At 71.7% G+C, this 53,043-nt stretch carries 46 protein-coding genes; 17 read left to right on the top strand and 29 right to left on the bottom strand.

Translation table 11 applies throughout. From position 1 onward, the window contains the following. Positions 1–96: 96 nt before the first annotated feature. The 4 genes from ACFWV8_RS26530 to ACFWV8_RS26545 all read right to left on the bottom strand — a co-directional run bounded on the left by ACFWV8_RS26530 (position 97) and on the right by ACFWV8_RS26545 (position 4,743). Positions 97–1,212, bottom strand: a complete 1,116-nt coding sequence (locus tag ACFWV8_RS26530; protein WP_384208544.1) for a chemotaxis protein — start codon at positions 1,210–1,212, stop codon at positions 97–99. A 199-nt stretch (positions 1,213–1,411) separates the two neighbouring features. Beyond that, positions 1,412–3,742, bottom strand: a complete 2,331-nt coding sequence (locus ACFWV8_RS26535; RefSeq protein WP_384208686.1) for a glycoside hydrolase N-terminal domain-containing protein — start codon at positions 3,740–3,742, stop codon at positions 1,412–1,414. Positions 3,743–3,923: 181 nt separating this feature from the next. Then, positions 3,924–4,424, bottom strand: a complete 501-nt coding sequence (locus ACFWV8_RS26540; protein ID WP_329391634.1) for a hypothetical protein — start codon at positions 4,422–4,424, stop codon at positions 3,924–3,926. Positions 4,425–4,500: 76 nt separating this feature from the next. Further along, positions 4,501–4,743 (bottom strand): DUF397 domain-containing protein, encoded by a 243-nt coding sequence (locus tag ACFWV8_RS26545; protein WP_384208549.1) that lies wholly within the window; start codon positions 4,741–4,743, stop codon positions 4,501–4,503. Between the two features lie 271 nt (positions 4,744–5,014). Between ACFWV8_RS26545 and paaK the strand changes: the two genes are divergently transcribed. Beyond that, a complete protein-coding gene (gene paaK, locus ACFWV8_RS26550) occupies positions 5,015–6,301 on the top strand; it encodes a phenylacetate--CoA ligase PaaK (RefSeq protein WP_384208552.1) in 1,287 nt (428 codons plus the stop codon). 105 nt (positions 6,302–6,406) lie between these two features. On the opposite strand, the gene ACFWV8_RS26555 is transcribed toward paaK, so the two are convergent. Further along, positions 6,407–8,638, bottom strand: coding sequence for an MMPL family transporter (locus ACFWV8_RS26555; RefSeq protein ID WP_384208555.1), 2,232 nt, complete (start codon positions 8,636–8,638; stop codon positions 6,407–6,409). Between the two features lie 342 nt (positions 8,639–8,980). Then, positions 8,981–10,087 (bottom strand): calcium:proton antiporter, encoded by a 1,107-nt coding sequence (locus tag ACFWV8_RS26560; RefSeq protein ID WP_384208558.1) that lies wholly within the window; start codon positions 10,085–10,087, stop codon positions 8,981–8,983. Positions 10,088–10,212: 125 nt separating this feature from the next. On the opposite strand from ACFWV8_RS26560, the gene ACFWV8_RS26565 reads away from it, so the two are divergent. Together ACFWV8_RS26565 and ACFWV8_RS26570 are read left to right on the top strand one after the other, a co-directional pair. Further along, on the top strand, positions 10,213–12,045 hold the full coding sequence (locus ACFWV8_RS26565) for a serine hydrolase (protein ID WP_384208561.1): 1,833 nt from the start codon (positions 10,213–10,215) through the stop codon (positions 12,043–12,045). A 54-nt stretch (positions 12,046–12,099) separates the two neighbouring features. Further along, complete coding sequence (locus ACFWV8_RS26570) at positions 12,100–12,801, top strand: DUF6882 domain-containing protein (protein ID WP_384208564.1); 702 nt, start codon at positions 12,100–12,102, stop codon at positions 12,799–12,801. 32 nt (positions 12,802–12,833) lie between these two features. Here the strand turns inward: ACFWV8_RS26570 and ACFWV8_RS26575 are convergent, their stop codons facing one another. The 4 genes from ACFWV8_RS26575 to ACFWV8_RS26590 form a co-directional block, all read right to left on the bottom strand. Then, entirely contained in the window at positions 12,834–14,288 is a 1,455-nt protein-coding gene (locus tag ACFWV8_RS26575; protein ID WP_384208567.1) for an MFS transporter, read from the bottom strand. A gap of 95 nt (positions 14,289–14,383) precedes the next feature. Next, positions 14,384–15,979 (bottom strand): phytoene desaturase family protein, encoded by a 1,596-nt coding sequence (locus ACFWV8_RS26580; protein WP_384208570.1) that lies wholly within the window; start codon positions 15,977–15,979, stop codon positions 14,384–14,386. Between the two features lie 111 nt (positions 15,980–16,090). Then, positions 16,091–18,424, bottom strand: coding sequence for a tetratricopeptide repeat protein (locus tag ACFWV8_RS26585; RefSeq protein ID WP_384208573.1), 2,334 nt, complete (start codon positions 18,422–18,424; stop codon positions 16,091–16,093). After that, positions 18,406–19,386 carry an oxygenase MpaB family protein gene (locus ACFWV8_RS26590; RefSeq protein ID WP_384208576.1) on the bottom strand — a complete coding sequence of 327 codons (981 nt, stop codon included), beginning with the start codon at positions 19,384–19,386 and terminating at the stop codon, positions 18,406–18,408. The genes ACFWV8_RS26585 and ACFWV8_RS26590 overlap by 19 nt, the downstream gene beginning before the upstream one ends. 159 nt (positions 19,387–19,545) lie before the next feature. Between ACFWV8_RS26590 and ACFWV8_RS26595 the strand changes: the two genes are divergently transcribed. Continuing rightward, the gene (locus ACFWV8_RS26595; RefSeq protein ID WP_384208578.1) at positions 19,546–21,081 is read left to right on the top strand and encodes an ATP-dependent DNA ligase; all 1,536 of its coding nucleotides are present in this window, start codon (positions 19,546–19,548) and stop codon (positions 21,079–21,081) included. 73 nt (positions 21,082–21,154) lie between these two features. Here the strand turns inward: ACFWV8_RS26595 and ACFWV8_RS26600 are convergent, their stop codons facing one another. The 5 genes from ACFWV8_RS26600 to ACFWV8_RS26620 all read right to left on the bottom strand — a co-directional run bounded on the left by ACFWV8_RS26600 (position 21,155) and on the right by ACFWV8_RS26620 (position 26,693). Then, positions 21,155–22,207, bottom strand: coding sequence for a phosphatidylinositol-specific phospholipase C domain-containing protein (locus ACFWV8_RS26600; RefSeq protein ID WP_384208581.1), 1,053 nt, complete (start codon positions 22,205–22,207; stop codon positions 21,155–21,157). A gap of 157 nt (positions 22,208–22,364) precedes the next feature. Then, positions 22,365–24,296 (bottom strand): NAD-binding protein, encoded by a 1,932-nt coding sequence (locus ACFWV8_RS26605; protein WP_384208689.1) that lies wholly within the window; start codon positions 24,294–24,296, stop codon positions 22,365–22,367. A gap of 156 nt (positions 24,297–24,452) precedes the next feature. Continuing rightward, complete coding sequence (locus tag ACFWV8_RS26610; protein WP_384208584.1) at positions 24,453–25,637, bottom strand: methyltransferase; 1,185 nt, start codon at positions 25,635–25,637, stop codon at positions 24,453–24,455. A 65-nt stretch (positions 25,638–25,702) separates the two neighbouring features. Next, positions 25,703–25,972, bottom strand: coding sequence for a hypothetical protein (locus ACFWV8_RS26615; RefSeq protein WP_189105758.1), 270 nt, complete (start codon positions 25,970–25,972; stop codon positions 25,703–25,705). A gap of 4 nt (positions 25,973–25,976) precedes the next feature. Beyond that, entirely contained in the window at positions 25,977–26,693 is a 717-nt protein-coding gene (locus ACFWV8_RS26620) for a TetR/AcrR family transcriptional regulator (protein WP_384208589.1), read from the bottom strand. Positions 26,694–27,095: 402 nt separating this feature from the next. Between ACFWV8_RS26620 and ACFWV8_RS26625 the strand changes: the two genes are divergently transcribed. Genes ACFWV8_RS26625 through ACFWV8_RS26635 form a run of 3 tightly spaced genes read left to right on the top strand, consistent with a single transcriptional unit; the run spans position 27,096 to position 29,340 of the window. Next, the gene (locus ACFWV8_RS26625) at positions 27,096–27,782 is read left to right on the top strand and encodes a hypothetical protein (RefSeq protein WP_384208592.1); all 687 of its coding nucleotides are present in this window, start codon (positions 27,096–27,098) and stop codon (positions 27,780–27,782) included. After that, positions 27,782–28,471, top strand: a complete 690-nt coding sequence (locus tag ACFWV8_RS26630) for a class F sortase (protein ID WP_384208595.1) — start codon at positions 27,782–27,784, stop codon at positions 28,469–28,471. The genes ACFWV8_RS26625 and ACFWV8_RS26630 overlap by 1 nt, the downstream gene beginning before the upstream one ends. Before the next feature lie 59 nt (positions 28,472–28,530). Further along, positions 28,531–29,340 carry a GNAT family N-acetyltransferase gene (locus tag ACFWV8_RS26635; protein WP_384208599.1) on the top strand — a complete coding sequence of 270 codons (810 nt, stop codon included), beginning with the start codon at positions 28,531–28,533 and terminating at the stop codon, positions 29,338–29,340. 21 nt (positions 29,341–29,361) lie between these two features. On the opposite strand, the gene ACFWV8_RS26640 is transcribed toward ACFWV8_RS26635, so the two are convergent. The 4 genes from ACFWV8_RS26640 to ACFWV8_RS26655 form a co-directional block, all read right to left on the bottom strand. Further along, on the bottom strand, positions 29,362–30,129 hold the full coding sequence (locus ACFWV8_RS26640; protein WP_384208604.1) for an ABC transporter permease subunit: 768 nt from the start codon (positions 30,127–30,129) through the stop codon (positions 29,362–29,364). After that, positions 30,126–31,061 carry an ATP-binding cassette domain-containing protein gene (locus tag ACFWV8_RS26645; protein ID WP_384208608.1) on the bottom strand — a complete coding sequence of 312 codons (936 nt, stop codon included), beginning with the start codon at positions 31,059–31,061 and terminating at the stop codon, positions 30,126–30,128. The genes ACFWV8_RS26640 and ACFWV8_RS26645 overlap by 4 nt, the downstream gene beginning before the upstream one ends. A gap of 86 nt (positions 31,062–31,147) precedes the next feature. Continuing rightward, positions 31,148–31,816 carry a response regulator gene (locus tag ACFWV8_RS26650; RefSeq protein ID WP_384208613.1) on the bottom strand — a complete coding sequence of 223 codons (669 nt, stop codon included), beginning with the start codon at positions 31,814–31,816 and terminating at the stop codon, positions 31,148–31,150. After that, entirely contained in the window at positions 31,813–33,051 is a 1,239-nt protein-coding gene (locus ACFWV8_RS26655; RefSeq protein WP_384208616.1) for a sensor histidine kinase, read from the bottom strand. Before ACFWV8_RS26655 ends, ACFWV8_RS26650 begins: the two co-directional genes overlap by 4 nt. A 364-nt stretch (positions 33,052–33,415) precedes the next feature. Between ACFWV8_RS26655 and ACFWV8_RS26660 the strand changes: the two genes are divergently transcribed. Next, entirely contained in the window at positions 33,416–33,619 is a 204-nt protein-coding gene (locus ACFWV8_RS26660) for a cold-shock protein (RefSeq protein WP_222974187.1), read from the top strand. 381 nt (positions 33,620–34,000) lie between these two features. Next, positions 34,001–35,536 carry a DEAD/DEAH box helicase gene (locus tag ACFWV8_RS26665; protein WP_384208620.1) on the top strand — a complete coding sequence of 512 codons (1,536 nt, stop codon included), beginning with the start codon at positions 34,001–34,003 and terminating at the stop codon, positions 35,534–35,536. A 90-nt stretch (positions 35,537–35,626) separates the two neighbouring features. Here the strand turns inward: ACFWV8_RS26665 and ACFWV8_RS26670 are convergent, their stop codons facing one another. Continuing rightward, positions 35,627–35,938, bottom strand: coding sequence for an SCO5918 family protein (locus ACFWV8_RS26670; RefSeq protein WP_384208623.1), 312 nt, complete (start codon positions 35,936–35,938; stop codon positions 35,627–35,629). A 178-nt stretch (positions 35,939–36,116) separates the two neighbouring features. On the opposite strand from ACFWV8_RS26670, the gene ACFWV8_RS26675 reads away from it, so the two are divergent. Next, a complete protein-coding gene (locus ACFWV8_RS26675) occupies positions 36,117–36,434 on the top strand; it encodes a hypothetical protein (RefSeq protein ID WP_384208626.1) in 318 nt (105 codons plus the stop codon). 41 nt (positions 36,435–36,475) lie between these two features. On the opposite strand, the gene ACFWV8_RS26680 is transcribed toward ACFWV8_RS26675, so the two are convergent. The 3 genes from ACFWV8_RS26680 to ACFWV8_RS26690 all read right to left on the bottom strand — a co-directional run bounded on the left by ACFWV8_RS26680 (position 36,476) and on the right by ACFWV8_RS26690 (position 40,499). Next, positions 36,476–37,129, bottom strand: coding sequence for an endonuclease (locus tag ACFWV8_RS26680; RefSeq protein ID WP_384208629.1), 654 nt, complete (start codon positions 37,127–37,129; stop codon positions 36,476–36,478). After that, positions 37,126–37,548, bottom strand: a complete 423-nt coding sequence (locus ACFWV8_RS26685) for a hypothetical protein (RefSeq protein WP_384208632.1) — start codon at positions 37,546–37,548, stop codon at positions 37,126–37,128. Before ACFWV8_RS26685 ends, ACFWV8_RS26680 begins: the two co-directional genes overlap by 4 nt. Before the next feature lie 275 nt (positions 37,549–37,823). Next, positions 37,824–40,499: a SpoIIE family protein phosphatase gene (locus tag ACFWV8_RS26690; RefSeq protein WP_384208634.1), complete on the bottom strand. Its 2,676-nt coding sequence runs from the start codon at positions 40,497–40,499 to the stop codon at positions 37,824–37,826. Between the two features lie 167 nt (positions 40,500–40,666). Here ACFWV8_RS26690 and ACFWV8_RS26695 point away from each other — a divergent pair, with 167 nt between their 5' ends. From ACFWV8_RS26695 to ACFWV8_RS26715, 5 genes are all read left to right on the top strand, one after another. Then, positions 40,667–42,856 carry a DUF6351 family protein gene (locus ACFWV8_RS26695; protein WP_384208637.1) on the top strand — a complete coding sequence of 730 codons (2,190 nt, stop codon included), beginning with the start codon at positions 40,667–40,669 and terminating at the stop codon, positions 42,854–42,856. Then, entirely contained in the window at positions 42,853–43,761 is a 909-nt protein-coding gene (locus tag ACFWV8_RS26700) for an SMP-30/gluconolactonase/LRE family protein (protein WP_384208640.1), read from the top strand. The genes ACFWV8_RS26695 and ACFWV8_RS26700 overlap by 4 nt, the downstream gene beginning before the upstream one ends. A gap of 56 nt (positions 43,762–43,817) precedes the next feature. Beyond that, entirely contained in the window at positions 43,818–45,605 is a 1,788-nt protein-coding gene (locus ACFWV8_RS26705) for an ABC transporter ATP-binding protein (RefSeq protein WP_384208643.1), read from the top strand. A gap of 123 nt (positions 45,606–45,728) precedes the next feature. Continuing rightward, positions 45,729–46,736 (top strand): non-homologous end-joining DNA ligase, encoded by a 1,008-nt coding sequence (ligD, locus tag ACFWV8_RS26710; RefSeq protein ID WP_384208646.1) that lies wholly within the window; start codon positions 45,729–45,731, stop codon positions 46,734–46,736. Between the two features lie 95 nt (positions 46,737–46,831). Further along, positions 46,832–47,263 carry a VOC family protein gene (locus ACFWV8_RS26715; RefSeq protein ID WP_384208649.1) on the top strand — a complete coding sequence of 144 codons (432 nt, stop codon included), beginning with the start codon at positions 46,832–46,834 and terminating at the stop codon, positions 47,261–47,263. Positions 47,264–47,366: 103 nt separating this feature from the next. Here the strand turns inward: ACFWV8_RS26715 and msrA are convergent, their stop codons facing one another. Together msrA and ACFWV8_RS26725 are read right to left on the bottom strand one after the other, a co-directional pair. Beyond that, positions 47,367–47,885 (bottom strand): peptide-methionine (S)-S-oxide reductase MsrA, encoded by a 519-nt coding sequence (gene msrA / locus ACFWV8_RS26720; protein WP_384208652.1) that lies wholly within the window; start codon positions 47,883–47,885, stop codon positions 47,367–47,369. Between the two features lie 97 nt (positions 47,886–47,982). After that, positions 47,983–48,609 carry an NADPH-dependent F420 reductase gene (locus tag ACFWV8_RS26725; protein WP_384208654.1) on the bottom strand — a complete coding sequence of 209 codons (627 nt, stop codon included), beginning with the start codon at positions 48,607–48,609 and terminating at the stop codon, positions 47,983–47,985. A gap of 260 nt (positions 48,610–48,869) precedes the next feature. Between ACFWV8_RS26725 and ACFWV8_RS26730 the strand changes: the two genes are divergently transcribed. Together ACFWV8_RS26730 and ACFWV8_RS26735 are read left to right on the top strand one after the other, a co-directional pair. Then, entirely contained in the window at positions 48,870–49,298 is a 429-nt protein-coding gene (locus tag ACFWV8_RS26730; protein WP_384208657.1) for a DUF2267 domain-containing protein, read from the top strand. Positions 49,299–49,325: 27 nt separating this feature from the next. Beyond that, positions 49,326–50,450, top strand: a complete 1,125-nt coding sequence (locus tag ACFWV8_RS26735) for an acetate/propionate family kinase (protein ID WP_384208664.1) — start codon at positions 49,326–49,328, stop codon at positions 50,448–50,450. A gap of 24 nt (positions 50,451–50,474) precedes the next feature. Here the strand turns inward: ACFWV8_RS26735 and ACFWV8_RS26740 are convergent, their stop codons facing one another. The 4 genes from ACFWV8_RS26740 to ACFWV8_RS26755 all read right to left on the bottom strand — a co-directional run bounded on the left by ACFWV8_RS26740 (position 50,475) and on the right by ACFWV8_RS26755 (position 52,517). Then, positions 50,475–50,969: a hypothetical protein gene (locus ACFWV8_RS26740; RefSeq protein ID WP_384208670.1), complete on the bottom strand. Its 495-nt coding sequence runs from the start codon at positions 50,967–50,969 to the stop codon at positions 50,475–50,477. After that, positions 50,953–51,444, bottom strand: coding sequence for an RNA polymerase sigma factor (locus ACFWV8_RS26745; protein WP_329391550.1), 492 nt, complete (start codon positions 51,442–51,444; stop codon positions 50,953–50,955). The genes ACFWV8_RS26740 and ACFWV8_RS26745 overlap by 17 nt, the downstream gene beginning before the upstream one ends. Positions 51,445–51,561: 117 nt before the next feature. After that, a complete protein-coding gene (locus ACFWV8_RS26750; RefSeq protein ID WP_384208676.1) occupies positions 51,562–52,164 on the bottom strand; it encodes a class F sortase in 603 nt (200 codons plus the stop codon). Further along, the gene (locus ACFWV8_RS26755; RefSeq protein ID WP_384208681.1) at positions 52,161–52,517 is read right to left on the bottom strand and encodes a sortase-dependent protein; all 357 of its coding nucleotides are present in this window, start codon (positions 52,515–52,517) and stop codon (positions 52,161–52,163) included. The genes ACFWV8_RS26750 and ACFWV8_RS26755 overlap by 4 nt, the downstream gene beginning before the upstream one ends. Positions 52,518–53,043: the final 526 nt, after the last annotated feature.

Raw genomic sequence — 53,043 nt, forward strand, 5'->3', positions numbered from 1 at the left:
CCTGGCCCCCCGCCGGGCCCCTGGGCGGCCGCCGGCCCCCCCCGGCCGGGGGGGGGGCGGGCGCCCCCGGCTTGTTCTCGTACGGACGGCGCCCCGTCAGTAGCGCAGCATCGCCGCGATCCGGCCGTGCCCCGCGAGCACGTCGTCGTCGAGGAACACGACCTGCGCGCCGCCGTCCAGGGCCGACTCGACCAGCTCGTCCACGATGTCGTCCTGCACCTCACGGCCGAGGGCGGCCTCGTCCTCCCCGTCGACCGGGATCAGATGTCCGTCGCCGACCCTGGCTGAGCGCTGGAAGTGCTCCTCCACCGCCACCAGACCGGCCCGCCGCCCGCGTACCGCCTCCCACACCTCGTCAAGGCCCGCGGCGAAGGTGCGCCTGCCCCTGGCGTCGCCGAGCTTGGCCAGGACCTCGGTCTCCTCGCTGCGCGCGTACTGCCTGACGACGGGCTGGATCGCCTTCCACAGCACGGGGGCGGGGCCGTCGGTGAGGCCGCCCTTGGCCAGCCGGCCGGCCGCCGACCTGGCGGTGGAGCCCGCGTCCTCCAGCAGGGCGAGCGCGGGGGCGACACCGACCAGATGGAACGGGCCCGGTCGCGTGGCGAGCACGGCCGTGAGGGCGTCGTCGACGGACCGCAGGAACTTACGGGTCTCCTCGTCGGTGAAGGTGCTCGGCGTGTCGCCGATCCGTTCCTCGCGCTCGACGTCCCACGTCTCCTCGGGCGCGGTCATGGGGAAGCCGTCGGCACGGTGCTCGTGCAGGGACTCGCCGTCGCCGCTCCACAGGGTCGCGCGGTCCGCGGCCACGCTCAGCACCCAGTAGCGGTGCCTCTGGGCGGTGGCGGCGACCAGGTTCCGGGTGAGATAGGTGTCGCTGATGACGACCGACTCGGGCGTCTCGCGGGGCAGGTACCAGACTTGGTGTTCGTCGGCGTCGGCGAGGATCAGCAGTCCGTCGCGCTTGTGGCGCAGGTCGACCTCGGCCCCCGCCTGGTCGAGCTGAGACTTCACGGCGAGGCAGGCCGCCTTCGAGATGTCCGGGTCGGCCTCCATGCGGTGCACGGCGTCGGCGAGGACGTTGCGCAGCCGCACCGGGTCGCCGTCGTTCCGCGGATCGCGCCGATGGGTGGGGATCGTCAAGGACACCGCCGGGTAGGTCCGCGGCTTCCGCAGCCTGCGCAGGACCTCGGGCGTCAGATCGTTACTGTCCATGCTGCCCCTTCGCTCGGCGGAGGTCCGCACCGGCGAACGGCCGGTATGGAGTACCCCGGACCTGTTTCCATCTTGCGGGATCCGGGCGCCATCCGCAGGGGCGCGGAGCGCTCAATTCTCGGCGGGGCTCCGCCCGGCTGCCGCCGCTGCCGGACGAAGCCCCCAGGGGATGTCCTTCCTCCCCCTCGTGCCGCGCCCGTCAGTGCCGGCCGCGGCCCGCTGTGAATTCGTACACCTGTCCGGCGGTGGCGCGGAACGTCTTCTCGCCGCCGGGCAGCAGGGTGCTGCGCAGGGTCAGATTGCCGGTACGGCTCGCCGTCAGCACGATCCGGCTCGCCTTGCCCCCGGCCCACGTGATGTCCAGCGTGGCGCCGCCGCGTGCCCGCAGCCCGGTGACCGAGCCGTCGGGCCAGGACGCCGGCAGGGCCGGCAGGGCCTCGATCGGGCCGTGCTGGCTCTGGAGCAGCATCTCGGCGACACCGGAGGAGGCGCCGAAGTTGCCGTCGATCTGGAACGGCGGGTGGGTGTCCCAGAGGTTCGGCAGGGTCGAGCTCTTCAGCTGCTCGGTGAGCATCTTGTGCGCGTGGTCGCCGTCGCGCAGCCGCGCCCAGAAGTTGATCTTCCAGGCCTTGCTCCAGCCCGTGCCGCCGTCACCACGCGCGGTGAGCGAGACCTTGGCGGCGTCGGCCCACTCGGTGCCGACCTCGATCTGCCGGCCCGGGTGCAGGCCGAAGAGGTGCGAGACATGCCGGTGGTCGTTGTCCGGGTCGTCCAGGTCCTCCTTCCACTCCTGGAGCTGTCCCCAGGACCCGATGCGCAGCCCGGGGTCCAGGTCGCGCAGCGCCAGCCGGAGCCGTCGGCGGAAACGGGGGTCGTCGCCCAAGGTCTCCGACGCCTCCAGCGTGTTGGTGAGCAGGTCGTGCACGATCTGCTGGGACATCGCCGCACCGGCCGTGAAGTCACCGTTCTCGGGCGAGTAGCTGGGGTTGACGACGAGTTTGCCGTCGCGCGGGTCGGCCCGCAGGAAGCCGAGCCAGAACTCGGCGGTCTCCTTCATCACCGGGAAGGCGGTGGAGCGCAGATAGTCCGTCGACGCGTTGAACCGGTAGTGGTCGTACATCTGCTGGGTGAGCCAGGCGCCGGCCTCGGGGAACCAGAACGACTGCGGGTACTGGTGCAGGCCCGTGAAGCCGTACGGATTGGTCTCGTTGTTCACCACCCAGCCGGCCGTCTCGAAGATCTCCCGCGCGGTGGTGCGGCCCGGCTCGCGCATCGAGTCGACGTACTTGTCGTACGGCACGGTGGTCTCGGCGAGGTTGGTGACCTCGGCGAGCCAGTAGTTCATCTGGAGGTTGATGTTGACGTGATAGTCCGCGTCCCAGGGCGGGTTGGTGACGTTGTTCCACACGCCCTGGAGGTTCGCGGGCAGCGACCCGGCCCGTGACGAGGCGATGAGGAGATAGCGGCCGTACTGGAAGTACAGCGCTTCGAGCGCCTTGTCGGCGGTGCCGGTGCCACCGGTGTACTGGGCGAGCAGCTGGTCGGTCGGCAGGTCGGGCAGCTGCTGGCCGATGTCGAGCGACACCCGGTCGAACAGCCCCTGGTAGTCCTCGACATGCTCGGTGCGCAGGTCGTCGTAGGACCGGCCGGCCGCCCGGTCGACGGCGTCGGTGACCGCGCCGTGCGGGTCGTCGGTGCGGTAGTCGGGGTAGGTGTCGGCATAGTCGGTACCGGCCGCGAGGACGAACCACGCGCTGTCGGCGCCGCTGACGGTGAGGGTGCCGTTCCCGGCGGTGACGGTGCCTCCTTCCGTACGTACGCGGATCTGGCCCTCGAAGAGCAGCCCGTTGTTCTGGAGCTTGCCCCGGATCGTGAGGCGGTCGCCGCTCGCCGTGGCCGTGAAGTCCTTGCGGGGGGAGGTGTAGCGGAGGGTGAAGCCGATCATGCCCGGCTGGTCGGCGGCGAACCTGCCTGCGATGACCTTGCCGGGGTGGGAGGCGAAGAACTCCCGTGTGTACGTGGCGCCTTGGTGGGCGTACGAGACCGAGGCGAGGGCCGTGCCGATGTCCAGGGCACGCCGGTAGGAGGAGTCGGGGGCCCCGGGCGCTCCGGGGACGTCGATCAGCAGATCGCCGAAGACGTTGTAGGAGCCGAAGTTGTGCTTGGGCTGGCCCAGTTCGGCCGCGACGGCCTCCGGGGTCATGGACCCTTCGGCGTCGATCCGGTCCTGAACCGCGCGCAGCACACCGGGCCGCGGGCTGGTCCAGTTGCCGTGGTCGTAGTCCGGGGCGCCGGGGCCGCCGGTCCAGAGCGTCTTCTCGTTGAGGACAAGTCGCTCGGAGACGAGCGTTCCGTAGATGCCGGCGCCGAGTGCGCCGCTGCCGATGGGCAGGCTTTCGCGCTCCCAGTCGGCGGCGGGCTTCGCGTACCAGAGCGTCAATTCATCGGAGGGGTCGGCTGCTGCCGCTCTACCGGCCAGAGCAGGAACACCCAGCGCGAGAGCACTGGTTACGCCGAGTGCGGACTTCATCGTGGTTCTGCGGGTGATGCCCTGAGTCATGCGGCAGACGTTAAAAGTCCGATGACTGAATTGGCAAGGCACATGACAAAACCTCGCGGCAGGCATTTCTCCGGCCGCGAGGTGATGGGGTGAGGCGCGCCGAGAGAGCGCCGTGTGCGGGGTGTCGGGACGGCTGTCGGCCCCGCCCTGCTCAGCCCTGCTGGAAGAGCTCCGCCGGCAGCGGCTTCAGCAGCGCGTAGAGGTCATCGGTGATCGGCCGGTCCCAGCTCGCGATGGTGACGAGCACGTTGTCGCTGCGGTCGAACTGCACGCAGGCGATACGGCTTTCGGAGAGCTTGAGCCGGCGCACGATCAGCAGGTTGTCGCCCTGCATCACCGGCACGTCCTCCGTACTGACGACGTCGACGTGCTCCTCGTTCTCCAGGGCGATCAGCAGTTGCGCGACCTCGAAGGGGATCTGCCCGTCCTCCAGCTCACGGGCCGGCGAACCCTCGGGCAGATTGCCGATGATCATCGCCGGGCCGCGTCCGCCGAACAGGTCGTACCGCAGGAAGACCCCCTGACAGCTCCCGTCGGGGGCGGGCAGCAGACCGGCGCCCAGATTTCCGGGCCAGTCACCCGGGTCCATGGCCAGGACGTCGAAGTCCGGGCCCGCGGGTGTGGCGGAGCTGCGGCGGCGGAGGAAGGACATGCGGCAATGGTACGTCTCCGCGGGACCCCGGCGACGCGGGACCCTGGAGCTCGCCGGGACGGGAGGCGGGGCGCGGTCAGGTGAGGTCGAACTCCCCTTCGCGGGCGTTGATTACGAAGGCCCGCCACTCCGCGGGGCTAAAGATCAGTGAGGGATTCTCCGGTTTACCGCCGTTCCGCATGGCGATGAAGCCTTCCACGAAGGCGATCTGGACGTCTCCGGTGCCCTGGCTGCTCGAACGCCAGTCGGCGTTGCTCAGATCCAGCTCCGGCTTGTCCCAGCCCGCCAACGGCTGCTGGGTGGTGGTGCTCTCAGCCACGTCCCGCTCCTCCCGGTTCGTCGTCCGGGGCCAGCCTATCGATCGTTCCCGGTCCCGGACAGGCCATTGCACCGGCGGTCCCCAACCCCCTTGGAGAGGTGGTTGGTTGGTATGCGACCGGGCCGCCGGGCAGGTTTCGGGTCAGGGCGCGGGAGCCGCCCCGAGCCTTGACGGGGGTCGGGAGGGCTGGATTACTGGGCGGGAAGAAGATCAACCGAATGATCGGTCGAGCGGTCCATCTGTCGGTGGGGAAGAGTTCGGGGAGTCAGCCATGACGGTTCAGCTGGACGCCGGGGAGCGGCTCGGCCGGGACGAGCTCGAAGCGTTGCAGCTCACCCGGTTGCGGGCGACGCTGCGGCACGCCTACGAGAACGTGACCTTCTACCGCGATTCGTTCGACGCCGCCGGGCTGCGGCCGGACGACTGCCGCTCGCTCGCGGACCTCGCCCGCTTCCCCTTCACCGCCAAGTCGGATCTGCGGGACAACTATCCCTTCGGGATGTTCGCCGTCGACCAGGCGGACGTCCGGCGCGTTCACGCGTCCAGCGGCACCACCGGCCGCCCGACCGTCGTCGGCTACACACAGGGCGATCTGGACACCTGGGCGGACGTCGTGGCCCGCTCGATCCGGGCGGCCGGCGGCCGGCCCGGTCACAAGGTCCATGTGGCGTACGGATACGGCCTGTTCACCGGCGGTCTGGGCGCGCACTACGGCGCCGAGCGGCTCGGCTGCACCGTCATCCCCGCGTCCGGCGGTATGACCGCGCGGCAGGTCCAGCTGATCACCGACTTCCGGCCCGAGATCATCATGGTGACGCCCTCGTACATGCTCACGCTGCTGGACGAGTTCGAGCGCCAGGGTGTCGATCCCCGGGCGACCTCCCTGAAGGTCGGCATCTTCGGCGCCGAGCCGTGGACCGAGGCGATGCGGCGGGAGATCGAGGAGCGGTTCGCGATCGACGCGGTGGACATATACGGCCTCTCCGAGGTCATCGGCCCCGGCGTGGCGCAGGAGTGCGTCGAGACGAAGGACGGGCTGCACATCTGGGAGGACCACTTCTATCCGGAGGTCGTCGACCCGTTCACCGGTGAGGTGCTGCCCGACGGTGAGGAGGGCGAGCTGGTCTTCACCTCCCTCACCAAGGAGGCGATGCCGGTGATCCGCTACCGCACGCGCGATCTGACGCGGCTGCTGCCGGGCACGGCCCGGGTGTTCCGGCGGATGGAGAAGGTGACCGGGCGCACCGACGACATGGTGATCCTGCGCGGGGTGAATCTGTTCCCGACCCAGATCGAGGAGATCGTGCTGCGTACGGCGGGGGTCGCCCCGCACTTCCAGCTGCGGCTCACCCGCGAGGGCCGGCTGGACGCCATGACCGTGCGGGCCGAGGCGCGGACGGGGGCGACGCCTGAGCAGCGTACGGCCGCCGCGCGGGCGATCGAGACGGCGGTGAAGGACGGGATCGGGGTCTCGGTGGCGGTCGAGGTGGTGGATCCGGAGACGCTGGAGCGTTCGGTGGGCAAGATCCGGCGGATCGTGGACCTCAGGACGCCGTGAACGTGACCGGACGGGTGCGCGGCCCGGCGGCCGTACACCCGTCCTGAATCGCCCGATCGCCGGACGGACCCATCAGGCCCGTCCGGCGATCGAGGTCACCACACGTCAGACACGCGCCATCGGCTTGTTCCAGTCCGGGTCGGAGTCCGGACCCGTGCTCGCCCGCTGGTCGAGCGTCTTGCGGAGCTGGTCGCCCTCCACGTCGACGTTCGGCAGCAGCCGGTCGAGCCAGCGCGGCAGCCACCAGGCCTTGGTGCCGAGCAGCGCGAGCACCGCGGGCACGATGGCCATCCGGACCACGAAGGCGTCGAAGAAGACCGCGACGGCCAGCGAGAAGCCGATCAGCTTGATCATGGACTCGCCCGAGCCCGCGAAGCCCGCGAAGACCGCCATCATGATGATCGCGGCGGCGGTGACGACACGCGCCCCGTGCCGGAAGCCCGTCTCGACTGCCTCGCGCGGCTGCTCCCCGTGGACGTACGCCTCACGCATCCGCGTGACGAGGAAGACCTCGTAGTCCATCGCGAGACCGAAGACCGTACCCACCATGAAGATCGGCACCATCGACATGACCGGGCCGGTCTGCTCGATACCGAAGAAGTCCGAGAGCCAGCCCCACTGGAAGACCGCGACCACGGCGCCGAGCGCGGCGACGACCGACAGGAGGAAGCCGAGGGCGGCCTTGAGCGGTACGAGGATCGACCGGAAGATCAGCATCAGCAGGAGGAACGCCAGACCCACGACGACCGCCAGGTAGGGCAGCAGCGCGTCGTTCATCTTCTGCGAGAAGTCGGTGTTCAGCGCGGTGGCGCCGGTGACCAGGACCTTCACCCCGGTCTCGGAGGCGACCTCACCGCCCGCGTCGCGGACCGCGTGGACCAGGTTCTCGGTGTCCACGGACGAGGGACGGTCCTTCGGGACCGCGGTGATCATCGCCGTGTCGCCGGCCTCGTTGAAGGTGGCGGGGGTGACGGCGACGACGTCCTTGACGCCCTTCACCGCGTCGGAGACCTGGCCGACCGCCCGCTCGGCGTCGTCGTCGCCCTTGACGTCGACGACGACCACCAGCGGGCCGTTGAAGCCGGGCCCGAAGGAGTCGGAGAGGATGTCGTACGCCTTGCGCTGCGTGGTGCTGGTCGGCTGCGAGCCGTTGTCGGGCAGACCCATCTCCAGCTGGGCCGCAGGGACGGCGGCGACACCGAGGCCGACGACTCCCACGAGGACCACGACGGCGGGACGGCGCAGGACGAAACGGGCCCAGCGGGTGCCCATGTTGGGCTTGCCGGGGGTGGTCGCGGCCCGCTCGCGCTCCTGCTTCCTGCGCGCCTTCTTGCCCAGCACCCGCTTGCCCGCGAAGCCCAGCACGGCCGGGACGAGAGTGAGCGCGACGAGTACGGCGACGACGACCGTGCCGGCCGCCGCGAGGCCCATCTTGGTGAGCATCGGGATGTTGACGACGGCGAGCCCGACAAGAGCGATGACGACGGTGAGACCCGCGAAGAACACGGCGGATCCCGCCGTGCCGGCCGCCCGTCCGGCGGCTTCCTGGGGTTCGTGCCCGTCCGCCAGCTCCGACCGGTAGCGGGAGACGATGAACAGGGCGTAGTCGATGCCGACGGCCAGACCGATCATCATCGCGAGAACGCTGGTGGTGGAGTCGAAGTCCATCGCGCCCGCCAGCGAGGCGATGACGGAGACACTGATCCCGACGCCGATGAGCGCGGTGACCAGCGGCAGCCCCGCCGCGATGAGCGAACCGAAGGTGATGACGAGTACGACGGCTGCGATGGCGACACCGATGACCTCGGTGGCTCCGGCGGCCGGGATGGCCTGGAGCGCGTCACCGCCGATCTCGACCGTCAGTCCGCTCTTCCTCGCGTCGGCCCCGATGTCCTCCAGCGAGGTGCGGGTGTCGTCGGTCAGCTCCAGCGTGGTGACCTTGTACGAGACCGCGACATAGGCCGTCGAACCGTCCTGCGAGATGGCGTTGGCCTTGTACGGGTCGGTGACCGTCCCGACCTGGTCCGAACCGGCCGGCAGCGCCTTGACGACCTCCTCGACCGTGGCCTTGTTCTCGGGGGAGGCCATCGTCTGGCCGTCCGGCGCCTTGAAGACGACCCGGGCGACCGCTCCGTCGACGCTGCTGCCGGGGAAGCGCTCATCGATCAGGTCGAAGGCCTTCTGGGCCTCCGTCCCGGGAATGGAGAAGCTGGATCCCGCGGAGGCGGCGGACGCGGCGCCCACGCCGGAGAGGGCCAGCAGCGCCACCCATACGAGGGCGACGTAGATCCGGCGCCGGAACGCCAACCGTCCGAGTTTGTAGAGGAACGTGGCCACGAGACGTACTCCCGGTCTGGGGGGGGATCAGGACATGGGGAAAGGGCTCGGCGCGTGTCGGCGCCGTGCCGTGGAGTGAGATCGGCCGCGGGTCGGAGGGGCGGAGCACCAGCGCCGTGCCTCGCCCCTCCGGTCGGACACTCTCTGTGCCACGACATGAGAAGTTACGCAGAATCAGACGGCGGCACATTGGGCGTACGACCCAGATCCGGGGTGTTGCTGAGTACACCCCTACTGCCGCCCCGCATTAGGGGTGGTCAACCGGCGGCCCCGGCAACTGTCCGCGCGGGTACGAAAGTTGACCGGTGAGCGCGGGTCCGGGCCCGAGCCGGACGACAGGCCCTACGGGCTCACCGCGAGGAAGACGAACGCCGCGAACACCGCCATGTGGACACCGCCTTGAAGCAGCGTCGCCCGCCCCGGCACGACGGTGAGCGCGCCCACGACCACGGTGAGCGCGAGCAGCACCATATGGGTGGCGTTCAGGCCGAGGACCAGCGGTCCTTCCAGCCAGATGGTGGCGAGCGCGATGGCCGGGATCGTCAGGCCGATGCTGGCCATGGCCGAGCCGAGCGCCAGGTTGAAGCTGGTCTGCACCCGCTCGCGGCGCGCGGCCCGGACGGCGGCCAGGGTCTCGGGGGCCAGGACGAGCAGGGCGATGATCACACCCACCACGGCGTGCGGCATCCCGGCCGCCTCCACACCCGACTCGATGGTGGGCGACACCGCTTTCGCGTCGCCGACGACGGCGATCAGCGCCACGAGGAGAAGCACCAGGCTCAGTGTCGTCGCCCGCCGCGTCGGCACCGGCGCGTGATCATCCACCTCCTTGATCTCGCCCTCCTGGGTGACGGGCAGGAAGTAGTCGCGGTGACGGACCGTCTGCATGGCGACGAAGAGGAAGTAGAGCCCGAGGGAGGCGATGGCGGCGAACGTGAGCTGCGCCGTGGAGAACTCGGGCCCCGGTTTGCTCGTCGTGAAGGTCGGAAACACGAGGCTGAGTGTGGCGAGTGTGGCGACCATGGCCAGCGCGCCGCCCGAGCCCTCGGCGTTGAAGACGGCGACCCGGGTGCGGATGGCGGCGACGATGAGGGAGAGGCCCAGGATGCCGTTGCAGGTGATCATCACGGCGGCGAAGACGGTGTCCCTGGCGAGGGTCGCGCTCTTGGCGCCGCCGTCGACCATCAGGGTGACGATGAGCGCCACTTCGATGACGGTGACGGCGACGGCGAGCACGAGTGAGCCGAACGGCTCGCCGACCCGCGCCGCGACGACCTCGGCGTGGTGGACGGCGGCGAGTACGGCGCCCCCGAGGAGCAGGGCCACCAGGGCGACCGCGTAGCCGGGCAGATCGCGTCCCCAGCCGAGTACGAGCGCGACCAGGGCGAGCAGCGGTGCGACCACGGTCCAGCGGGACCACAGAGAACGGATCCCGTAGCGCGTCGTCATACGCCTCACGCTGCCAGAGGTCCCGGGCACCCGCGCGGTGAGCCGCACCGTCGTCGCCCGTACCGCACCAGGGCAGTAACCTCGGGCGGCGGACAGTTTCGGACGGAGCGTCAGAGGGGTGCCGGATGAGCGCGGACGCGGCGGCGGGTGACGGGATCAGCCGGCGGAGGCTCGGCGGGGGCATGCTGGCGCTCGGAGGCGCGCTGGCCCTGGCGCCGGTACCGTTCGCCGACGCGGCCACCGCCATAGGAGCGGGCGCGGGGGCGCCCGGCCCCGCGGGCTCGGGCTCCGGGCGGCCGTCCCCGACGCTGCGGCGGGGCTCCCCCGAGCGCGCCGGGCTGCTGCCGGGGCCGCTGGAGCGGCTGGTGGCCGATGCCGAGCGGTTCCTGGCGCCTTCGCCCGCGCACCCCTGGTACGCGGGCGCCGTCCTGCTCGCCGGGCGCGGCGGCACCGTCGCCCTGCACCGGCCCATCGGCAAGGCGGTGCGCTACTCGGCGTACGACGAGGCGACCGACACCGGCGTCGAGTTGCCGGCCGGCGAGCAGATCGCGATGGCCGATGACACCGTCTTCGACCTGGCGTCCGTCTCCAAGCTCTTCACCTCGATCCTCGCCGTGCAGCAGATCGAGCGCGGGACGCTGGCCCTGGAGGAGCGCGTCGCGTCGTACCTTCCCGACTTCGGCCGCGCGGGCAAAGAGGACATCACGGTCCGTCAACTGCTCACGCACACCTCGGGTTTCGTCTCCTGGCTGCCCCTCTACAAGGAGCCGACGCGCGAGGGAAAGCTCCAACTGCTGTGGGACGAGGCGCCCACGAGCCCGCCGGGCGGTGTCTACCGGTACTCGGACCTCAATCTGATCTCCCTTCAGCTCGTCCTGGAGAAGGTCACCGGCCGCGCGCTGGACGTCCTGCTGCGCGAGGAGATCACCGCGCCCCTGGGCCTGCACCGCACCCGCTTCAACCCTCCCGCGTCCTGGCGGCCGAAGATCGCGGCCACGGAGGACATGCGGCAGCCGTGGTCGGGGCTCGACCGCGGTCTCGTGTGGGGCGAGGTGCACGACGAGAACGCGTACGGATTCGGCGGGGTCGCCGGTCACGCCGGGGTCTTCTCGTGCGCTTGGGACCTGGCGGTCCTGGGCCGTACGCTCCTGAGCGGCGGCGCGTACGGCCGGGCGAGGATCCTGCGTCCGGCGTCGGTGGAGCTGATGTTCACCGACTTCAACACGGGCTTCCCCGGTGACGCGCACGGTCTGGGCTTCGAGCTCTACCAGCACTGGTACATGGGGGCCATGGCCACGCCGCGTACGGCGGGGCACACCGGCTTCACCGGGACCAGTCTCGTGCTCGATCCGACGACCGACTCCTTCCTTGTCGTGCTCGGCAACTCCGTGCATCCGGTGCGCAGTTGGCGGTCGGGAAGCGCGCCGAGGGTCGCCGCCGCCGATCATCTGGCGCGCGCAGTTCCCGTCGCCCCCGAAGAGGGCCGGACCGCGTGGTTCTCGGGCATGGCCGCAGGCGCCACCGCCACGCTCACTCTGCCCGCGATGCGCCTCGCCACCGGGCGGGGGCGGGTGCGCTGCTCGCTGTGGTGGGACACGGAGCCGGAGAGCGGCGTCCTGGTCCTGGAGGCGGCCGACGGCTCCGCGGGCGCGGAGTGGGTGCCCGTGCCGTTCACGACGACGCGGCCGGGTGCGGGGGCGGGCACCCCGCGTCCCACGGGCTCGGTCTCGGGCTGGTCGGGGCGCGTGTGGCACCGGCTCCACGCCGACCTCGCCGCCTGGCGGGGGCGCGACGTGCGGCTGCGCTGGCGGTACGCGACCGGCGGTGCGTACGTCGGCCGGGGGGCGTATGTGGACGGGCTCCGGGTCGAGGACGGCGGCCGAACGGTGTTCGACGGCTCGCGGCACGGGGACGCGGCGCGGGTCGAGTTGGCCGGCTGGAGCGTGTCCGCGGACTGAGGCGCGACGCGCCCCTCGTACGAGGGTCCAGGGGCCACGCACTAGGGTTTCCGGATGAACGCGACCACCAGCTTCAGCGACCCGTTCCTCCGGCTGACCGAGCGGCACGCCGCCTGGGGTGCCCAACAGCTCGAAGCCTTCACCGAGTTCATGCCGGCCGGCCCGTGGACCGCCGATCTCGACCAGCGTCTCTACCGCCAGGCGGGCCGCGATCTGCGTATCTCGGTGCTGGGCAGTTTCGACATTTCGGAGGAGTCCTGGCTGTGGGGTTGGGCGAACCCCGGCTTCGGTCAGTCGCCCGTCGTCGGCGCGGCGAACGAGATACGGCGGCTGGGTGAGGCCCACGGCATCCGCGAATTCACCACCGACCTGGTCGACCTGTCGGCGTTCGATGACCCCGGGTTCGCGGTGGAGACCCTCGCGTTCGGGGCGATGGGCGCGCTCGGCGCGGCCGGTTACCTGGGCGTCCAGGCCTCCCCCGAGGGCCGTCTGTACATGGTGCCCGACGACCCGCGGGTGCCGCGTGCCGTGCCCGACGGCATCACGCTGCCGCGGGTCCTGCTGACGGGCGCGAACCTGCTCGCGGGGAGTTCGGCCCGTACCGTGGTGAGCGGGTACTTCGGCCATCACGGGCTGACGCAGCGTCAGGAGGCGGACCGGGTGAGCGCCGATCTGCCCGGCGGTGCCACGGCCCATGTCCTGTTCGACAACGTCGGCCGCATCGCCTCGATCGAGATGAAGAACGTCTCCGGGTAGCCCCGGGTAGTACGTCGCGCCAGGTTGGCGGGTCACTCGCGCGCCGACAGCGGCCTGGCGACCTCCTCCAGCGATCTGCCCTCGGCGGCGACGGCGAAGAACACGGCGACCACACCGGCGGCGACCATCAGCGAGGCGCCGACGCAGAAGGCGATGACGGCGTCGCCGACGACCCCGCTTTCGGTGAGGCTCGCGAACAGCAGCGGCCCGGAGATTCCGCCCGCCGCCGTACCGATGGCGTAGAAGAACGCGATCGCCATGGCGCGTGTCTCCATGGGGAAGATCTCGCTGACGGTCAGATAGGCGGAGCTGGCCCCCGCGGACGCGAAGAAGAGCACCACGGCCCAACAGACCGTCATGGTGGCCGCGTTGAGCCAGCCCTCGTTGAAGAACCAGGCGGTGAGAAAGAGCAGCAGCCCCGAGACGATGTACGTCCCCGCGATCATCGGCCTGCGGCCCACCGTATCGAACAGCCGCCCGAGCAGCAGGGGTCCGAGGAAGTTGCCCAGTGCGATGGCGGCGAAGTAGTAACCGGTCGAGCCGCTGGACACACCGAAGAAGTTCACCAGGATGGTGCCGAAGCCGAAGGTGATGGCGTTGTAGAGGAACGCCTGGCCGACGAAGAGCGAGAAGCCGAGCGTCGCGCGCTTGGGGTAGACCCGGAAGAGCGTCTTCGCGATCTCGACGAAGCCGATGCTCCTGCGCTGTTCGACGGTGAGGGACCCGCGGGGCTCCGGCAGTTCCTTCCCGGTCTCCCGTTCGATCTCGCGCTCCGCGCCGGAGACGATCTCCTCGGCCCTCTCGTCGTGTCCATGGATGAACATCCACCGCGGGCTCTCCGGGACATGCCGGCGGACCAGCAGGATGACCAGCCCGAGGACGACTCCTAGCGCGAAGGTCAGCCGCCAGCCGACGTCCTTGGGGAAGACGCTCGTGTTCAGCGCGAGGACGGAGAGCAGGGCCCCGGCCATGGCACCGAGCCAGAAGCCGCCGTTGATGATGAGGTCGACGCGGCCCCGGTACTTGCTGGGGATGAGCTCGACGACGGCGGAGTTGATGGCCGCGTACTCGCCGCCGATGCCGAATCCGGTGAGGAAGCGGAAGGCGGCGAACCACCACACGTTGAAGGAGAGCGCGGTCAGCGCGGTCGCGATCAGATAGACCGAGAGCGTGACGATGAGGAGCTTCTTGCGGCCGAAGCGGTCGGTGAGCCAGCCGAAGAAGAGCGCCCCCGAGCAGGCACCGGCCACATAGAGGGCCGCGGCGAGACCGGTGACCTCCGCGTCGGTGACCGGCAGGCCGCTGCCGTCCTCGGAGAGACGGCTCGCGATGCTGCCGACGAGGGTGACTTCGAGCCCGTCCAGGATCCATACGGTGCCGAGGCCGATCACGATCATCCAGTGCCATCGCGACCAGGGCAGCCGGTCGAGTCGCGCCGGGACTTTCGTGGTGACCGTCCCGATGGCCGGGCCCCCGCTCTGGCTCATGCTCCGCCTCCTCGCTGGCGCCGCTGACGCGCCGACTCCGTGTACCCAGGGCCCAAAGGAGACAAACAGGACGTCAGCCGTACGGCCCAAGGGCCCTACGCACCGCCGGACGGGGCCCGGCCCGACTCCAGCACGGCCATGGCGGCGTTGTGTCCGGGCACGCCGCTGACACCGCCGCCCCGCACGGCGCCCGCCCCGCACAGCAGCACGTTCGCGTGTGCGGTCTCCACGCCCCACCGGCCCGTGTCGGCGGTGGCGTAGGGGAACGCGAGATCGCGGTGGAAGATGTGGCCGCCGGGCAGGCGCAGTTCACGTTCGAGGTCGACGGGTGTCTTCGCCTCGATACAGGGCCGCCCCTCCGCGTCCACGGCCAGGCAGTCGGCGATCGGCTCGGCCAGATGGGCGTCGAGCTGCTCCAGGGTCGCCTTGAGCAGGTCGTCGCGGACAGTGTCGTTGGCGTCGGCGAACAGCCGCGCGGGTGTGTGCAGTCCAAAGAGGGTGAGGGTCTGGTAGCCCTGCTCGGCCAGCTCGGGGGCCAGGATCGACGGGTCGGTGAGCGAGTGGCAGTAGATCTCGGAGGGCGGCGCCGACGGCAGCCGGCCGCCGGCCGCCTCCTCGTACGCCGTCGCCAACTGCCGGTAGCCCTCGGCGATATGGAACGTCCCGGCGAACGCCTCGCGCGGGTCGACGCTCCGGTCGCGCAGCCGCGGGAGCCGGCGCAGCAGCATGTTCACCTTCAGTTGGGCGCCTTCGGCGGGCCGGGCGGGCGGCGCGTCGCCGAGGAGGGTGGCGAGCGCCTGCGGGGACGCGTTCACCAGGACGTGGCGGGCCGCGACGCTTCCGGTGTCGCCCGCCTCCGTACGGAAGGCGACCTCGGCGTGGCTGCCGTCCGTCTCGACGCCGGTCGCCTCGTGGCCGGTGACGATCTCCGCGCCGGCCGCGCGTGCGGCGGCGGCGAGGGCGTCGGTGAGCGCGCCCATACCGCCGACCGGCACGTCCCAGTCACCGGTGCCGCCGCCGACGACGTGGTAGAGGAAGCAGCGGTTCTGCACGAGGGACGGGTCGTGGGCGTCGGCGAAGGTGCCGATCAGCGCGTCGGTGAGGACGACACCGCGTACGAGGTCGTCGGCGAACCGGTCCTCGATCGCGACACCGATCGGTTCCTCGAAGAGCATGCGCCAGGCGGCCTCGTCTCCGATCCGGGCACGCAACTCGGCGCGCGCGGGCAGCGGTTCGGTGAGGGTCGGGAAGACACGCCCGGCGACGCGGAGGGTCGAGGCGTAGAAGTCCTGCCAGGCCGCGTACTCGGCGTCGCCTCCGGTCAGCCCGGCGAACGACTCCCTCGTACGGCCGGTGCCGCCGCCCACGAGCAGTCCGGTCGGCCGCCCGCCGCGCTCGACGGGTGTGTACGAGGAGACGGTCCGCTTCCGTACGGCGAACCGCAGCCCGAGCTCGTCCACGATCTTCCGGGGCAGCAGCGACACGAGGTACGAGTAGCGGGAGAGACGTGCGTCGACCCCGGCGAAGGGCCGGGTGGAGACGGCGGCCCCGCCGGTGTGTCCAAGACGCTCCAGTACGAGAACGGAGCGCCCGGCCCCGGCGAGATAGGCGGCGGCGACGAGTCCGTTGTGACCGCCGCCGACGATCACGGCGTCGTAGGAGGCGCGGGCGGGAGAGGTGAGTGCGGGCATGGCTCTTGGTAACACGCCCCGGGCCCCGGCGGGACCCCGCCCCGTCCGACCGGCGGGTCACGGTCCGAGCCTCCGGAACACCGCTCCGGGGCCGGGTCCAGAAGGCGGACCCTAGTGCCGCCCCGCCTCGCGCTGTTGTCGTAGGGCCGCCACCCGCCGGTAGAGTTCCACCGCCTCGCCGCCCCTGCCCAGTTGTTCGAGGCAGTGCGCCTCGTCGTTGCGGCTGGCCAGGGCGTCAGGGTGGTCCGGGCCGAGCACCCGTTCGCGGGACTCCGCCACGCTGCGGTAGACCGCCAGGGCGTCGGACCAGCGGCTCAGCCAGCCCAGGCCGACGGCGACCTCGCGGCGGCTGACCAGGGTGTCCGGGTGGTCGGGGCCAAGTACCCGTTCGCGGATCGCGCACACGTCGCGGGACTCCGCGAGGGCTTCCTCCCAGCGGGCGAGCCTGCCGAGGTTCACCCCCAGGCCGTGGCGGGCGCGCAGCGTCTCGGGGTCGGTGGGGCCGTGTACCCGGGTGCGGTCATCCACGAGGCCCCGGTACAGCTCCAGGGCCTCGGCGCTGCGGCCGAGCCGGCCGAGGCTTATGCCGACCTCGTAGCGCGCCGCCAGGCTGTCGGGGTGGTCGCCGCCCAGCGCGTGGGTGCGGCCGGCCGCGACCTCGCGGTACGTCTGGAGCGCCTCCGTCCAGCGGCCGAGCATGCCGAGCGCGTACGCGACCTCGTACCGCGTCACCAGCGTGTCGGGGTGGTTGGCGCCCAGCACCCTGCCGCGTGCCTCCGCCACCTCCAGCGCCATCCGGAACGAGTCCTCGATCCGGCCGAGCCGGCTGAGGTTGAACGCGAGGTTGTGGCGGCAGCGCAGGGTGTCGGGATGGTCGGCCCCCATGGTGCGTTCACGGGAGGCGAGCACCGCCGCGTACACCTCGTGCGCCTCGAAGTGCCTGCCGAGCTGGCCCAGGACGTACGCCGTCTCCTGGCGCGCGGCCAGGGTCTCCGGGTGGTCGGGGCCGAGGGCCCGTTCGCGGCCCTCCGTGACCCGGACGAACTCCCGCAGCGCGTCCGACGTGCGGCCGGTCCGGCTGAGCGTGAAGCCGACCTCGTAGCGGCTGCCGAGGGTGTCGGGATGGTCGGGCCCGAGCATGTGCTCCCGCTCGGCCGCGACCGAGCGGTGCACCTCGCCCGCCTCGTCCCAGCGGCCGAGCCTGCCCAGGCTGAGGCCCGCGCTGTGCCGGCTGTTGAGCACGGCGATCTGCTCCGGCGACGGCGTGGGGCGCTCAGGCCGCGCGAAACCGCCCGCGGAGGTCCCCGCCGGTCCCGACGGCGTGGTCCACTCGCCGGTGAGTCCCGCCGTGTGGTCGGGCGGCGTGGTGCGCAGCGCGGAGGAGCCGGTCGCCTTGTGACCGACGGTCATGCCGTACGTCCAGGAGGGCAGCCGGGCGGCTCGCGGGTCCTGACCGCCCGCGGCGTGCCCGTGGGACGTGGAGCCGGCGGCCGACGGCGGGTGGGCGAGCATGGGCGACAGAGCCGACCGGTGGCCCTCCCGGCCCTCCCGCCCGTGACGGCCGTAGCGTCCCGGCGCTTCGGGGTGCTCGGAGATGGACCGGGCGGCGATGATCCGGTGCCGCAGCGCGGTCGCGTCCGACGGGCGCTCGTCGGGCGTCTTGGCCAGCAGGTCGAGGACGATCGTGTCGAGGAACTCCGGCAGTTCGGACCGGTGACTCCGCAAGGGCCGGGGCGCGGTGTCCCTGTGCCCGACCAGGACGGCCCACGCGTCGTCCAGGTCGAAGGGCGGGACACCGGTGGCGATCTCGTACAGCACACAGCCGAGCGAGTACAGATCGCTGCGATGGTCTATGTGCCCGCCGCCGATCTGCTCGGGCGACATGTAGTGCGGCGTGCCCATCGCGATGCCGGTGCCGGTGAGCTTGGACGTGAAGCCGATGTCGTGGCCGAGCCTGGCGATGCCGAAGTCGCAGATCTTCACCGCGCCGTCGGTCAGCCGCACGATGTTGGCGGGCTTCAAGTCCCGGTGCACGATGCCCTGTTCGTGCGTGTACGCGAGCGCGTCCGCGACCTGCTCCGCGATGTCGACGACGTCCGGCACCGCGAGCGGACCCTGTCTGTTGTCCTCCAGGAGCTGGCTGAGGTTACGCCCTTCGAGCAGCTCCATCACGAGATACAGCACACCGTCGTGCTCGCCGAAGTCGTGGACGACCGTGACGCCCCGGTGCTGGAGGGCCGCCGCGACGCGCGCCTCCCGGCGGAACCGTTCGCGCAGCACCCGGGTGAAGGACTGATCCTGCTGCGGGCCGAGCGGCTTGAGGCATTTGACGGCGACGTGCCGGCCCAGCGATTCGTCCTGGGCCCGCCACACCTCGCCCATGCCACCGCGCCCGATCAGATCGAGCAGCCGGTACCGGCCCTGGATCAGACTGGTTTCCGCCATCGCCTGCTGTCGCCCCCGTCACCTCGCTGCGCCCTCCCCGGCCCGTCCAGTATGGCCGCCTGTCTGCGGAGTTTGGCAGCCTGTCGCCCGAGTTCGCGTGGGCCGGGCCGGGTCTCGCGTCCCAGCCTGGCCATCGCGCCTCTGATGTGGCCCGGTGGGATGCGCCGGCGCAGCCACCCAGGGACGGCCCGCAGGACCGCCCCGGTGACGACCAGTCGGCGGGTGACCCGCAGTGGATCGGGGGCCGCTCTGCCGTACAACTCGTGGGCGTAGCCCGGCAGTGAGTCGTACGCGAGGGCCGACGCGTGGCGCCACAGGACCGCGCGGGCGGGGACGAGCAGCGGGTGGACGGGCGGACGGCGCAGGAAGTCGTCCACCTTGCGCGCCTCCGGACCGGCGGCCAGCTCCGGTCGTACCCGTTCGAAGTACGCGGCGAGTTCGGCCCTGTTGGCGGGCACGATCGCCGGGTCGAGGCCCACGAGGCGGGCGCCTTCGCGGTGTTCGCCGATGTAGAGGTCGGCCTGGGCGTCGGTGACCGGGAGGCCGGAGCGGCGCAGGAGGTGCAGGTAGGAGTCGACCTCGGCGCAGTGCACCCAGAGCAGCAGGTCCGGTTCGTCGACACCGTAACGCTCACCCGTCACGGGGTCGGTGACCTTGAGGCGGGTGTGGATGCGGCGGACGCGGGCACCGGCCTTCTCGGCGGCTTCGGTGGTGCCGTAGCTGATGGTGCCGACGAAGTTGGCCGTGCGCTTCAGCCGCCCCCAGGCGCCCTTTCTGAAGTCGCTGTTCTGTATGACGCCGCGTACGGCGCGCGGGTGCAGGGCCTGGAGGTAGAGCGCACGGACGCCGGCGATCCACATCATCGGGTCGCTGTGCAGCTGCCAGGTGACGGAGTCGGGGCCGAAGAGCCCGGGGTCGGCGCGTGCACGGTGGGCGCCGGCGTCGCTGTCCCCGTGGCTCACGCTCGCTCACCCCTCCGCCGTCTGTCGGCCGGACCGCCCAGGTTAGGGCCTCTGGTGACAGACCCTAGCTCTCCCGCGCCCCGCCGCCCGGCGCGGGGCCTCGCGGGGCCGGGCGGATTCGGAGGAGCGCGCGGGCACGAGGCGTTGCAGGATGGCCGCATGCTGCTGGCCACGCTCGCTCAGGTCTCACGGGAGGTCGCCGCCACGTCGGCGCGGTCCCGGAAGATCGCCCTGTTGGCCGATCTCTTCCGCGCGGCCGGGTCCGCCGACGTGCCTGTCGTCATCCCGTGGCTGGCGGGCCGGCTTCCCCAGGGTCGGATCGGTGTCGGCCGGCACGCGCTGAAGGACCCCGTACCTGCGGCGGACACGGCCACGCTGACCATCCATGAGGCGGACCGCGCGGTCACCGCGCTCGCCGCCGTCGCCGGTCCCGGCTCGCAGGCCGAGCGCAGACGGCTGGTCCAGGCCCTGCTGGGCGAGGCTACGGAGGAGGAACAGCGGTTCCTGATCGCGCTGCTCTTCGGTGAGGTGCGCCAGGGCGCGCTGGACGCCGTCGCCGGGGAGGCGCTCGCGCAGGCGACGGAGGCGCCGCCCGCCGCCGTCCGGCGGGCGGTGATGCTGGCCGGGTCGCTCCAGAGCGTCGCGGAGCGGCTGCTGGCGGACGGTCCAGGGGCGCTGGAGGAGTTCCGGCTGACCGTGGGCCGGCCGGTGCTGCCGATGCTCGCGCAGACGGCGGGGAGCGTGGCCGAGGCCGTGGAGCGGCTCGCGCCGTGCGCCGTGGAGGAGAAGCTGGACGGGATCCGCGTACAGGTCCACCGGGAGGGTGACGCGGTACGGGTCTACACCCGCACCCTCGACGACATCACCGACCGGCTGCCGGAGGTGACCGCCGCCGCGCTCGCTCTGGACGGTGACCGCTTCATCCTGGACGGGGAGGTCATCGCCCTGGACGCGGACGGCAGGCCCCGCGCGTTCCAGGAGGTCGCGGGGCGGGTCGGCTCGCGCACGGACGTACGGGCGGCGGCCGTCGCGCTGCCGCTGTCGCCGGTCTTCTTCGACGTGCTCGCCGCCGACGGTGACGAGCTGCTCGACCTGTCGTACGCCGAGCGCCGTACGACCCTGGACCGGCTGGTCCCGGCACCGATGCGGGTGCGGCGGCTCGTGGTGCCGGAACCGGACACCGCCGAGGCGGTGGAGTTCCTGCGCATCACGCTGGAACGGGGCCACGAGGGCGTCGTGGTCAAGGCGCTCGACACCCCGTACAGCGCGGGCCGGCGCGGGGCCGGATGGGTGAAGGTCAAACCGGTCCACACGCTGGATCTCGTGGTGCTGGCCGCCGAATGGGGGCATGGCAGGCGCACCGGCCGCCTGTCGAATCTGCATCTGGGCGCCCGGCGGCCGGACGGCTCGTTCGTGATGCTGGGCAAGACGTTCAAGGGCCTGACGGACGCGATGCTGGAGTGGCAGACGGCGCGTCTGCGGGAGTTGGCGGTGGACGACGACGGTTTCACCGTGCGGGTGCGTCCTGAGCTGGTGGTGGAGATCGCCTACGACGGGCTCCAGCGCTCGTCCCGCTACCCGGCGGGAGTGACGCTGCGGTTCGCGCGGGTGCTGCGCCACCGCGAGGACAAACCGGCGTCGGAGGCGGACACACTGGAGACGGTGCTGGGGGCGCACGGCCCGCCGGGCGCGTAGGTCCTGTCCGCCGGGTTGCGCGGCCGGCAGGGGCCGCGCAACCCGTACGCACCGCACCCCAACGCGGTGGCGGCTACTGGCCCGCGCCGCGCTCCACGACCGTGGCGAGAACGGACGGCAGCGGGTACCAGTCCGCCGACGCGATGCTCGCGTGCTTGCGCGCCAGCAGCGCGACGCGGTCGCGCGCCTGCGCCTCGGTCGGGTTCGTGCCGTCGATCGCGGGCGCCACCGCGTGGGCGTCCGTCATGACGACCAGATAGTGCCGCTGGTCGTACCAGTCGGTGTCGAAGCCCTCGGCGGCGTAGACGGACGCCGAGCCGTCGAAGACGACGAACCACGGCCGGAGCGAGGCGTCCGGGTACCGGGTGCGGGGGTCCCCGGCTGCGGCGCCGAGTACGGCGGGGAAGGCCGCCGCCTCGCCGAGCCGGCCTGCGGCGGCGAGGTCCCGCAGGTGGGTCGCGTACTCGCGGTCGGTCCACAGGGTGTCGAGGGGGTTCTGCTGCTCGACGGTGCCGGGGATCAGCTCGAATATGAACTTGCCCGCGAGCGCGGAGCGCGCCGGCCAGCCGCGTTCCTGGACGGCGGTGTCGAGGTTCGCGCTGCCGCCCACGAGGTCCGCGGGACGGAAGAGCGCGTCGCCGAGCGTGGAGCCGAGGAGCGCGTCGAGCGCGGCGGGGCCGCGTCCGGCCTGGCCCTGGAAGCCGTCCTTGAACTCGACCTTGACGAGGATCGGCCGGTGGCCGGGGTTGGCGTCGTGCCAGGCCTTCATGTCCTTGAGGCAGCCGGGCAGCCCCTGGTCGCGTGACTTGGTGCGCAGCTCACCGGCGTTGGCGGCGTTCACGCAATTGCTGTTGCTGCCGAGCGGGTTGCTGTGCGAGACCCGCCAGGAGGCGCCGAACACATTGGTCCACACGTCGAGTTCGAGCATCCCGGCACCGGAGTCCAGCGCGTCCGCGAAGTACGGGAAGGTCGTCTTCTCGTAGGCGTTGTGGACCCCGACCCCGGTGGAAGAGGAGTACGGCAGCTGGTCGTCGGCGGCCGCGGTGCCCGCCTGGCTCAGAGCACCCACCAGGGCCAGCGCCCCGGCCGCGCTCGCGGCAACTGTCGTACGCATGAGTCTTCCCATGTTCCCGGCCTTCCGGTCAGACGAGTGAAGTGACGGGAACAGTAGGGCAGTCGGGTGACGTACGGGGGGACGGTGGCTTACGTGAGGCGGCGCTGTTCGCAGTACGGCGGGAACAGACGCATCCGTGGCCGATATCCGCGCCGCCCGCCCCGGAGCCTCAGGGCACGGAGGGCCGGGGTGGGGTGGACTGACGGCCCATCAGTTCGGCCAGACCCCGCCGGGTGGCCGCCAGCACGACACGGTCCTGCGCGCGCAGCACGTACCCCGGGTGCAGGTCCCACACCAGCCCGGTGGTCCGGTCCTCGTCGTGGTCGCGCCGGGTGTCGGCGAGATCGGGCAGCCGGTCCCCCGGCGCCGCCGTGTCCAGCGCGATGATCCGCCAGGCGCCCGGCCTGAACACCTCGGCGACGGTGCGCCCTTCGAGCCTCGGGTGTCCCGCCACGTCGATGGCCGCGACGAGCAGCACCTTGCGCTCGACCGGGATCGCACCGAGGATCTGACGCCCCATCATGGCGATGGCGAAGGCCGGTGCGGCGAGCGTGGAGACGCTGCGGCTGCGGGTGAGGGCCCGGGGGTGGGCCGCGCGCAGCGTCCGGTAGACGGCGGTGGCGAACTCGTCGTCGTACAGCCGCAGGGCGACGCGCAGATCCGGCTTGACGGAGCGCGCGTACAGGGCCGCTTCGAGGTTGGTGACGTCGACGCTGGTGAGCGCGAGAAGGGCGTGCGCCCGGTGCACCTTGGCCGCCTCCAGGACCCCCTCCTGCGTCACGTCGCCGACCACCGTCGGCACCCGCAGGCTCCGTGCGAGCGCGATGCCCCGGGCCTCGGGGTCCTCCTCCACGCACACCACGGGTATGTCGAGTTCACGCAGCCGCACCAGCACCCTGCTGCCGATCTTGCCGAGGCCGAGGAGCACGATATGGCCGGAGAGCCCGCGAGGCGGCCTGCGCAGGGCGGAGGCGTTGCGGAATGTACCCAGCGCTTCGAGTACGGCGGCGAGCAGCACCGGCAGCAGCAGCAACCCGGCCACTCCGGACAGGAGTTGGATCACCTGACGGTCCAGGTCTTCCCCGGTGGCGGCCTCTCCGATGCCGAACAGGTCGAGCAGGACGATGTACGTCGCGTGCAGCGGATCGTCGTCCATGGTGATCGAGGAGGCGACGGCCAGGGCCAGTACGGCGGCGGCGATGCCCGCGAACGACCAGCGCAGCCGGGGCGAGAAGAGCGAGCCCAGCGGGGCTCCGCGCCCCATGGTCCGCCGCCGGGACAGGGTCTCGCCCTCGTGGGAGACGGCCTCCAGGACCACGGTCCCCCGGCCGGTGGCCGCCGCGGTGCTGGCGTCGTCGGGCAGCAGGCGGGGCCCGTCATGGCCGCTGCTGTCCGAACCCTCAGCGCCCGCAGGGTCGTTGGTCGTGGACGACAGCAGGGCGAGGGTGCACAGACCGGGATCGGCGACCTCGCCGGAGCCCGGCGGATTGCGCTCCACGGCCCGCAGCATCAGCCCGTCGGCACGAACGATCTTGCTCGTGCCTGCGACGGCGGTGGCCGCCAGCGCGGGGGCGGCGGTGTCGGCGTCCGAGAGCACGGTGGTGGACGCGTCGAGCGCGGCGATGTCGAGACCGGGGACGGCGACGGCCGCCGCCTGGTCGAGCAGGTCTTCGAGATGCTGCCCGAGCTTGCGGTTGTAGAGCCGGATGACCAGGCGCAGTTGGGGGTTGAGACGCCGTGCGGCGAGGGCGGTCCTGATGTTGACCTCGTCGTCGTCGTGGACGAGCGCGAGCGCCGCCGCCTCCGCCACTCCCGCCTCGACGAGGACCTCGGTGTCGAGTTCGGGGGCCTCCATGAGCCGCGGGAGCACGGGATCGCCCGTCCTGCCGTCGGGGGCGCCGGTCGTGGGGCCGTACGTGCGGGCCATGACCGCCGACACCCGGCCGATGAGGGCGGACGCCCTGCCACGGCCGGTGAGCGGCGCGGGGTCCCGGCGTTCCGCGCGTACCGGCGGGACGACGAGGGTCACCTGTTCTCCGTAGACCTCACGCAGTTCACCGGCCAGCCGGTGGCCGAGCGCGTCGTCGCCACACACGATCATGTGGCCGGTCTGCGAGCCGTGTTGGCCCTGGGGCGGAACTTGCGGCAGTGACGTCACAGGCACAGTGTGCCCAACGGAACGTCGGGGAAGGCAAGTTCGGGCCGGTCAGCGCGTCGGGGACCGCATACGCGACCCGCGAAGCACGGCCCGCGGCGATCAGCGCCGGACGGCCCGCAGGACCACGAACTTCGGATCGCTCGCCATCACGTCGCAGTTGCCGAACAGCCGCCGCAGCTTCGCGTGGTAGCCGAGATGCCTGTTGCCGACCACCCAGAGCTCGCCGCCGGGGCGCAGCGCCTCCCGGGACCCGGTGAACATCCGCCAGGCGGTCGCATCTGTGGTCGCCTGATGGCTGTGGAACGGCGGGTTGCTGAGTACGAGATCGGCCGACCCGGCCGCCACGGTGGCCAGGGCGTCACCGACGACGAACTCCACCGGATTGTCGGTGTCGACGTTCTTGCGGAAGGTCGCCTCGGCGGACGCCACGGCCGAGAAGGACTCGTCGATGAACGTCAGCCGGGCCTCCGGATTGGCCACGGCGACGGCCGTGCCGACCACGCCGTTCCCGCAGCCGAGGTCGACGACATGCTCCCGGCCGCGCCGCTCGGGCAGATTGCGCAGGAAGAACCTCGTACCGATGTCGAGGCGTTCGGCGCAGAAGATCCCGGCGTGGTTGGTGACGCTCAGCCCCGAGGCGGCGCCGGCGCCCTCGGGCACGGTGTACGAGATCGGCCAGGGGCTCGCCGCCGCGCGGCCCGCGGACCGGTCGCGGTCCCGGACACGGTCGGCGGCAGGCGCGCAGAAGATCAGTCGCGCCTTCTTCACGGCGAGCGAGGTCCGGGTGGGACCGAGGATCTGCTCGAAGAGTCTCAGCGTGGAGGTGTGGATCTCGGTGACCTTGCCGGCGCCGACGACAACGGTCTCCGGAGTCAGGGCGGGCGCCAGCCGGTGCAGCTGGTCCTCCAGGAGCGAGAGGCTCTTGGGCACCCGGATCAGCAGGACGTCGATCCGCTCGGGCGGTGTGTCCCGTGCCGACAGGAGCCGTACGGCGCCGGTGTCGATGCCGTTGCGCAGCAGGTTGGCACCGGTCGCCCGCTGGGTGAGGTACGAGTCGGTGATCTGTACGGGGCGGTGCGGGGCGAGCGCGGTGGCGAGCGCGCCCCACCGGTCGCCGACGACGGCCACGGTGCCGGACAGATCAAGGCCGGCCTCCGCCTCGGCCCCGGCCAGATGCCGCAGCAGATACTCGTCGGCCGCGTCCCAGGCCCGGAGCGTGTCGCGGGGCCGCTCGGGAAAGCGGTCAAGGTCGAGATCGCCCCAGGGCGTCGTCAAACGGTTCATCGTCCGCTCAGGCTAACCGAGCGGACGGACCGCTCCCGCGTCGGCGTAACCCGCTGAACTGCCGTTCAGCCGTTCCCGTCCGTACGCTCCCGGTCCTGCGCCGCCTGTTCCCTGGCCATCTCACGGGCCCGCTGGAGCGCCGCCCTGGCCTGCCGCACGGTCAGTACGGCGGCGAACTCGGACCGCGCGATGTCCAGGACGACGTCCGCGTCGGCGGGCGGTTCCGGATGGTTGCGCAGCGCGATGTCGGCGGCGGCCAGCGCGAGGATGTCGTCGTCCGGCGACGCGTCCGGCTGGGACATGCTCCGCATGACCTGGTGCCAGAGTCCGCTCATGGCCTCACGCTCCCTCGTCCGCCCGTACGGGGCCGTCTCCCGGCCCGGTGGGACGACCCCCGGCGGGATGACCGATCGTGGCGAGCACGTGGTGGATCATCTCGTCCGCCACGACCTCACGCGGCACCGTTCCACCGCTGCGGGCCCAGTGCGCCATCAGTTCGTTGATGGCGCCGATCAGGGCGACCATCGCCAGGGTGTAGTCGCGCGGCACCGCCTCGCCGCGCCCGACGGCGCGGTCCGCCTCGCCGGTCAGGAAGTCCGTCCACAGACTGCGCCAGACCACCCGGTGGTCCTCCACCGCGCGGTTCACCCCGATCACCTCGACGAAGGCGACCTTGGCGGAGGCCGGATCGGCGGTCACGGCGCCGACGTACGCGCGCCCCAGCGCGGTCACCCTCGTCCGGGTGTCGGCCGTGTCCATCCCGGGATCACCGAGGGCGGCGAGAGTCGCCTCCATACCGGCCCGCGCGACCTCGTTGTGCAGCGCGATCAGCAGCGCCTCGCGCCCTTCGAACTCCTCGTAGAACGCGCGGATCGACACATGCGCCGTGGCGCAGATCCGTTCGATCGAGGTGCCCACATAGCCGCGGGTCGTGAAGAGGTCGGTCGCCGTCGTCAGCAGCCGCTCACGGCGCAGCGCTTTGCGCGTGTGTCCGGCGCCGGTCTCCGCCTCGTGTGAACCGTCCGTGCCGTGCGCGGCGTCATCAGTCGATTCCATCCGCTCTCCCCGTATCAAGCCATGCCCGAATCACGCCATGCGTCTGTGGCGGAGTCACCGGTAAGAGTGCTTATCGAGCATGGCACGCACGGTGTGTCCGCCGTTCGGGTTCCGCGAAATCCCGGGCCGGATCCGGCGGTTCACTCCCGCCCGTTTCGCCACAACCGCCACGGCCGTCTCAGCCGCCTCACCGGCACCGCTGCCTCGTCGGCACAGCAGCCTCACCGCACCGGCGCCGTAACCCGAGTGCCCGCCCGGCAACCCGACTGGCGGGCACGAGCGCGCCCCCGGAGTGCGCTGACAATTCCTCACTTCTAGCGTCGGGATCGCTGTGTGGCGCGTTTCGGTGTTTCCCGCCGTGGCACGCCTCCGACGTCCGGGACCCTCATGAGCGGAGATCCGATGCGCACGACAGCCAGGGCCTGTCCGACGGGCCCGACGGCCGCGGTCGCGGTCGCGGGCGCCGCCGTCCTCGTTCTCGGGGCGGGACCGGCCGCGTTCGCCGGTGACAAGGCGGAGTTCGACTTCAGCGTGGCCCCCGAGGCGGTCGCACCCGGTGGCGAGGTGACGATCCGGAGCAGCGGGTGCGAAGCGTCCACCCTGACCGTGTCGTCGGGAGTGTTCGAGACCGTCACCCTGACCGAGGGCGAGGAGAAGTCGGCCACGGTCTTCGACGACGTGAAGCCCGAGGCCGAGTACGAGATCACCTTCGACTGCGGCGGTGTGATCCGCTCGGTGCCGTTGATGATCAAGTCCGGCACGACCGGCACGACCGGCACGACCGGCATCGCGAGCAAGCCCGGAAAGCCGAACGAGCCGCACAGGCCGGGGAAGCCCGGCAAGCCGCCGCACCCGACGGCGCCGCTCGACCCGCTCGATCCCCTGGAGCCGCTGCGGCCGGAGCACCCAAAACCCCCGGAGCCCCGGCCTCACGAGACCCATACGGACGGTGCGCACAAAGGCGTGAAGGCCGGCATTGGCGGCAGCACCGACGGCGGTCCGAATACGGCGGGTCTCGCGGTCGGCGGCGCGGTCATCGCGCTCGCGGTCGGCGGCGCCGTCCGTCTCGTCCGCAGCCGGCCGGCGTGATGACGGAAACGGAAAGGCTCCGGGCCTCCCGGTGGTCGACGGTCGTGCTGCTTCTGCTCGTCGGCATCTTCGTGGTGCGGCTCAGCAGCGAGAGCCGGCTCGTACTCCCGCCGCAGCCCACCGGCGCGGGACCCGCCGTGTCCGACGCCGGCCAGGACCCGCGCGCGGACGCCGTCCCGGTGCCGCGTCCGGCCGGAACGGCCGCGAGGGCCGCGCCTCCCCTGCCGGGCTCCACGGCGACCCGGATCCGTATCCCCTCGGTACGCGTCGACGCGCCCCTGACACACGTGTCGCTGGACGCCGAGGGCTGGATCGAGGCGCCGCCGCCCGCCAGACCTGAGCTGGCGGGCCACTTCCGGGGGTCGGTGACACCCGGCGAGCAGGGCACATCGGTGATCGTGGGTCATGTCGACACCGCCGAGGGCCCTGCCGTCTTCTACGACTTGGGCCGAATCACCAGGGACAGCCGCGTCGAGGTGACACGCGCGGACGGCACCACGGCCGTGTTCACCGTGTACGGCGTGAAGGGCTTCGGCAAGCGGGACTTCCCGGCGAAGAGCGTCTACCGCCCGACCGGGACGCCGGAACTGCGCCTGATCACCTGCGGCGGCGCGTTCACCGAGAAGACCGGGTATCAGGGCAACGTCGTCGCCTTCGCCCGGCTCACCGAGACCCGCAAGGCGGCCTGACCGGCGGCGCCGCGGAAAACCCGGTTGCGGCGCCGGTGGCGCTCCGCTGAGGTGGGCCGATGGACACCGAAGCGGTACGCGCGCTGTTCGACCGCCAGATGCGCAGAGAGGCCCCGGCCGACAGTCTCGGGGCCGTGGTCGAACGGGTCGGCGCCGTGGTCCGCCAGACGGCGGCCCCCGCAGGAGGAGCCGGACCAGCAGCGGAGTCGGACGGCGGCTGGAACGGGGTCCTGTGGTCGGATCTGGACGAGGGCTCGGCGGATGCCGCGATCACCGAGCAGATACGTCATTTCACCTCCCTCGGCCTGGAGTTCGAGTGGAAGCTCTACTCCCACGACGCGCCCCACGACCTCGCGGGCCGGCTGGCCGCCGCCGGGTTCACGCCCGAGCCGCCGGAGACGCTGATGATCGCCGAGGCGGCGGGCCTGCCGACCGATGTCGCGGTGCCCGAAGGGGTGCGGCTGGTCCCGGTGACCGACGCGGCGGGCGTGGAGCTGATGGCCGAGGTCCACGAGCGGGCTTTCGGTACGGACCGTACCCACATCCGCGAGCGGCTGCTGGCCCAGCTCGCCGCCGCGCCGGGGAGCGTCGCCGCCGCCATCGCCATGGCCGGTGACGTGCCGGTGAGCGCCGCGCGGATGGAGCTGCCGGCCGGCACGGAGTTCGCGGGACTCTGGGGCGGCGGCACCGTCCCCGGCTGGCGCGGCCGGGGTCTCTACCGCGCTCTGGTCGCCTTCCGTACGCGCCTGGCGGCCGAGCGCGGCTACCACTACCTCCAGGTCGACGCGTCGAGCCAGAGCCGCCCCATCCTGCGGCGGCTCGGTTTCGAGGAGCTGAGCACGACCACGCCGTACGTCCACACGCCCTGACCCCACCGCGCCGGGCCGCCGTCAGACGTCGCGGCGGCGCAGCGCCCCGACGGCGGCCAGGAGCAGCGCCGCCGTACAGCCGGCCACCAGCCACAGCGACGGCCAGGGTCCCAGGCTGCCGACGGTTTCGGCCGTCGCGTCCGAGGTCTGCGTCAGCTTCTCCAGCGCGGCGGTCGGGGACAGACCGGCGATCCAGCGCCGCGCGTCCCCGAAGAGCGGACCGAAGAGGGACGGCAGCAGGAGCAGGCCGATGACGGTGGTGACGGCGCCCGCCGAGTGCCGTACGAGCGTGCCGACGGCCAGGCCCAGCAGACCTGCCACGGCGAAGGAGCCCGCGATGCCGAAGAGGGCCGGCAGCGGCTCCCCGGTGGCGTACCGGGCGGGCAGGAGCGCGTCACCGGTCAGGACGGCGAGCGAGCAGGAGACCAGGGCGATCGCGTACATCAGAGCGGCGACGAGTGCCGCCTTGGCGGCGACGACCGTGCCCCGGCCCGGGTTGGCCGCGAGGGTCGTACGGATGGTGCCACTGCCGTACTCGCCGGTGATGGTCATCGCGCCGACGACGGCGGCGAGCATCTGCGCGACGACGGCCAGGGTGAGGCTGCCGCCGATGACCGTGTCGTCGTCCTGGAGGCTCCCGGTCGCGGCGACGAACACCGCCCCGGCGACGGGGACCACGGCGGTGGCGACCGTCGTCCAGACCGTGGAGCGCACACTGCGGAATTTGATCCACTCGGCGGCGAGTGCCTGCCGGAATCCGGTCCGCGCGGCGATGATGTCGTTCGTCATCGGACCGCCTCCGCCCCGGTCGTGGCCTCGCCCGCGCGGTATTCGGCCGAGTCGCCCGCCAGCGCCGTGTAGACCTCCTCCAACGTGGAGCGGGCCGGGGTGAGTTCATGGACGGCGAGACCGTGGTCGCGCGCCAGGTCGCCGATGGCGGTGGCATCGGTGCCGTCGACCCGCCAGCCGCCGCCGGGGTCCAGCCGTACGCCCCAGCCCCTGGCCTCCAGCAGCGCCCGCAGCCTCTCGGGCTCCGGGGAGCGGACGAGCGTGTGGGAGCGGGAGTTGGCGGTGATGAAGTCGCGCATCGTGGTGTCGGCGATGAGCCTGCCGCGGCCGATCACGATGAGATGGTCGGCGGTCAGTTCCATCTCGCTCATCAGATGGCTGGAGAGGAAGACCGTACGGCCTTGCGCGGCAAGGGACTTCATCAGTCCGCGGATCCAGCGGATGCCCTCGGTGTCGAGGCCGTTGACCGGTTCGTCCAGGATGAGCACCTCGGGGTCACCGATCAGCGCGGCGGCGATCCCGAGCCGCTGGCCCATGCCCAGCGAGAAGCCCTTGGTCCGGGTGCGAGCGGTGTCGGCGGGCAGGCCGACGAGGTCGAGGACGTCGTCGACGCGGCGTCCCGGGATGCCGTTGCTCGCCGCGAGGGCGGCGAGGTGCTGGTGCGCCGAACGGCCGCCGTGCACGCCCTTCGCGTCCAGAAGTGAACCGACGGTACGCAGGGGCGCGGCGAGGTCCGCGTAGCGCCTGCCCGCGACGGTGACGCGGCCGGCGGTCGGGGTGTCGAGCCCGAGGATCAGCCGCATGGTGGTCGACTTGCCCGCCCCGTTCGGGCCGAGAAAGCCGGTCACCCTGCCGGGCCGCACGGTGAACGACAGCTTGTCGACGGCGTTCCTGCCGCCGTATCGCTTGGTGAGTTCCGTTGCTTCGATCATGATTCCGACGCTACGGAGAGGGGCGCCGGCCGACATCCGTCACCCGGAGTCGGTGGGTACTCCGGCGGGAGTACCCGGCAGCGGTGTCAGCGCTCCCCCGCCCGCACCAGACCCGTCTCGTACGCGAGGACCACGAGCTGCGCCCTGTCCCGTACGCCGAGTTTGGTCATGGCCCGGCTGACATGGGTCTTGGCCGTCAGCGGGCTCATGATCAGGGCCGTGCCGATCTCGGCGTTGGAGAGGCCCCCCGCGACCAGCGCCACCACCTCGCGCTCCCGGTCGGTGAGCGGGGCCAGTCGCTCGGCGCCGAGCGCCTCGGGCGCCTTGAGCCGGGCGAACTCCTCGACGACGGAGCGGGTGACCGCCGCCGCCAGCAAGCTCTGTCCGGCGGCGACGGTGCGGATCGCGTCCCGCAGTTCGCCGGGTTCGATGTCCTTGAGCAGAAAGCCGGCCGCGCCGTGCCGCAGCGCCTCGAAGACGTAGGAGTCGACCTGGTACGTGGTGAGCATGACGACCCGGATCGCGTCGAGGGTGCGGTCCGCTGCGATACGGCGGGTGGCCTCGATGCCGTCGATGCCGGGCATCCGGATGTCCATGAGGACGACGTCCGGCCGGGTGGCCCGGACCGCCTCCACCGCCCTGATGCCGTCGGCCGCCTCGGCGACCACCACGAGGTCGTCGGTCAGATCGAGCAGCGCGCGGAACCCCGCGCGTACGACGGTCTGGTCGTCCGCCAGCACCACCCGCACGGTCATGACGCCGTCTCCGACCGCTCGGTGCGCTGTCCGGCGGGCAGCCAGGCGCGTACGAGGAAACCGCCGCCCGGCACCGGCCCGTACTCGACGCCGCCGCCCGCCGCGACCGCGCGCTCCCGCATCCCGATCAGCCCGAACCCGCCACGCGCCTGCGGCGGTTCGCCCGGTCCCGCTCCCCCGCCCGCCCCGTCGTTCGCGATCTCCACGACCAGCCGGTCGTCGTGGCGGACGACGGAGACCGCGGCGTGCCGGGCACCCGAGTGTCTGACGACATTGGTCAGGGCCTCCTGCACGATGCGGTGGACGGCGAGTTGGGCCATCGGCGACAGCCCGTCGAGCTCCCCCTCCTGCCGCATCACCAACTCGACGTCACCGCCGTCGAACCGCTCGACGAGCTCCCCGAGTCTGCTTATCCCGGGCACCGGGGCCGTCGGCTCGTCGTCCCGCCCGCGCAGCACCGTGACCGTCGCGCGCAGTTCACGGACGGCTTCCTTGCCCGAGTCACGCACCTGGCGCATCGCCTTCCTGGAGATCTCCGGCCGCGCGTCGAGCGCGTCCAGGGCCACGCCCGCCTGCACGGTCATCGCCGTCACCGTGTGGGCGACGATGTCGTGCAATTCGCGCGCGATACGTACCCGCTCCTCATGGACCCGACGCGCCGCCTCCCGCTCACGGTCCTCCTCCGCGCGCGCCGCCCTGGCCTCGTACTCGTGCAGCAACTCCCGCCGCGTACGGACCGCTTCGCCGAGCAGCAGGGGGACGAGCGGCCAGATCATCTCCAGCATCGGCAGCCCCTGCGGATTGGCCACGTCGTGCCCCACCGCCAGCGCCACGGCGCCCGATACGACGGCGGCCACCACCCCGGTCCACACGGTGCGCCGCCGGTCCCCCTGGACGGCCACGGTGTAGAGCGCCACGATCACCGGCAGATTCAGCAGCTCACCGATGTGCCCGTACAGCGCCCAGCCGGCGCAGGCGGCACCCGTGACCGTGACGACGAGCATGGGTCTGCGGCGCCTGGCGACCAGTGCGATCAGCGAGACGGCGACGAGCAGCCAGGTGAACCAGTCGGCCTGCCGGTACTCGGGATCGTTCACGGCGGCGTCCGCCGCGGTGAACAGGCCCACGCCTGCCGCCACCAGCAGATCGGAGGCGAGCGGCGGCACCGGCCCCACGCGGAGCGGCACCGCCCTGACACGGAAAAGCAGACGTTCGAAGGTCATCTCCCGGTTCACGCCGTTCACGCTAGGCGGCTCCGGCGTGCCCCGCATACGCCCCTGGGAGTAGCCGCGGGGTGAAGAACCGGAGAATATTCCCCGATCGCGGTTCCGGGAAAATTCTCCGGCGGCCCCGCTTGATTTTCCGGTGCACGGCCCGGGACCGACAAGACGTCCCGTACTCATGTGCATGCACCGTGCTACTGTAGTCGTCAGTTGCAGTTGTGGTTCCCGAAGACTTCAAGTGCTCTCGCCGACTTTATGTGCCGGTGGGCGCGCTTTTGTATTTCCGGTGCTTTTCCGGACGGGGTAATCATTCTGAGGCGACGCGGGGTGCGCACAGTGCGGGCCCCCGGGCAGCATTGCCCCGAAGGAGATAAAAATGGCCAGTGGCACCGTCAAGTGGTTCAACTCGGAAAAGGGTTTCGGCTTCATCGAGCAGGACGGCGGCGGCGCCGACGTCTTCGCCCACTACTCGAACATCGCCACCCAGGGCTTCCGTGAGCTCCAGGAAGGCCAGAAGGTGACCTTCGACGTCACGCAGGGCCAGAAGGGCCCGCAGGCGGAGAACATCGTTCCCGCCTGACGCTGAGGCGTTAGACGTAGCTGGGGCCCGCTCCTCGCGATGCGGGCCCCGGCTGCGTTGCTTTTTCTCCGGGGCCCGCCCGGTGCGCGTGACACATCGAAGTGTGGCGCGGGACCAGGTTTCTCCTCGCTGTCCTGACGGCCGGCCGACAAATCTCCACCGATGTCGGCCCCGCACCGGACTGCCGGGCCCCGCCGGTGGGCGACGTCGCCCAGCGGCTCACGCCCGGTCCGCTCCGGGCAATTCTCGGGTGCCGATTCACGGTGTTTCACGTCCCGGCACTGTTCTGTTTTTGTTTTCCCCCGGCTCGTTCTTGCGATTCCTTGCGCGGTCATTCTGCCAAGAGTTCCTCGATACGTGCCGCATCGAGAGAGGTTCAGCATGAACCGCACGCCTCGCACGAACGACCGTTACTCACGTACCCGCTCCGGTGGCTCCGGCGGTGGCGGCGGCCGCTTCCGCCCCGGGTCGTCGGGTTCCGGCGGCCGGTCCGGTTCCTCCGGCCGGTCGGGCGGTGGCTACGGCCGCCGTCCCGCCGCCGTCCAGGGCGAGTTCGCCCTGCCGGTCACCGTGACCCCCGCCCTGCCCGCCGTGTCGACCTTCGCCGAGCTGGACATGCCGGCGCCGGTGATGACGACGCTCACCGGCCTCGGCGTCACCGAGCCGTTCCCGATCCAGGCGGCGACGCTGCCCAACTCGCTCGCGGGACGCGATGTCCTCGGGCGCGGTCGTACCGGCTCCGGCAAGACCCTCGCCTTCGGTCTGGCGCTCCTCGTGCGCACCGCGGGACAGCGTGCCCAGCCGAAGCAGCCGCTGGCACTCGTTCTCGTACCGACCCGGGAGCTGGCCCAGCAGGTCACCGATGCGCTGACGCCGTACGCGCGTTCACTGAAACTGCGTCTCGCCACCGTCGTCGGCGGGATGTCGATCGGCCGCCAGGCCGGAGCGCTGCGCGTCGGCGCGGAGGTCGTCGTCGCGACCCCGGGGCGGCTGAAGGACCTCATCGAGCGCGGCGACTGCCGGCTGGACCGGGTCGCCATCACCGTCCTCGACGAGGCCGACCAGATGGCCGACATGGGCTTCATGCCGCAGGTGACCGAACTCCTGGACCAGGTACGGCCCGACGGCCAGCGGATGCTGTTCTCCGCGACGCTGGACCGCAACGTCGACCTGCTGGTCCGGCGCTATCTGAACGACCCGGTGGTCCACTCCGTCGACGCCGCCGTCGGCACGGTCACCACCATGGAGCACCACGTCCTGCATGTGCAGAACGCCGACAAGTACGCGACCACCACGGAGATCGCGGCACGCGACGGCCGGGTGCTGATGTTCCTGGACACCAAGCACGCCGTCGACCGGCTGACGGAGCACCTGCTGAACAGTGGCGTACGCGCCGCCGCGCTGCACGGCGGCAAGTCGCAGCCCCAGCGCACCCGGACGCTCGCCCGGTTCAAGACGGGTCATGTCACGGTGCTCGTGGCGACGAACGTCGCCGCCCGTGGCATTCACATCGACAATCTCGACCTCGTCGTGAACGTCGACCCGCCGAGCGACCACAAGGACTATCTGCACCGGGGCGGCCGTACCGCGCGCGCCGGGGAGTCCGGCAGCGTCGTCACGCTCGTCCTGCCCAACCAGCGTCGCGAGATGACGCGCCTGATGGCCGACGCGGGAATCGTCCCGCAGGTCGCGCAGGTGCACTCGGGCGAGGCCGAGCTGAGCCGGATCACCGGGGCGCAGGCGCCCTCGGGTGTCCCGGTGGTCATCTCCGCGCCCGTCTCGGAGCGCGCGAAGGGCGGTTCGGGCAGCCGTGGCCGCAGCCGGCCGGCCCAGAGCCGCAGGTCGTCGGGGGCCGGTGGCGCGGGTGGCCGGTCGGGCGGCGCACGCCAGTCGTCGTCACGCAGCTGGTCCGCTTAGCACCACCCGGGCCCCTAGGGCCCGACAGGAAGAGGGCCCCGTAACCGGTCGGTGACGGGGCCCTCTCCGTATGCCGTGCGCGTGGTCCGCTCAGCTCCGCTCGGGGCTGCCGAGCAGCGCCGACGCCGTCTCCAGCGGGCTGGGCTCCTCCACCGGGGCGGGGGCGGGGGCGCCGCTGCGGCAGGTGAAGCCGAGACGGGTGAGCGCGCGGGTCACCTCGGAGGCGGAGAAGTCACGCCGGTCCTGGCGGGTGATCACCTCGCCCACCTGCTTCACCGGGTACGTACGGCGGCCGATGACAACGGACTCGCCCGTGATCGGCTCGGGCTTGATGCCCTTCATCGCCAGCTGCACCTCGCTCTTGACCAGATCGAAGGGAAAGCGGGCGATGACGCAGCGCATAGTGCCTCGGCAGGGAGAAGGGAGAATACGGAGCGTTCAGCATCCCACACCGAACGCCCGCCGGGAACCGAGACCTCCCCCGCCCGCCTGGGACAATGTTCAAAAGCATAAGTAAGCGCCGAAATCCGATTCCCGGAAAATGGAAGGGAAACGGGGGCCGTCAACGCCAGGAGTTCGCATGACCGCGTACGTCATCACCGTCCCGGGCACCTTCCTGCGCACGCTCGACGCCGACTCCCGCGCGGCGCTGCTGCGGGCGCTCCTGCCCGCGGACCCGCAGCACACGGCTCTGGGCGAGGCCGAGGAACTGGACAGGCTGACGGTCAACGAGGGCGGCACGTTCAGCATTCGGCTGGAGATCGAGGCGGACAACAGGCGCAGTGCGGAGGCCGAGGCGAAGAAGGTGGCGGTCGCGGCGCTGACCGAGGCCGGCTTCTCGACGGACGACGCACCGCTGGGCGCGGCGTTCGTCACGGGCATCGACAGCGAGTACTGACCGCGGGGCGGGGGCCCGGAGCCTGTTCCGCCGGACACGGCCTAGGCGGCGGATCGCGCCTCGCGCAGGGAGTCCTCGACGATGTCGTCGTCCAGTGAGGCGCGGACCAGCGCGGCGGCGAGGGTGGCGGGGCCTTCGTCCCCGGCCAGCCGGGCGAGGCGGGCCGCGTCGTTGCCGAGGCCGAGACGTTCGGCGCCGTGCAGCGCCTTGGTGTCGAAGTAGGGCACCACCTCGGGCCAGACGGCCTGGACCTCGCGCAGGAAGATGTCCGCCCCGACAGGGCCGATCCCCGGCATGTCCTGGAGGAGGTGGCGCAGGATCGGCACGTCTCCGTCGGCCTCGGCGCGCATCCTGCGCAGGTCGCCGTGCCACCGCCGGATCAACAGGTCGGCCCCGTCCGCGAGCCGGGTGGCGGTGCTCTCGTCGTAACGCCGGTAACCACCCCTGCCGAGGGCGTCTACGCGCTGCTGCCAGGTCGCGTCCAGCATCCGGCGGGGGTTGCGCATGCCCGCGTCGCGCAGGGCGCGCAGCGTGGCGACGGCGGTGCCGGCCCGGATGGGGGCGCTCAACAGGAGGGCGAGGACGAGCAGTTGGTACAGGGGCTGGGGGGTGTCACGCAGTCTGATGCCGGCGTCCGCGGCGTAGGTGCCACCGTGGGTGTGGAGCAGTGCGTCTACGACGGTGCGCTGTTTCATCGGAACCTCAGGGGGGTCGTCCGTGCCCCGCGCGGCGGGCCGGTGTTGGTACGGCCCACGGAGCGCGGGGTTCCGTAGGCGCGTCGCCGGGCGGAGCGCCGGATGGCTTCGGCGCGGGCCTTGGCGACATCCGCGCGGGCGTTGGCGGCGTGGATCTCCGCGGCGCGGCTGTCTTTGACGGGGATGCCGGGGATGTCTTCGGCGGGGACGTCTTCGGTGAGAGAGGCGTCTTTCGTGTCCGTTTCCGCGGGTGGTGAGTCCCTGGCCTCCTCCGATGAGGTATCCGTCTCGCCCTCGGCCGGCAGTGGCGCCCGCAGATGCGGCAACAGGAATTCCTCCATACGTCCGAGCCCTACTGTGATCAGCAGCATCAGAGCCGGAAACACCACGGACATCAGTACGGCCGGCAGCAGCCCCATAACCCAGTCCCTTTCTCTTCCCGGCCTTGAGCGCGGCCGGATTGAGCGGTGCCGGCGGGAAAGCGCCGACCTGAGATGCGCGTGGGACACGCGGACAGTCGCTTGCGGGTGGTGCTTCGCTCGCGTATGCCGGGCGGATACCACGTCTGTTGGAGTTCACACTGACGTGCCTGATTCGCACTATCGAGAAGCCTATGGCGTCCGCACGGACCTCGCTCGTCGGCTCCCGTACGGCCCAGTCCGAGTTGACAGACGGCGTGGCCGTGCCGCCGGACTCAGGAGACGCCGATCGGCTGCTCCGTCCAGACGACCTTGCCCTGGCCGCTGTAGCGGGTGCCCCAGCGCTCCGCGAACTGGGCGACGAGGAAGAGTCCCCGGCCGCCCTCGTCCGTGCCGGCCGCCTGGCGCAGATGCGGGGAGGTGCTGCTGTGGTCGGACACCTCGCAGATCAGGCTGCGGTCGCGGATCAGCCGTACCCGGATGGGCCCGGAGGCGTAGCGGATCGCGTTGGTGACCAGTTCGCTGAGGATCAGCTCGGTGGTGAACGCCTCCTCGACCAGGCCCCACTCCGTCAGCCTGCGCGTGACGTCGGCCCGCAGTCTGCCCACGGCGGCCGGGTCGGCGGGAATCTCCCAGTCGGCGACATGCTCGCTGTCCAGTACGCGTGTACGGGCGATCAGCAGGGCGACGTCGTCGCGCGGGGTCTCGGGCAGCATAGTCTGGAGGACCATGTCGCACGCCTGCTCGGGGGTCCGGTCGGCCACGTCGGCGAGGGTGCTGCGCAGGAGCGTCAGACCCTCGTCGATGTCGCGCTGCCGGTCCTCGACGAGTCCGTCGGTGTACATCACGAGGCGGCTGTTCTCCGGCAGATGGACGTCGAGGGTCTCGAAGGGCAGTCCGCCGAGCCCGAGGGGCGGCCCGCCGGGCACGTCGGCGTACACGGCCGTACCGTCCTCGTGGATGACGAGGGGCTGGAGGTGGCCCGCGCGGGCCATGGAGCAGTTCCCGGACACCGGGTCGTAGATCGCGTACAGGCAGGTGGCTCCGGTGACTCCGGCGTCGGCACCGCCGGCGGCCTCGTCCTGGTCGATACGGGCGACCAACTCGTCCAGGTGCCAAAGGAGTTCGTCGGGCGGCAGGTCCAGCGTCGAGAAGTTGTGGACGGCGGTGCGCAGCCGGCCCATGGTGGCGGCGGCGTGCAGACCGTGGCCGACGACGTCACCGACGACCAGCGCCACCCGGGCGCCGGGCAGCGGGATGATGTCGAACCAGTCGCCGCCGACGCCACCGAGTCCGCCGAGACCCGCCTGGGCGGGCAGATAGCGGTAGGCGACGTCGATGGCGTTCTGGTCGGGGAGGCCGCGCGGGAGCAGGCTGCGCTGGAGCGTGACGGCCATGGTGTGCTCGCGCGAGTAGCGGCGGGCGTTGTCGACGCTGACCGCCGCCCTGGCGACCAGTTCCTCGGCGACCGACAGGTCCTCGCCCTCGAACGCCTCGGCCCGCGCGGCCCGCCAGAAGGTGGCGACGCCGAGAATGACGCCCCGGGCCTGCATGGGCACGGTGATCATCGAGTGGATGCCCTGTTCGTCCACGAGCCTCCTGGCCCGCTCGGGATCTGCCTTGTGCCAGCCGGAGAACGCGGCGAGATCCGCGACCAGGATGGGCTCGCCGTTCATGATGGCGTCGCTCATCGGGGTGTGGGGGGCGAAGTGGATCAGCTCGCCGAGCGGGTACAGCGAGGTCTCCACGTCCGGGCCGCTGAAGGCGGTGCGGCGCATGTCCAGCACGACGGTGGTCGGCTCCTCGCCGCGCAGGACGGCCTCGGCCAGGTCGACGCTCGCGAAGTCGGCGAAGTTGGCGGCGGCGAATTCGGCCAGTTCCTCGCAGGTGCGGACGACGTCCAGGGTCGTACCGATCTCCGTGCCGGCGTCGTACAGCAGCCGCAGCCGTTCCCGGGCGACGTCGGCCTTTCCGGTGAGCGCCTGGAGTTCGGTGGTGTCACGCAGGGTGGTCACGCTGCCGGGCGGGCCGCCGTCCTGGTCCGTGGGCCGCTGGCTGATGGCGAGCAGCCGCTGGCCGACGGGATGGACCTCGTCGGTCGCCGTACGGCCGGAGCCCAGCAGCCTCTCGGTGTCCGGGTCGAGACCCAGGGCGGTGATCTCGCGGCCTTCCACGTCCGTCGGCAAGTCGAGCAGTCTGCGGGCCTCGTCGTTGGCGAGCAGCAGTCTGCCGTCGCCGCCGACGATGATGACTCCTTCGCGTACGGCGTGCAGAACCGCGTCGTGGTGCTCGTACATCCGGGTCATCTCGGAGGGTCCGAGTCCGCGTGTCTGGCGGCGGAGCCGTCTGCTGACCAGGGCCGTGCCGCCCATGGTCAGCAGGAGCACGCCGCCGGCGGCGCCGAACAGCAGCGGGAACTCCTCCTCGACCACGGAGCTCACGTGTTTGATGGTGATGCCCGCCGAGACGAGCCCGACCACCTTGCCTCTCGCGTCGAAGACGGGGACGACGGCCTGCACGAGCGGTCCGATGGTGCCGGTGATCTGCTCGGTGACGACATGCCCTTGCAGGGCCGGTTTCAGATTGCCGACGAACTTCTTGCCGACCCGGTTGGGAATCGGATGCGTGTAGCGGATTCCGTCGGTGTTGAGGACGACGATGAAGTCCACGCCCGCGCGTTCCCTGGCCAGCTCGGCGGGTCTGCGGAGGACCTCGGCCGGGTTGGGGTTCTTGAGCGCGGCCTGGATGCCCGGAGAGTTCGCGAAGGTCTCGGCCACGGCGACGGAGCGGTTGCGGGCCTCGCGCTCACTGTCCGAGCGGCCCTGGAGTACAAGCGCGGCGGAGGCGGCGGCGACAAGCAGAACGACGATCGCCACCTGAAGGAGAAAGACCTGGCCTGCGACTGTCCTCATCTTCAGAACGGAGCGCCGGCGGCCGTCGCGTCCGGCCATGAACCCTTTCTACACCTCTCTCAGATGGTGGGCGAGCCGCGAGGGCGGGCAGGCGGTCTTGACCCCGCACCTGGTCCGATGAACCATTTCGCGGGTTCGCGAGTGATGTGTGTGACACGAGTCCACCGGCCGATGTGGCCGGTGAACAGATTATTGGGGGTTCACAGGTGTCCCGTCGGCCCGTTCTCGCGATTTCGATCGCCGCTGGTGCGCTGCTGCTGACCTGTCTGCCGAGTGCCGCCGCCGAGCGGCCGGGCAGCGCGGGGCCCGGCGGCGAGCGGCTCACCATCGGCACGCTGTCGACCAGGCCCTCGGTGGTCACCGGCGGTGAGGTACTGGTGCGGGTCGGGGTCCCGCGGGGCCTGGATCCCGACGATGTACGGATCACCCGCGACGGCACGGACGTCACGGACGCGTTCGCGGGGGATGCCTCCGCGCCCGGGACCCTGACCGGTCTGGTGACCTCCCTGCGCGAGGGCACCAACCGGCTCGTCGCGACCGTCCCCGGCCGGCCCGGCGCGCGGGCCGCGCTGAAGGTTCGGGACCATCCCTCGGCGGGGCCGGTCATCAGCGGTCCGCACGAGAGCCCGTTCATGTGCGGCACGGAGTCGTTCAAGCTGGTCGACGGCTCCACGCTGGGGCCGCCGCTGGACGAGGACTGCTCGATCGCCACCCGGGTGGACCACGCGTACCGCTCCACCGACGGGACCGTGAAGCCGCTGGCCGACCCGGCGAGCCGCCCGGCGGACCTGGCGACGACCACCACGAGCACCGGTGCGCGCGTGCCGTTCCTCATCCGGATCGAGACGGGCACGCTCAACCGGGGCGTGTACCAGATATCCATGCTCGCCGACCCCGCCGCGCCGGAGCCGACCCGGGCGCGGCCGTCCGAGGGGTGGAACGGGCGGCTGATGTACACCTTCGGCGGCGGCTGCCGGGGCGGCTGGTACACACAGGGCACGAACACCGGCGGCGTACTGGACACCGAGATGCTGGGCCGCGGGTACGCCGTCGCCTCCTCGTCCCTCAACGTCTTCGGGAACAACTGCAACGACCTGCTGGCCTCCGAGACCACGATGATGGTCAAGGAGCACTTCGTGGAGCGGTACGGCGTCCCGCGCTTCACCATCGGCTGGGGGTGCTCCGGCGGCTCGTACCAGAGCTATCAGACCGCCGACAACTACCCGGGGCTGCTCGACGGCATCATCGTCGGATGCAGCTTCCCCGACGTGACGTCGGCGACCAACACGACGCTGCTGGACTCCCGGCTACTCGACCACTACTTCGCCGAGTCCGCGCCGGACAGGTTCAGCGCCGAGCAGCAGAGGGCGGTCGCCGGTTTCCGCGAGCGGGCGAGCATCCCGAATCTGAGCGACGGCGCGAAGCGCCTCGACCCGGACGCGGAGTTCCCCGCCGCGCTGCCCGAGGACCTGCGCTACGACGCGCGCACCAATCCCGAAGGGGCGCGGGGCACGGTCTTCGACCACACCGTGAACGTGTACGGGACCGACCCGGGCACCGGCGCCGCGCTGCGCCCGCTGGACAACGTGGGTGTGCAGTACGGCCTCGACGCGCTGAACGAGGGCGTGATCGACAAGCGGCAGTTCATCGACCTCAACTCCCGTGTCGGGGGCATCGACCGGGACGCCGGGTTCACCGCGGGGCGGACGGCCGCCGACGGTACGGCCACCGGGGCGGCGTACGGCACGGGCCGCATCCTGTGGGGCGGCGCCGGTCTGGCCACCACACCGGTCATCGACCACCGCTCCTACACCGACGATCTGCCCGGGGGCGACATCCACATGGCGGTGCACGGGTTCTCCACCCGTGCCCGGCTGATCGCGGCCAACGGCGACGCGGACAACCAGGTGATGCTCGCGGAGGACAACCGCCACGGGTTCAGCCTCAAGAGTCCCGCGCTGCGGTACGCCCTCACGGAGATGGACAGCTGGCTGACGTCACTGACGGCATACGGCTCGCGCGCGGCGTGGACGCCCCGGGACGTGGTGGCGCACAAGCCGGCGGGGCTGACCGACGCGTGCTGGACGAGGGACGCGGAGCCGCGGAAGATCGAGCAGCGCCTCGGCTACGACAACGCGGGCGAGTGCGGCGCGCTCTACCCGGCTTTTCCGACCCCGAGGCTGGTCGCGGGGGCTCCGCTCGCGGACGATGTGATCGCGTGTCGCCGCAAGGCGGTGGATCCGGCCGACTACGCGGTGACGTTCACCGACGGTGAACTCGCGGAGCTGCGTGGTGTGTTCAGGAGCGGAGTCTGCGACTGGAGCAGGAGTGGCCTGGGGCAGCGTCCGCCCACGGACACCTGGCAGAGGCTTTCGGCGAAAGGTGGGGAGCGATGAGTCCGGCGACGACGAGCACGCGGACCGGGCGGCGGATCGAGGTCGCCGTACGGGAACGGGCCACGCTGGGTGAGGGTCCCGCGTGGGATCCGGCGACCGGGCGGCTGATCTGGGTGGACATCCTCTCCGCACGGATTCACACCTTCGACCCGGCCGACGGCCGCCGTACGGTGATGGCCACCGAGCAGCACGTCGGCGCCGCGCTCCCCCGGGCCGGGGGCGGGCTGGTGGTCAACCTCCGTGACGGTATCGGTCTGTACGGCCCCGGCGGCGACTTCTCGTGGCTGGTGCACGACCCGGTCCCGGGCCGCCGGGGCAACGACGCGGCCGTCGCGCCCGACGGCGCGCTGTGGGCGGGCAGCATGCGCTACGACGAGACGCCGGGCGGCGCGACGCTGATCCGGGTGGGGCGTGACCCGTCGGCCCCGGGCGAGTCCGCGCCAGTCGTGACCGACACGCGGCCCGTCACCATCGGCAACGGCACCGGCTGGAGTCCGGACGGGCGGACGATGTACTACATCGACACCCCCACGGGCCGGATCGACCGGTTCCGGGCCGACACGCACTCCCCCGGCGAACCGCTGGTCGACCAGGGCCCGTTGGCGACGATCGAGCCCGGCGCCGGGCACCCGGACGGGCTGACCGTCGACGCGGACGGCTGCGTCTGGGTCGCGCTGTGGGACGGCGCGGCGATCCGCCGCTACACGCCGGACGGCGAGTTGGACCGTACCGTCGAACTGCCCGTCCTGCGGCCCACATCGTGCGCCTTCGGCGGTCCCGGGCTGCGCGACCTCTACATCACCACGGCCCGCGTCGGTCTGGCCGGCCCGCACCCGCTGACCGGCTCGCTCCTCGTCCTGCCGGACGCGGGGCAGGGCGTCCCCGGCACGCCGTTCGCCGGCTGAGGTGGGCGGCCCGGGAGGGGGTTGCACGGCCGCGAGGGGCGGGATTTGCTTGGCACATGCAGCGACCGGTCTCCTCCACCCCGTCATCCGCGGCGCTCGACCACCGCTACCGGGGTGAACATCCCGTACGGACCCTCGGCTATCTCTTCCGTCCCGACCGCCCTCGTCTCGCGCTCGCCGTCCTCGCGTTCACCGGGAAGCACAGCCCGATCTGGCTGCTTCCCCTGATCACCGCGAACATCATCGACACCGTCGTGCAGCACGGCCCGGTCTCCGGCATCTGGATCAACGCGGGCGTGCTGCTCGTGGTCCTGATCCTCAACTTCCCGCTGCATCTGCTCTATGTGCGCTGTCTGGCCGGGAGCGTACGGCGGGTGGGCATGGCGCTGCGGGACGCGCTCTGCCGCCGTATGCAGCAGCTGTCGATCGGCTACCACTCGCGGGTGAGCGCGGGCGTCCTCCAGGCCAAGGTGGTCAGGGACGTGGAGACGGTGGAGCAGATGGTGCAGCAGTCCTCGGACATGGGGCTGGCCGCCGTCATCACGCTCGTCGGCGGTCTCGTCGTGATCGGGGTGCGCGTACCGTCGTTCCTTCCCGTCTTCCTGCTCGTCGTCCCGGCCGCCGGTTTTCTGATCGTGCGGCTGCGCGGACGCCTCCACAGCCACAACGCCGCGTTCCGCCACGAGGTGGAGCGGATGTCGTCGCGCGTGAGCGAGATGACGTCGCTGATCCCGATCACGCGTGCGCACGGTCTCGAAGGCGCGGCGATGGTCCGTATCGACGGCTCGCTGCGGCAGGTGCTCGCGGCCGGGGTGCGGCTCGATCTGCTCAACGGGCGCTTCGGCGCGCTCGCGTGGATCCTGCTCAACTCCCTTGGCGTGGCGTGTCTCGCGGGCTCGGCGCTCGTCGCGTACCACGGTCTGCTGCCCATCACGGCGGGCGACGTCGTCATGCTGAGCGCCTTCTTCACCACTCTGACCACCTCGATGGTGACCCTGCTCGGGCTGGCGCCCGTCATCAGCAAGGGACTTGAGTCCGTACGGTCGGCGGGCGAGGTCCTCCAGGCTCCCGATCTGGAGAGCAACGCGGGCAAGGAGCAGGTCGGTTCGGTGGCCGGACGGATCGATTTCGAGGGCGTGGGTTTCCAGTACGAGGGATCGCCCGACACCGCGGTGGCCGATTTCACCCTCTCCGCGAGGCCGGGCCAGACCATCGCCCTGGTCGGCGCGTCCGGCGCGGGCAAGTCGACCGTACTCAACCTCCTCATCGGCTTCATCCGCCCCACCTCCGGCCGCATCCTGCTGGACGGCACGGACATGGCCTCCCTCGACCTGCGCAGCTACCGCCGGTTCCTGTCCGTCGTACCGCAGGAGTCGATCCTGTTCGAGGGCACGATCCGGGAGAACGTCACCTACGGTCTCGACGGCACGGACGAGGCGACCGTGCGGCGGGCGCTGCGCGACGCGAACGCCCTCGAATTCGTCGACCGGCTGCCGGACGGTCTGGACACCGTCGTCGGACAACGGGGCGCGCGCCTGTCCGGTGGGCAGAAGCAGCGGCTCGCGATCGCCCGCGCGCTGATACGCGACCCCCGGGTGCTCGTCCTGGACGAGGCCACATCCGCCCTCGACACCCGCTCGGAGGCGCTGGTGCAGGAGGCGCTGGCGCGGCTGGTCGACGGCCGTACCGTCTTCGTCGTCGCCCACCGGCTGTCCACGATCCGGGGCGCGGACACCATCGTGGTGATGGAGCACGGCCGGATCGCGGAGGTCGGCACGCACGAGTCCCTGATGACGAGCGGCGGGGTGTACGCGGGCCTCCAGCCGGCGCACCGCGCCTCCTAGGAGGTGTCCGGCTGCCCCGGGCCCGCCCCTAACGGGTGATCAGCCGTGCCGGCAGGCGCACCGCACACCCCTTCCCGGGGAGCCTCCCCCCGTAACCCCTGACACGGAGAGAGGCGAGGCCCGATGAGCAGCCTCCTGGAGACACTGCCCGCCGACGAGCGGCGCAGGCTCGGCGCCGCCCGGTCCGGCGCGCTGCTGGCGTCCGCGCCGATGCTCGCCACGCTGACCGACCGGCGGCTGTTCGGCGACGGCTGGATCTTCGAGCGCAAGCTGGACGGCGTCCGGGTGCTCGCCGTGCGCGACACCTCGGGTGTACGGCTGCTGTCGCGCACCGGGCGCCGGCTCGACGCGACGTACCCGGAGATCGTCGACGCCCTCGCCGCGCAGGAGTGCGCCGACTTCACGGTGGACGGGGAGGTCGTCGCGTACTCCCACGGCCGTACCGACTTCGCCCGGCTCCAGCAGCGGATGGGCATCAGCGACGCCCGCCGGGCGCGGGCCAGCGGGGTGGCCGTCACGTACTACCTGTTCGATCTGCTGCGGCTCGACGGCGCCGATCTCACCGCGATCTCGCTGCGCTCGCGCAAGTCGCTGCTGCGCAGAGCCCTGACCTACCGGGCGCCACTGCGTTTCACCCCGCACCGCAACGCGGGCGGCCAGGAGCTGCTGGACCAGGCGTGCGCCGACGGCTGGGAGGGGCTGATCGCGAAGCGGGCGGCGGGGCGGTACGAGCCGCGGCGCTCGACGGGGTGGCTGAAGCTCAAGTGCGAGCGGGGACAGGAGTTCGTCATCGGCGGCTACACGGAGCCGTCCCGCTCCCGCGTCGGCTTCGGCGCGCTGCTCCTCGGCCACTACGAGGACGGGCGGCTCCGGTACGCGGGCAAGGTGGGGACGGGCTACGACCACGCGACGCTCCTGGATCTCCGCAGACGGCTCGACGAGGCCTCGACGCCCCGCTCGCCGTTCGCCGACGTGATCAGGGAGCGGGCCCCGCACTGGTCGGAGCCCCGGCTCGTCGCTCAGATCGCGTTCACCGAGTGGACACGGGACGGGATGCTGCGGCACCCGCGTTTCCTGGGGCTGCGGGACGACAAGAAGCCGGCGGACGTGGTGCGGGAGAGACCGACGTGAGGGTACGGGCCTTCCGTACAGTGCCCGTGACCAGTTCCCCTGTACGAGACCAACGACGCGACCCGTGACCGCGACGAAGGGCGGAGACACCCCCCATGGCAGACCCCGGCTCCCGCATACCGCGTTTCCATCTCGCCGTACCCGTGGACGATCTCGCCGCCGCGCGCCGCTTCTACGGCGGCGTACTCGGCCTGGCGGAAGGCCGAAGCTCGGAGACCTGGGTGGACTGGAATCTCCACGGCCACCAGTTCGTGACGCATCTGGCTCCTGGCCGCGGCGAGGGCGTGCACAACGAGGTCGACGGGCACGAGGTGCCCGTGCCGCACTTCGGACTGCTGCTGACTCCGCCGGAATTCCACGAGCTGGCCGACCGGCTCCGTGCGGCGGGGACGGTGTTCGTCATCGAGCCGTATGTGCGTTTCGAGGGGATGCCCGGCGAGCAGTGGACGATGTTCCTGCTCGATCCCGCGGGCAACGCGCTGGAGTTCAAGGCGTTCGCGGACGACGCACAGGTCTTCGCGGTCTGAGTCCGGCAGGTGGGGCGGAACAACGGTGTCCCCGATCTCCGGAGGGACCGGTGACGGTCCTGGCCGGCGATCGGGGACGAACGATCAGGGTGCTGGAGCGTGTCTACCGCTCACTGCGGACCGGCAGCTTCCAGCCCGGCCGGACGAAGTGGCACGTGTATCCGTCGGGGTAGCGGACCAGATAGTCCTGGTGCTCGGGCTCCGCCTCCCAGAAGGGGCCCTCCTCGGCCACCTCGGTGACGACCTTCCCCGGCCAGAGGCCGGAGGCCTCGACGTCGGCGATGGTGTCCTCGGCGACGCGCTTCTGCTCGTCGTCGGCGTAGTAGATGGCCGACCGGTAGCTGAGGCCGATGTCGTTGCCCTGACGGTTGAGCGTCGTGGGGTCGTGGATCTGGAAGAAGTACTCCAGGATCTGGCGGTAGCTGGTCTTCTCGGGATCGAAGACGATCTCGATGCCCTCGGCGTGCGTTCCGTGATTGCGGTACGTCGCGTTCGGGACGTCGCCCCCGGTGTAACCGACCCGGGTGGAGATCACCCCCGGCAGACCGCGAATCAGATCCTGCATGCCCCAGAAGCAGCCGCCCGCGAGGATCGCCTTCTCTGTAGCCGTATCCGTAGCCATTTTTTAGTCCCTCCTCTGCCACACACGGTACTGCTCCGACGTGGCCGGAGGCGCCTCGCGCCGAGGCGGAGGCCGAGGCGGAGGCCGAGGCAGGGCATCACGCGATGTGCAGCCGGGCGTCCAGCTCGGTGGCGGACAGCTGTGCGGTGTAGACGTCGGTGCCGGGCTGGTGCTTGCGGCCTCCCCCGCCGAGGTGACCGGCGTTGACCGGGTCGAAGCCGATGTCGCGGATCAGTCCGGCCACGACCGCCACGGCCTCCTCGTCGTCGCCGGAGATCGGGATGGCCAGGCGTTCGGGGTCGCCCTTGGGGCGGCCACGGTCGCGCAGGGCGTCCCAGTAGATCGCGTTGAACGCCTTGACCAGGTTCGAGTCCGTCGCGTTCCGGAGCTTCTCGCTGGAGGTGGTGGAGTCGTCGTCCAGGTCGGGCTCGTGGCCGTCCCGGTCCGGGTAGTAGTTGCACGTGTCCACGACGACCTTGTCGCGCAGCTCGGCGACGGGCAGATCGCCGATGTGCCCGTACGGGATCGACACGACGACCACCTGGCCGAACCGGGCAGCTTCCGCGGCCGTGACCGCCCGGACGGGGCCGTCCATGCCCGCGACCAGCTCCGCCAGCGTCTCGGGGCCGCGCGAGTTCGCGAGGGCGACCTCGTGGCCGATGGCGGCGAAGTGCCGGGCGAGTGTGGAGCCGATACGGCCCGCTCCGATGATTCCGATACGCATGGTGCCTCTCCTGCCTGCGGGGTCGTGGGCCCGTGGTCCCGCTCGTACGGGTCGCCTCCATGGGTAGCCGAATGGCGCCGCCCCAAACTTGCCGGAACGCGGGCCCGGACTCACCCTGAGGCTGCGGGCCGCACCCGGTGCCGGCGGCGACCGCCCGTGTGCGGGCGCCACGCGGGTCCTCGTCGGCGCCCCCGTTCGCGTTCCGCCCGCGGATCCGGGGCCGGGCACCGGGACCAGTGACGTCCGGAGAGGATCACGCCATGCACCACGACGAGATGATCGGCAAGATTCAGGCGCTCGCCCAGCTGCCGGACCGTGGATCCACCGAGCGGGCGACCCAGGCGGTGCTGCGGACACTGGGCGAACGGCTGCCGGCGGGGCTCGCCGACCACGTCGCGGCGCAGCTGCCGCCCGAGCTGGCGGCCGACCTGCGGCGGCCGGCGGAGTTCGCCGTCGCGGAGGGGCGGGGCGCGGGCTCCGGCGAACGGTTCGACCTGGTCGCCTTCACGGGCCGGATCGCGGACCGGGCCGGGACCACGGACGACGCGGCCCTCCGCGAGGCGGCGGCCGTGCTGGAGGTGCTGGACGCCGCTCTCGCCCCCGAGCTGATGAACAAGATCGCCGCCGCGCTGCCGGTCGACATCGGCGCGCTGCTGCCGACCGGGCGCAGCACCGGCGACGTGGGCTGAGAGCAAGACCCGAAAGGAAGGCATGTAGTGGCCCATCACGAGCGTGAACCCGTGCTGGTGGCGGACGCCGGGTCCTCCAGCGTGCATCTGACCGTCTTCGCGAACGACGGCACGGCACTCGCCTCGTACGACGACACGTCGGCGCCGGGCGACAACATGGCCGGGCAACTCCGCGACCTGCTCCGCTACGCGCCGGCGCCCACCGCGGTCGGACACCGGATCGTGCACGGCGGCCCGGAACTGCGGCACCACACCCTGGTCGACGACGAGGTCAGGGACGCCCTCCAGCGCACGTCCGACCTCGCTCCCTCGCATGTGCCGCCGGCCCTGCGCGTACTCGACGCGGCCCGGGAACTGCTGCCGAACGTGCCGCACGTCGCCTGCTTCGACACCGTCTTCCACGCCGGTCTGCCCGCGGCGGCCCGGGAGTTCGCCGTACCCGAGACCTGGCGCGGCGAGTTCGGTGTGCGGCGCTACGGCTTCCACGGTCTGTCCTACGCGTGGGCGCTGGGCCGCACCGCCGAACTGCTCGGGCGGCGGCCGAAGAGCCTGCGGATCGTCATCGCCCATCTCGGCGGCGGCTGCTCGGCGTGCGCGGTGCGTGACGGCGCGAGCGTCGACACCACCATGGGTTTCACTCCCCTGGACGGCCTGGTGATGAGCCATCGCAGCGGCGCCGTCGACCCGGGCGCCCTGACCTGGCTCCAGACCCGGCACGGTCTGTCGGCGCGGGACATCGACGACGCCCTCGACCACCGTTCGGGTCTGCTGGCCCTGTCCGGTACGTCCGGGGACACCCGCGACCTGGTACGCGCCCGCGCGACCGGCGACGAACGGGCGGCGCTGGCGCTGGACGTCTTCACGCACCACTGCCGCAGCGGCATCGCGGCGATGGCCGCGTCCCTGGACCGTATCGACGCGCTGGTGTTCACCGGCGGGATCGGCGAGGACCAGCCGGAGGTGCGCGAGGAGATCTGCGCGGGGCTGGGCATCCTGGGCGTGGCGGGCGGCCTGCTGGTGCCGCCGGAGGACGACGAGGCGCCCGCGTATCTGGTCAGCGCGCCGGAGGCGGAGGTCCCGGTGGTCGTCGTGCCGACGGGCGAGACACGCCAGATCGACAAGGAGACGCGCACGCTGCTGAGCGCTCGCTGAGGTGGCGCTCCCCGTCTGCTGCCTCTACTGCCGTAGCGGACTCTCCGGACTGGGGGCGAGCCCGCCGCGGAACGGGGCGCGTTCGTGGAGGGCCTGGCTGGGAGTCGCCGTCGGGGCACGGGGGACGGGCTCGCGGGTGGGGGTGGTCTCGCGGGTGCGGGCGCTCGGGGCGGGCGCGCTCTCCGGGGGGCCGGTCCTTCCGCTGGGACGCGGGGTGACCTGTGGTGGGGCCGGGTCCGGCGAGGAACGCGTCGCCGACGGCGGGGCGAGCGGGACCGTCGGGGACGCCGGGCCGTCGGACGTCGTCGCGAGGTGGAGCGGCAGTGCGACGAGGGCGAGGGCGGCGCACGAGAGGCCGGCCCCGGCGGCGGTCCGGAGCAGCCGGCGACGGGCGGCACTGCGGCGGATCGTCTCGTACCGGCGGGGCGGTGGGCCGAGGGAGTCGGACGTGGGCCGCAGGATGACAGCGATGGGGTCGTCGGGGTCGAACTCCGGCCCGTCGTCAGCGCGTGTGGTCAAGGCTTCTCCTCAGGTGGGCGCGGAGCAGTTCGCGGGCCGCGTGGAGGTCGGCCTTGACGGTTCCTTCCTTGCGTCCGGTCAGCACGGACACCTCCCGGATCGGCATGTCGGCGTAGTAGTGCAACAGGATCGGGACGCGCAGTCGTTCCGGGAGTGACTGTACGAGCAGACGTACCGAAGGGTCCGCCTGCTCGGTGTGCGGGCTGACCGCGGCTTCGGAGGTGACGCGGCGGATGGCCTTGCGTTCGCGCTCCAGTTTGCGCCAGTGGTCCCGTACGAGGTTGGCCGCGGTGACGTAGAGGAAGCCGCGCGGCTCCTGCACGGACGTCCACCGCGCCCAGAGCCGCGTGAACGCCTCGGAGGCGATCTCGTGCGCCGTCTCGTCGTCGTCGACCAGACGGCGGCACCAGCCGGCGAGGCGCGGGTAGAGGGCGGCGAACAGGTCGGACGCTGCCTTGTCGCGGGACCGTTTCAACGCTCTCCATGGTCGTGGCCGCAGTGGGGGGGGTGGCAGGGCTCACCGGCCCGGCCCCATAGGTGAGGAGTCCGGACCGAGGGCGTACGTTCCCTCGGTCCGGGATCCGGTGGCGCGTCAGGGGCCGTTCGCGGAGGTCATCGTGGCGAAGACGATCACGTTGCCGAGATAGCCGTCATCGGTGCGGGGCCCGCCACAGGTGATGAGCCGCAGCTCCGGGCGGTCCACGTCCCCGTACACGTCGTCCGCCGGGAAGTCCGCCTTGGCGACCTTCCGTACGGAGCTGACGGCGAACTCCGCCGCCGCTCCGTTCTCCAGGCGCGCCGTGACCGTGTCGCCCCGGCGCAGCCGGGCGAGGTCCCGGAAGACCCCGTCGCCATAGGAACCGACCGTGACATGGCCGATGACCACCGACGGGCCGAGCTGACCGGGCGTCGGCGAGTGCCGGTACCAGCCCGCGCGGTCGTCCGCCGTGATCGGTGGCACCCGCATGGTGCCGTCCGGGGCCAGCCCCAGCCCCATGACCGGAGTGTCGACCCCGATGGCCGGGATCAGCAGCCTGACGGGGACGGAGCGCGCGAGGGCCTTCGCGGCGGGAGGTGGTGTGCCGCCGGAGCGATCCTCGTCCGTGGCGGCCCGCTCCGCACCGGGGCCGCCGCAGCCCACCAGCAGCGAGGCCAGCGCGGCGGCGGTGAAGGCGCGCCTGGAGGGCGGGGTCACGCCCCGGTCGCTCGCCGACGGCGTACGACGTAGACCGCCGCACCGCCCGCGACGAGGGCCGCGGCGCCGGTCCCGATCAGGGCGCTGTCGGTACCGGACTTGGAGGCAGCGGGCGCCACTCCGGTATTGGGCGCGCCCTCCGGTACGACGGCGACCTGGCTGGGCGTCCTGGTCCTGGCCGGGGCGGGGACGGCCTGCGACGGCTCGGCGGGGGCGGGGGCGGCCTCCCGGGTCGGGCGGGTGCTGGGGACCGGGGTCGCGGTCGGGGCGGCGGCGTCGGCGAAGGCGGGCACGGTACCCGCCAGCACGGCGGTGCTCGCAAGTGCCATGGCACTGAGGACAGTTCGGCGCATGAGTCGCTCTCTTTCATCGTCCGCCCGAACGGGGATTCGGCGGGCGGGCCTACAGATCGGGAGGAGAGACGAGCCGGGGACAGGACGGGTTGTAAAGGACTGGCAAAGCCACGAAGGGCCGCCCGGCGGGGGCTTCGCGAAGACCCGTGGCCACGCGTCTTCTTGGCGGCCGGGACCTCGACGTTCGTGATGATGCCGATGTTGCGGCCGTCCGCTCACGACGCCTGGCACGCGCCCTCGCGGCGTCGCCGGGGTACGTCCCGTACGAAAAGCGATCCGAAGGATCCAGCACGATCGCACCGCGCGGGCTCTTCGACTCCGCCGCGCGATCGAGGCACCGACGAGCCATCACCCGCCTTGAGGGGAGGGCGGTGCCCCCCTCAGGGGGGCGGACGCCCGCCGGGGGTGAACCCCGCCCCGGGGGGTAAGCCCCCGGTCTCCCCCCCAAAGTTACGGCGCCCACAAGAGCCGAACGCGCCCGCCCCCCAGGATCACGCCCCCCCCCCGGCCCCCAAGGCGCCCCCCC

This window comes from Streptomyces sp. NPDC058665 (genome assembly GCF_042714995.1).
Classification (GTDB): domain Bacteria; phylum Actinomycetota; class Actinomycetes; order Streptomycetales; family Streptomycetaceae; genus Streptomyces.

Bases quoted from the DNA above. Each gene is read 5' to 3' on its own strand.
- ACFWV8_RS26650 (WP_384208613.1), bottom strand. From the start codon at position 31,816: ATGACCGTGCGGGTGGTGCTGGCGGACGACCAGACCGTCGTACGCGCG.
- ACFWV8_RS26690 (WP_384208634.1), bottom strand. From the start codon at position 40,499: ATGGCCGGACGCGACGGCCGCCGGCGCTCCGTTCTGAAGATGAGGACA.
- ACFWV8_RS26715 (WP_384208649.1), top strand. From the start codon at position 46,832: ATGGCAGACCCCGGCTCCCGCATACCGCGTTTCCATCTCGCCGTACCC.
- ACFWV8_RS26535 (WP_384208686.1), bottom strand. From the start codon at position 3,742: ATGAAGTCCGCACTCGGCGTAACCAGTGCTCTCGCGCTGGGTGTTCCT.
- ligD (WP_384208646.1), top strand. From the start codon at position 45,729: ATGAGCAGCCTCCTGGAGACACTGCCCGCCGACGAGCGGCGCAGGCTC.
- ACFWV8_RS26605 (WP_384208689.1), bottom strand. From the start codon at position 24,296: ATGATCGTGTGTGGCGACGACGCGCTCGGCCACCGGCTGGCCGGTGAA.
- ACFWV8_RS26575 (WP_384208567.1), bottom strand. From the start codon at position 14,288: ATGAGCCAGAGCGGGGGCCCGGCCATCGGGACGGTCACCACGAAAGTC.
- ACFWV8_RS26610 (WP_384208584.1), bottom strand. From the start codon at position 25,637: ATGAACCGTTTGACGACGCCCTGGGGCGATCTCGACCTTGACCGCTTT.
- ACFWV8_RS26595 (WP_384208578.1), top strand. From the start codon at position 19,546: ATGCTGCTGGCCACGCTCGCTCAGGTCTCACGGGAGGTCGCCGCCACG.
- ACFWV8_RS26625 (WP_384208592.1), top strand. From the start codon at position 27,096: ATGCGCACGACAGCCAGGGCCTGTCCGACGGGCCCGACGGCCGCGGTC.
- ACFWV8_RS26665 (WP_384208620.1), top strand. From the start codon at position 34,001: ATGAACCGCACGCCTCGCACGAACGACCGTTACTCACGTACCCGCTCC.
- ACFWV8_RS26725 (WP_384208654.1), bottom strand. From the start codon at position 48,609: ATGCGTATCGGAATCATCGGAGCGGGCCGTATCGGCTCCACACTCGCC.
- ACFWV8_RS26565 (WP_384208561.1), top strand. From the start codon at position 10,213: ATGAGCGCGGACGCGGCGGCGGGTGACGGGATCAGCCGGCGGAGGCTC.
- ACFWV8_RS26570 (WP_384208564.1), top strand. From the start codon at position 12,100: ATGAACGCGACCACCAGCTTCAGCGACCCGTTCCTCCGGCTGACCGAG.
- ACFWV8_RS26700 (WP_384208640.1), top strand. From the start codon at position 42,853: ATGAGTCCGGCGACGACGAGCACGCGGACCGGGCGGCGGATCGAGGTC.
- ACFWV8_RS26730 (WP_384208657.1), top strand. From the start codon at position 48,870: ATGCACCACGACGAGATGATCGGCAAGATTCAGGCGCTCGCCCAGCTG.
- ACFWV8_RS26645 (WP_384208608.1), bottom strand. From the start codon at position 31,061: ATGATCGAAGCAACGGAACTCACCAAGCGATACGGCGGCAGGAACGCC.
- ACFWV8_RS26635 (WP_384208599.1), top strand. From the start codon at position 28,531: ATGGACACCGAAGCGGTACGCGCGCTGTTCGACCGCCAGATGCGCAGA.
- paaK (WP_384208552.1), top strand. From the start codon at position 5,015: ATGACGGTTCAGCTGGACGCCGGGGAGCGGCTCGGCCGGGACGAGCTC.
- ACFWV8_RS26640 (WP_384208604.1), bottom strand. From the start codon at position 30,129: ATGACGAACGACATCATCGCCGCGCGGACCGGATTCCGGCAGGCACTC.
- ACFWV8_RS26620 (WP_384208589.1), bottom strand. From the start codon at position 26,693: ATGGAATCGACTGATGACGCCGCGCACGGCACGGACGGTTCACACGAG.
- ACFWV8_RS26585 (WP_384208573.1), bottom strand. From the start codon at position 18,424: ATGGCGGAAACCAGTCTGATCCAGGGCCGGTACCGGCTGCTCGATCTG.
- ACFWV8_RS26685 (WP_384208632.1), bottom strand. From the start codon at position 37,548: ATGGGGCTGCTGCCGGCCGTACTGATGTCCGTGGTGTTTCCGGCTCTG.
- ACFWV8_RS26680 (WP_384208629.1), bottom strand. From the start codon at position 37,129: ATGAAACAGCGCACCGTCGTAGACGCACTGCTCCACACCCACGGTGGC.
- ACFWV8_RS26615 (WP_189105758.1), bottom strand. From the start codon at position 25,972: ATGAGCGGACTCTGGCACCAGGTCATGCGGAGCATGTCCCAGCCGGAC.
- ACFWV8_RS26630 (WP_384208595.1), top strand. From the start codon at position 27,782: ATGACGGAAACGGAAAGGCTCCGGGCCTCCCGGTGGTCGACGGTCGTG.
- ACFWV8_RS26705 (WP_384208643.1), top strand. From the start codon at position 43,818: ATGCAGCGACCGGTCTCCTCCACCCCGTCATCCGCGGCGCTCGACCAC.
- ACFWV8_RS26580 (WP_384208570.1), bottom strand. From the start codon at position 15,979: ATGCCCGCACTCACCTCTCCCGCCCGCGCCTCCTACGACGCCGTGATC.
- ACFWV8_RS26560 (WP_384208558.1), bottom strand. From the start codon at position 10,087: ATGACGACGCGCTACGGGATCCGTTCTCTGTGGTCCCGCTGGACCGTG.
- ACFWV8_RS26670 (WP_384208623.1), bottom strand. From the start codon at position 35,938: ATGCGCTGCGTCATCGCCCGCTTTCCCTTCGATCTGGTCAAGAGCGAG.
- ACFWV8_RS26660 (WP_222974187.1), top strand. From the start codon at position 33,416: ATGGCCAGTGGCACCGTCAAGTGGTTCAACTCGGAAAAGGGTTTCGGC.
- ACFWV8_RS26540 (WP_329391634.1), bottom strand. From the start codon at position 4,424: ATGTCCTTCCTCCGCCGCCGCAGCTCCGCCACACCCGCGGGCCCGGAC.
- ACFWV8_RS26755 (WP_384208681.1), bottom strand. From the start codon at position 52,517: ATGCGCCGAACTGTCCTCAGTGCCATGGCACTTGCGAGCACCGCCGTG.
- ACFWV8_RS26600 (WP_384208581.1), bottom strand. From the start codon at position 22,207: ATGGGAAGACTCATGCGTACGACAGTTGCCGCGAGCGCGGCCGGGGCG.
- ACFWV8_RS26675 (WP_384208626.1), top strand. From the start codon at position 36,117: ATGACCGCGTACGTCATCACCGTCCCGGGCACCTTCCTGCGCACGCTC.
- msrA (WP_384208652.1), bottom strand. From the start codon at position 47,885: ATGGCTACGGATACGGCTACAGAGAAGGCGATCCTCGCGGGCGGCTGC.
- ACFWV8_RS26530 (WP_384208544.1), bottom strand. From the start codon at position 1,212: ATGGACAGTAACGATCTGACGCCCGAGGTCCTGCGCAGGCTGCGGAAG.